The 57,671-nt window shown below is 72.1% G+C and carries 53 protein-coding genes, 1 tRNA gene and 1 pseudogene (1 of these 55 running past the window's edge); 36 read left to right on the top strand and 19 right to left on the bottom strand.

The features are described 5' to 3' along the window. Positions 1 to 715: 715 nt before the first annotated feature. Both M3677_RS07780 and treS read right to left on the bottom strand, forming a co-directional pair. Entirely contained in the window at positions 716 to 1,414 is a 699-nt protein-coding gene (locus M3677_RS07780; protein ID WP_066658248.1) for a 3'-5' exonuclease, read from the bottom strand. A gap of 364 nt (positions 1,415 to 1,778) precedes the next feature. After that, positions 1,779 to 3,491, bottom strand: a complete 1,713-nt coding sequence (treS, locus tag M3677_RS07785) for a maltose alpha-D-glucosyltransferase (RefSeq protein ID WP_251155510.1) — start codon at positions 3,489 to 3,491, stop codon at positions 1,779 to 1,781. Between the two features lie 215 nt (positions 3,492 to 3,706). Between treS and M3677_RS07790 the strand changes: the two genes are divergently transcribed. Continuing rightward, positions 3,707 to 4,720, top strand: a complete 1,014-nt coding sequence (locus tag M3677_RS07790) for an alpha/beta fold hydrolase (RefSeq protein ID WP_209682516.1) — start codon at positions 3,707 to 3,709, stop codon at positions 4,718 to 4,720. Between the two features lie 5 nt (positions 4,721 to 4,725). Then, entirely contained in the window at positions 4,726 to 5,799 is a 1,074-nt protein-coding gene (locus M3677_RS07795; protein ID WP_251160286.1) for a glycosyltransferase family 1 protein, read from the top strand. Positions 5,800 to 5,845: 46 nt separating this feature from the next. Here the strand turns inward: M3677_RS07795 and M3677_RS07800 are convergent, their stop codons facing one another. From M3677_RS07800 to M3677_RS07810, 3 genes and pseudogenes are all read right to left on the bottom strand, one after another. Continuing rightward, positions 5,846 to 6,571, bottom strand: a complete 726-nt coding sequence (locus tag M3677_RS07800) for a hypothetical protein (protein WP_066654388.1) — start codon at positions 6,569 to 6,571, stop codon at positions 5,846 to 5,848. Positions 6,572 to 6,739: 168 nt separating this feature from the next. Beyond that, a complete protein-coding gene (locus M3677_RS07805; RefSeq protein ID WP_251160202.1) occupies positions 6,740 to 7,375 on the bottom strand; it encodes a histidine phosphatase family protein in 636 nt (211 codons plus the stop codon). A gap of 167 nt (positions 7,376 to 7,542) precedes the next feature. After that, positions 7,543 to 8,340 (bottom strand): annotated as a pseudogene (locus tag M3677_RS07810) (Sir2 family NAD-dependent protein deacetylase); the annotation flags it as partial. Positions 8,341 to 8,414: 74 nt separating this feature from the next. Between M3677_RS07810 and M3677_RS07815 the strand changes: the two are divergent. Then, on the top strand, positions 8,415 to 9,242 hold the full coding sequence (locus tag M3677_RS07815) for an RNA methyltransferase (protein ID WP_066654382.1): 828 nt from the start codon (positions 8,415 to 8,417) through the stop codon (positions 9,240 to 9,242). Between the two features lie 36 nt (positions 9,243 to 9,278). Here M3677_RS07815 and M3677_RS07820 read toward each other — a convergent pair whose 3' ends face one another. Both M3677_RS07820 and M3677_RS07825 read right to left on the bottom strand, forming a co-directional pair. Continuing rightward, complete coding sequence (locus M3677_RS07820) at positions 9,279 to 10,853, bottom strand: AtzH-like domain-containing protein (protein ID WP_066654381.1); 1,575 nt, start codon at positions 10,851 to 10,853, stop codon at positions 9,279 to 9,281. Continuing rightward, positions 10,850 to 12,103, bottom strand: coding sequence for an acetamidase/formamidase family protein (locus M3677_RS07825; protein WP_081984861.1), 1,254 nt, complete (start codon positions 12,101 to 12,103; stop codon positions 10,850 to 10,852). The genes M3677_RS07820 and M3677_RS07825 overlap by 4 nt, the downstream gene beginning before the upstream one ends. Positions 12,104 to 12,243: 140 nt before the next feature. Between M3677_RS07825 and M3677_RS07830 the strand changes: the two genes are divergently transcribed. Then, positions 12,244 to 13,575 carry a D-alanyl-D-alanine carboxypeptidase family protein gene (locus M3677_RS07830; RefSeq protein WP_144411301.1) on the top strand — a complete coding sequence of 444 codons (1,332 nt, stop codon included), beginning with the start codon at positions 12,244 to 12,246 and terminating at the stop codon, positions 13,573 to 13,575. 10 nt (positions 13,576 to 13,585) lie between these two features. Then, positions 13,586 to 14,983: a serine hydrolase gene (locus M3677_RS07835; protein ID WP_066654379.1), complete on the top strand. Its 1,398-nt coding sequence runs from the start codon at positions 13,586 to 13,588 to the stop codon at positions 14,981 to 14,983. 73 nt (positions 14,984 to 15,056) lie between these two features. Here the strand turns inward: M3677_RS07835 and M3677_RS07840 are convergent, their stop codons facing one another. Continuing rightward, positions 15,057 to 15,848: an SGNH/GDSL hydrolase family protein gene (locus M3677_RS07840; RefSeq protein WP_066654378.1), complete on the bottom strand. Its 792-nt coding sequence runs from the start codon at positions 15,846 to 15,848 to the stop codon at positions 15,057 to 15,059. 23 nt (positions 15,849 to 15,871) lie between these two features. Between M3677_RS07840 and M3677_RS07845 the strand changes: the two genes are divergently transcribed. From M3677_RS07845 to M3677_RS07875, 7 genes are all read left to right on the top strand, one after another. Further along, positions 15,872 to 17,029 carry an acyl-CoA dehydrogenase family protein gene (locus tag M3677_RS07845; protein WP_251160203.1) on the top strand — a complete coding sequence of 386 codons (1,158 nt, stop codon included), beginning with the start codon at positions 15,872 to 15,874 and terminating at the stop codon, positions 17,027 to 17,029. Positions 17,030 to 17,074: 45 nt separating this feature from the next. Then, on the top strand, positions 17,075 to 18,325 hold the full coding sequence (dinB, locus tag M3677_RS07850) for a DNA polymerase IV (protein ID WP_251160204.1): 1,251 nt from the start codon (positions 17,075 to 17,077) through the stop codon (positions 18,323 to 18,325). A gap of 164 nt (positions 18,326 to 18,489) precedes the next feature. After that, entirely contained in the window at positions 18,490 to 20,289 is a 1,800-nt protein-coding gene (locus M3677_RS07855) for a DEAD/DEAH box helicase (protein ID WP_251160287.1), read from the top strand. Next, complete coding sequence (locus tag M3677_RS07860; protein WP_066654373.1) at positions 20,286 to 20,495, top strand: hypothetical protein; 210 nt, start codon at positions 20,286 to 20,288, stop codon at positions 20,493 to 20,495. The genes M3677_RS07855 and M3677_RS07860 overlap by 4 nt, the downstream gene beginning before the upstream one ends. A gap of 87 nt (positions 20,496 to 20,582) precedes the next feature. Then, positions 20,583 to 21,911, top strand: coding sequence for an NAD(P)/FAD-dependent oxidoreductase (locus tag M3677_RS07865; protein WP_066654372.1), 1,329 nt, complete (start codon positions 20,583 to 20,585; stop codon positions 21,909 to 21,911). A 182-nt stretch (positions 21,912 to 22,093) separates the two neighbouring features. Continuing rightward, a complete protein-coding gene (locus M3677_RS07870; protein ID WP_251160205.1) occupies positions 22,094 to 23,233 on the top strand; it encodes a zinc-dependent alcohol dehydrogenase in 1,140 nt (379 codons plus the stop codon). Positions 23,234 to 23,244: 11 nt separating this feature from the next. Continuing rightward, positions 23,245 to 23,826 carry a hypothetical protein gene (locus tag M3677_RS07875; RefSeq protein ID WP_251160206.1) on the top strand — a complete coding sequence of 194 codons (582 nt, stop codon included), beginning with the start codon at positions 23,245 to 23,247 and terminating at the stop codon, positions 23,824 to 23,826. A 176-nt stretch (positions 23,827 to 24,002) separates the two neighbouring features. On the opposite strand, the gene M3677_RS07880 is transcribed toward M3677_RS07875, so the two are convergent. After that, positions 24,003 to 24,088: transfer RNA gene (locus M3677_RS07880), tRNA-Leu, on the bottom strand. Between the two features lie 221 nt (positions 24,089 to 24,309). Here M3677_RS07880 and M3677_RS07885 point away from each other — a divergent pair. The 3 genes from M3677_RS07885 to mshC all read left to right on the top strand — a co-directional run bounded on the left by M3677_RS07885 (position 24,310) and on the right by mshC (position 27,759). Continuing rightward, complete coding sequence (locus M3677_RS07885; protein WP_251160207.1) at positions 24,310 to 25,626, top strand: M20/M25/M40 family metallo-hydrolase; 1,317 nt, start codon at positions 24,310 to 24,312, stop codon at positions 25,624 to 25,626. A 61-nt stretch (positions 25,627 to 25,687) separates the two neighbouring features. Continuing rightward, positions 25,688 to 26,518 carry an undecaprenyl-diphosphate phosphatase gene (locus M3677_RS07890; RefSeq protein ID WP_209682544.1) on the top strand — a complete coding sequence of 277 codons (831 nt, stop codon included), beginning with the start codon at positions 25,688 to 25,690 and terminating at the stop codon, positions 26,516 to 26,518. Continuing rightward, the gene (gene mshC / locus M3677_RS07895) at positions 26,515 to 27,759 is read left to right on the top strand and encodes a cysteine--1-D-myo-inosityl 2-amino-2-deoxy-alpha-D-glucopyranoside ligase (protein WP_251160208.1); all 1,245 of its coding nucleotides are present in this window, start codon (positions 26,515 to 26,517) and stop codon (positions 27,757 to 27,759) included. Before M3677_RS07890 ends, mshC begins: the two co-directional genes overlap by 4 nt. Positions 27,760 to 27,935: 176 nt before the next feature. Here mshC and M3677_RS07900 read toward each other — a convergent pair whose 3' ends face one another. Continuing rightward, positions 27,936 to 28,871: a proteasome assembly chaperone family protein gene (locus tag M3677_RS07900; protein ID WP_066654364.1), complete on the bottom strand. Its 936-nt coding sequence runs from the start codon at positions 28,869 to 28,871 to the stop codon at positions 27,936 to 27,938. Between the two features lie 159 nt (positions 28,872 to 29,030). Here M3677_RS07900 and M3677_RS07905 point away from each other — a divergent pair, with 159 nt between their 5' ends. From M3677_RS07905 to M3677_RS07945, 9 genes are all read left to right on the top strand, one after another. Beyond that, positions 29,031 to 29,741, top strand: a complete 711-nt coding sequence (locus M3677_RS07905) for an HAD family phosphatase (RefSeq protein WP_251160209.1) — start codon at positions 29,031 to 29,033, stop codon at positions 29,739 to 29,741. Further along, positions 29,738 to 30,868: a tRNA (adenine-N1)-methyltransferase gene (locus M3677_RS07910; protein ID WP_251160210.1), complete on the top strand. Its 1,131-nt coding sequence runs from the start codon at positions 29,738 to 29,740 to the stop codon at positions 30,866 to 30,868. Before M3677_RS07905 ends, M3677_RS07910 begins: the two co-directional genes overlap by 4 nt. 40 nt (positions 30,869 to 30,908) lie before the next feature. After that, positions 30,909 to 31,835, top strand: coding sequence for an FKBP-type peptidyl-prolyl cis-trans isomerase (locus M3677_RS07915; protein WP_251160211.1), 927 nt, complete (start codon positions 30,909 to 30,911; stop codon positions 31,833 to 31,835). 72 nt (positions 31,836 to 31,907) lie between these two features. Further along, complete coding sequence (locus tag M3677_RS07920; RefSeq protein ID WP_251160212.1) at positions 31,908 to 32,996, top strand: YafY family protein; 1,089 nt, start codon at positions 31,908 to 31,910, stop codon at positions 32,994 to 32,996. Next, positions 32,989 to 33,960, top strand: a complete 972-nt coding sequence (locus tag M3677_RS07925) for a YafY family protein (RefSeq protein WP_066654356.1) — start codon at positions 32,989 to 32,991, stop codon at positions 33,958 to 33,960. Before M3677_RS07920 ends, M3677_RS07925 begins: the two co-directional genes overlap by 8 nt. 139 nt (positions 33,961 to 34,099) lie before the next feature. After that, a complete protein-coding gene (gene tatC, locus M3677_RS07930; protein ID WP_307810342.1) occupies positions 34,100 to 34,921 on the top strand; it encodes a twin-arginine translocase subunit TatC in 822 nt (273 codons plus the stop codon). Next, a complete protein-coding gene (locus M3677_RS07935; protein ID WP_066654346.1) occupies positions 34,921 to 37,362 on the top strand; it encodes an RNA helicase in 2,442 nt (813 codons plus the stop codon). The genes tatC and M3677_RS07935 overlap by 1 nt, the downstream gene beginning before the upstream one ends. A 101-nt stretch (positions 37,363 to 37,463) precedes the next feature. After that, positions 37,464 to 39,083, top strand: a complete 1,620-nt coding sequence (gene lnt, locus M3677_RS07940; RefSeq protein WP_251155495.1) for an apolipoprotein N-acyltransferase — start codon at positions 37,464 to 37,466, stop codon at positions 39,081 to 39,083. A gap of 71 nt (positions 39,084 to 39,154) precedes the next feature. Beyond that, complete coding sequence (locus tag M3677_RS07945; protein WP_058727838.1) at positions 39,155 to 39,505, top strand: RNA polymerase-binding protein RbpA; 351 nt, start codon at positions 39,155 to 39,157, stop codon at positions 39,503 to 39,505. A gap of 69 nt (positions 39,506 to 39,574) precedes the next feature. On the opposite strand, the gene M3677_RS07950 is transcribed toward M3677_RS07945, so the two are convergent. Continuing rightward, complete coding sequence (locus M3677_RS07950) at positions 39,575 to 40,729, bottom strand: SPFH domain-containing protein (RefSeq protein ID WP_066654344.1); 1,155 nt, start codon at positions 40,727 to 40,729, stop codon at positions 39,575 to 39,577. After that, positions 40,726 to 41,196 carry an NfeD family protein gene (locus M3677_RS07955; RefSeq protein WP_066654342.1) on the bottom strand — a complete coding sequence of 157 codons (471 nt, stop codon included), beginning with the start codon at positions 41,194 to 41,196 and terminating at the stop codon, positions 40,726 to 40,728. The genes M3677_RS07950 and M3677_RS07955 overlap by 4 nt, the downstream gene beginning before the upstream one ends. Before the next feature lie 188 nt (positions 41,197 to 41,384). Between M3677_RS07955 and M3677_RS07960 the strand changes: the two genes are divergently transcribed. The 4 genes from M3677_RS07960 (at position 41,385) to M3677_RS07975 (ending at position 43,352) form a co-directional block, all read left to right on the top strand. After that, entirely contained in the window at positions 41,385 to 42,146 is a 762-nt protein-coding gene (locus M3677_RS07960; protein WP_251160213.1) for an SDR family oxidoreductase, read from the top strand. 39 nt (positions 42,147 to 42,185) lie between these two features. Then, positions 42,186 to 42,641: an NUDIX hydrolase gene (locus M3677_RS07965; RefSeq protein WP_066654338.1), complete on the top strand. Its 456-nt coding sequence runs from the start codon at positions 42,186 to 42,188 to the stop codon at positions 42,639 to 42,641. A 115-nt stretch (positions 42,642 to 42,756) separates the two neighbouring features. Next, entirely contained in the window at positions 42,757 to 43,068 is a 312-nt protein-coding gene (locus tag M3677_RS07970; RefSeq protein ID WP_066654336.1) for a DUF4190 domain-containing protein, read from the top strand. A 119-nt stretch (positions 43,069 to 43,187) separates the two neighbouring features. Beyond that, on the top strand, positions 43,188 to 43,352 hold the full coding sequence (locus M3677_RS07975; RefSeq protein ID WP_158407754.1) for a hypothetical protein: 165 nt from the start codon (positions 43,188 to 43,190) through the stop codon (positions 43,350 to 43,352). Positions 43,353 to 43,666: 314 nt separating this feature from the next. On the opposite strand, the gene M3677_RS07980 is transcribed toward M3677_RS07975, so the two are convergent. The 3 genes from M3677_RS07980 to M3677_RS07990 form a co-directional block, all read right to left on the bottom strand. Next, positions 43,667 to 44,035, bottom strand: coding sequence for a cupin domain-containing protein (locus M3677_RS07980; RefSeq protein ID WP_251160214.1), 369 nt, complete (start codon positions 44,033 to 44,035; stop codon positions 43,667 to 43,669). Positions 44,036 to 44,100: 65 nt separating this feature from the next. Continuing rightward, on the bottom strand, positions 44,101 to 45,132 hold the full coding sequence (locus M3677_RS07985) for an alcohol dehydrogenase catalytic domain-containing protein (protein ID WP_066654332.1): 1,032 nt from the start codon (positions 45,130 to 45,132) through the stop codon (positions 44,101 to 44,103). A 73-nt stretch (positions 45,133 to 45,205) separates the two neighbouring features. Continuing rightward, positions 45,206 to 45,886 carry an SDR family NAD(P)-dependent oxidoreductase gene (locus tag M3677_RS07990; RefSeq protein ID WP_066658234.1) on the bottom strand — a complete coding sequence of 227 codons (681 nt, stop codon included), beginning with the start codon at positions 45,884 to 45,886 and terminating at the stop codon, positions 45,206 to 45,208. A 102-nt stretch (positions 45,887 to 45,988) separates the two neighbouring features. On the opposite strand from M3677_RS07990, the gene M3677_RS07995 reads away from it, so the two are divergent. Then, positions 45,989 to 46,828 carry a helix-turn-helix transcriptional regulator gene (locus tag M3677_RS07995; protein WP_251160215.1) on the top strand — a complete coding sequence of 280 codons (840 nt, stop codon included), beginning with the start codon at positions 45,989 to 45,991 and terminating at the stop codon, positions 46,826 to 46,828. Positions 46,829 to 46,873: 45 nt separating this feature from the next. On the opposite strand, the gene dhaM is transcribed toward M3677_RS07995, so the two are convergent. From dhaM to dhaK, 3 genes are read right to left on the bottom strand one after another with little or no spacing between them, the layout of a single operon-like run. Continuing rightward, entirely contained in the window at positions 46,874 to 47,593 is a 720-nt protein-coding gene (gene dhaM / locus M3677_RS08000; RefSeq protein ID WP_251160216.1) for a dihydroxyacetone kinase phosphoryl donor subunit DhaM, read from the bottom strand. Beyond that, on the bottom strand, positions 47,590 to 48,216 hold the full coding sequence (dhaL, locus tag M3677_RS08005) for a dihydroxyacetone kinase subunit DhaL (protein ID WP_251160217.1): 627 nt from the start codon (positions 48,214 to 48,216) through the stop codon (positions 47,590 to 47,592). Before dhaL ends, dhaM begins: the two co-directional genes overlap by 4 nt. Before the next feature lie 31 nt (positions 48,217 to 48,247). Then, positions 48,248 to 49,249: a dihydroxyacetone kinase subunit DhaK gene (gene dhaK / locus M3677_RS08010; RefSeq protein ID WP_066654323.1), complete on the bottom strand. Its 1,002-nt coding sequence runs from the start codon at positions 49,247 to 49,249 to the stop codon at positions 48,248 to 48,250. A 312-nt stretch (positions 49,250 to 49,561) separates the two neighbouring features. Here dhaK and M3677_RS08015 point away from each other — a divergent pair, with 312 nt between their 5' ends. Continuing rightward, on the top strand, positions 49,562 to 50,287 hold the full coding sequence (locus M3677_RS08015) for an MIP/aquaporin family protein (protein WP_251155489.1): 726 nt from the start codon (positions 49,562 to 49,564) through the stop codon (positions 50,285 to 50,287). 43 nt (positions 50,288 to 50,330) lie between these two features. Further along, positions 50,331 to 51,842 carry a glycerol kinase GlpK gene (glpK, locus tag M3677_RS08020; RefSeq protein ID WP_209682576.1) on the top strand — a complete coding sequence of 504 codons (1,512 nt, stop codon included), beginning with the start codon at positions 50,331 to 50,333 and terminating at the stop codon, positions 51,840 to 51,842. A 215-nt stretch (positions 51,843 to 52,057) separates the two neighbouring features. Here glpK and trpD read toward each other — a convergent pair whose 3' ends face one another. Continuing rightward, on the bottom strand, positions 52,058 to 53,113 hold the full coding sequence (trpD, locus tag M3677_RS08025; protein WP_209682579.1) for an anthranilate phosphoribosyltransferase: 1,056 nt from the start codon (positions 53,111 to 53,113) through the stop codon (positions 52,058 to 52,060). A 70-nt stretch (positions 53,114 to 53,183) separates the two neighbouring features. Here trpD and M3677_RS08030 point away from each other — a divergent pair, with 70 nt between their 5' ends. From M3677_RS08030 to M3677_RS08050, 5 genes are all read left to right on the top strand, one after another. Next, positions 53,184 to 53,822, top strand: coding sequence for a heme-copper oxidase subunit III (locus tag M3677_RS08030; protein ID WP_058727853.1), 639 nt, complete (start codon positions 53,184 to 53,186; stop codon positions 53,820 to 53,822). Between the two features lie 21 nt (positions 53,823 to 53,843). Next, positions 53,844 to 54,647, top strand: coding sequence for a cytochrome c (locus tag M3677_RS08035; protein ID WP_251155487.1), 804 nt, complete (start codon positions 53,844 to 53,846; stop codon positions 54,645 to 54,647). A gap of 33 nt (positions 54,648 to 54,680) precedes the next feature. Continuing rightward, complete coding sequence (locus M3677_RS08040; protein WP_066654314.1) at positions 54,681 to 55,748, top strand: ubiquinol-cytochrome c reductase iron-sulfur subunit; 1,068 nt, start codon at positions 54,681 to 54,683, stop codon at positions 55,746 to 55,748. Then, a complete protein-coding gene (locus M3677_RS08045; protein WP_066654312.1) occupies positions 55,748 to 57,442 on the top strand; it encodes a ubiquinol-cytochrome c reductase cytochrome b subunit in 1,695 nt (564 codons plus the stop codon). Before M3677_RS08040 ends, M3677_RS08045 begins: the two co-directional genes overlap by 1 nt. A gap of 183 nt (positions 57,443 to 57,625) precedes the next feature. Further along, positions 57,626 to 57,671, top strand: the 5' end (the start) of a protein-coding gene (locus M3677_RS08050; protein WP_251160218.1) for a phosphodiesterase. 914 nt of this gene lie beyond the right edge of the window; 46 of the gene's 960 nt are visible here — the first part of the coding sequence; its start codon is at positions 57,626 to 57,628; the stop codon falls past the right edge of the window.

A 57,671-nucleotide genomic window follows, 5' to 3' on the forward strand; every position in this document is an offset into this window, starting at 1 on the left:
GCCACGGTGCCACGGTGCCACGGTGCCACGGTGCCACGGTGCCACGGTGCCACGGTGCCACGGTGCCACGGTGCCACGGTGCCACGGTGCCACGGTGCCACGGTGCCACGGTGCCACGGTGCCACGGTGCCACGGCGCGACGGCACGGGTAGGGCGCGGGCGCGGCGTCCAGCATGCGCGCACGGCGTCGTCGTGCTGTCGCGCCGTGGCGCGTGGTGCTCGCGCGCAACACGAAGCACGTCGCGCCAGGCGTTCACGTGGTTCGAGGTGCGTCTGGCTGTGCGCGTACTGCAGGCGCGAGCCGCGGTCACGGCCGGCAGGCGCGGTGTGGGACCGCCGGGAACGCTCGCCGGTCGAGGTGGCAGCGTCGCGCCGCCCGACGGCGCGGCAGCGCACCGTGCGACGCAGCCGCGGTGCGCGGTCCGCGGTGCGCGGTGCGCCGGTCGTGGTGCGCGGGCTGTGAGGTGCACGGGCTGCGAGGTGCGCAGGCCGTGGTGCGCGGGCCGTGGTGCGCGATGCTCGCGCACAACGGAGAGCACGTCGCACCGCGTGATTCCACGGCGCGACGTGCTCCCGGTTCTGCGGGACCGCAGCGGGTGCCGGACGCCGGCGGCCGGCGCTGGCCGGGAGCGCCGATGGCTGCACCGGTCGCAGGGCGGCCCAGCGGCGGCGCGCGGCGACAGCGGCTCAGCGCCGGCACGGCGACGCCGCGGCGCTACGAGCCGTTGCGGTGCGGCCAGCGACCGTCGGCGGTGAACGAGGGGTCGCGCTTCTTCCGCATGTAGTCCTGGAACGAGGTGGCCTGCTCGGCACACCAGCCGACCTGCTTGCGGTGCAGCTCCTCGGCGGAGACACCGAGCTCCTCTGGGTACTTCGCCGCGATGGCCTGCGCGACACGCCCGGCAGCGATCGCGTCCGCGGCGGCGTCGTGGGCGTCGGACAACGTCACGCCGTAGAGCTCGGACGCTGCCTCGAGCGTGCGCTTGCCCTTGCGGTAGGTGTCGAGCGCCTTGTCCATCACGAGCGGGTCGACGACGTTGCCGATGACAGGGGAGGCGATGCCGTGCCGTCGGGCCTCGCGGTCGAGCACCGTCAGGTCGTACGGAGCGTTGTAGATCACGAGCGGGATGCCGCGCGCGAACACGGCCTCGACCGCTGCCACGATCTCGGCGACGACCTCGCCGGCCGGGCGCCCCTCGGCCTGGGCGCGCTCGGTCGTGTAGCCGTGCACGGCGGCAGCGCCCTCGGGGATAGCGATCCCGGGATCGGCGATCCAGGCACCCTCCGCGATGGAGCGTCCGGTCATGTCGATCAGGCCGACGTGCGCCGTGACGATGCGGGCGGTCTCGACGTCGACGCCGGTGGTCTCGAGGTCGAACACGCCGAGCGCGTGCCACCAGGGACGACCGCTCAGGTCCTGCACGGCCGGGGCGGCGGGTGCGGGCGTGTCGAGCGCTGCTGGGGAGTACGTCACGGCACGAGGCTAACGGGACGGTCCGACACGCTCCACGCGACCCGCCTGGCGGGCACGCAGCGACCCGCCCGCGTCCTGGTCGACGAGCGCGGCCGGTGCGCCCCGGTCGATGCGCCGGACGCGGCGACGAGCCGGTGGTGAGCCACCCGGCGGGGGCGAGTCGAGCCTCCAGGCCGGCAGCGCCTCCCCGACGGACGGTCGCCCTCCGACGGACGGTCGCCCCCCGACGGGCGGTCGCTCTCCGACGGACGGTCGCCCTCCGACGGACGGTCGCCCCCGACCGGAGGCCGCCGGCCGGCGCTCGCTACACGCCGACCGGCGCGCCCACGTGCAGCCAGTAGAACGACTGCGTCCCCATGGTGAGGGTGACGTTGCCGTCCTCGTCGAACGCGGGGAACGACCCGCCGCCGAACAGGTCGTACAGCGGCCGTCCGGCGAACTCCGGCGCCGAGATCGTCACCGACGTCGGGTTGGTGGCGAAGGAGAACACGCAGAGGACGTCCTCGGCGGACGGGCCGAACTGCTGCCCGGACCCCTCCCACGACCGGACGAACGCGAGCACCGAGTCGTTGGTGGTGTCCTGCACGTGCAGCGAGCCCAGGCCGAAGACCGGGTGCGCCTTGCGGACGTGGATGACGTTGCGGACCCAGTGCAGCAGGGAGCGGGACTGGGCGAGCTGCGCCTCGACGTTGACCTGCGCGTAGTTGTAGACGAGCGACTGCACGACCGGCAGGTACAGCTTGCCCGGGTCGGCGGTCGAGAAGCCCGCGTTGCGGTCCGGGGTCCACTGCATCGGCGTGCGCGAGGAGTCGCGGTCCGGCAGCCAGATGTTGTCGCCCATGCCGATCTCGTCCCCGTAGTACAGGAACGGCGACCCGGGCAGCGAGAACAGCAGGGCGTGGATGAGCTCGAGCTCGGCCCGTGAGTTGTCGAGCAGGGGAGCGAGACGACGACGGATGCCGATGTTCGACCGCATGCGCGGGTCGTAGCCGTACCAGCCGTACATCGCCTGGCGGTACTCCTCGCTGACCATCTCGAGCGTGAGCTCGTCGTGGTTGCGGAGGAACACCCCCCAGGCGGCCTTCTCGGGGACGTCGAGGGTCTCGGACAGGATCGCCTTGAGCTCGGCGGCGTGCTGCGCGCGGAGCGAGTAGAAGATGCGCGGCATCACCGGGAAGTCGAACGCCATGTGGCACTCCGGCTCCTCGTCGGTGCCGAAGAACGCGGCGGTCTCACGCGGCCACTGGTTCGCCTCGGCGAGCAGGACACGCCCGGGGTACTCGTCGTCGACCATGGCCCGGAGCTTCTTGATGAACTCGTGGGTCTCCGGCTCGCCCTCGCCGTTGCCCTCCTCGGACTCGAAGAGGTAGGGGATGGCGTCGAGCCGCAGCCCGTCCACACCGAGGTCGAGCCAGTGCCGCACGACGTCGTAGACGGCCTCGACCACGGCCGGGTTCTCGAAGTTGAGGTCGGGCTGGTGCGAGAAGAACCGGTGGAAGAAGAACTGCCGGCGGACCGGGTCGAAGGTCCAGTTCGACTCCTCGGTGTCCACGAAGATGATGCGGATGTTCTCGTAGTGCTCGTCGGTGTCACGCCACACGTAGAAGTCGCCGTAGGGGCCGTCCGGGTCCTCGCGGGACTGCTGGAACCACTCGTGCTGGTCGGAGGTGTGGTTGATCACCATGTCGATGACGATGCGCATGTTCCGCTCGTGCGACTTCGTGACGAGCTCGCGGAAGTCGTCGAGCGTGCCGAACTCGGGCAGGATCGCCCGGTAGTCGGAGATGTCGTACCCGCCGTCGCGCATCGGCGACTGGAAGAACGGCGGCAGCCAGATGGCGTCGACGCCGAGCCACTGCAGGTAGTCGAGCTTGCCGATGACGCCCTGGATGTCCCCGATGCCGTCGCCGTTCGAGTCGACGAACGAGCGGATCATGCACTCGTAGAAGACCGAGCGCTTGTACCACTGCGGGTCCAGGGTCAGGCCGGGCAGCTGGATCGGGGCCGTGAAGGTCAAGCGTGCTCCTCGTCGTCGGCGGGCCGGCGGCGTGGCCCGACCACGGCCACAGTAGGCGTGTGCTCCTGCTGCTGTCCGCGGGTCGCCGTGACGACCGCGTCACGTGGCCGGACGGGAGGCGCGACACCCCTCCACAGCGTCCCTCCCGTCCGTCGTCCTCCACAGCGGGGCGCGGGGCGCACCCCGCCCGGTCGCCGCTTCGTAGACTGGCCGCGATGCAACCACCCGTGATCTCCCCGTACCAGTCGCTCGTCGCCGCGACGCCGGTCGTGCACCGGGCCGTGACCCTCGACGGCCGCACCACGCACTACTGGGAGTACGGGCCGGCCGACGCCACCGAGACGGTCCTCGCCGTGCACGGGTTCCGCGGCGACCACCACGGACTCGAGACGATCGCCGCCCACCTCCGGGGCGTCCGCGTGGTCGTCCCCGACCTGCCCGGCTTCGGGATCTCCGACCCGCTGCCGGTCTCCGACGTCGACGCCTACGTCGGGTGGCTCACCGGGTTCCACCGCGCGCTCGCCCTGGGTCCCGAGACCGTGGTGCTCGGACACTCCTTCGGGTCGATCGTCACGGCGGCCACCGTCGCGGCCGGCCTCGACACCCGGCTGCTCGTGCTGGTGAACCCGATCGCGGCACCCGCGCTGCAGGGGCCCCGGGCCGTCGGCACCGGCATCGCGATCGGCTACTACCGGGCCGGCGCGGTGCTCCCCAGGCCGCTCGGACTCGGGCTGCTCCGGAACCGCGCGATCGTGCGGGCGATGAGCCTCGCCATGCTGAAGTCACGCGACCGCGACCTGCGGCGATGGGTGCACGACCAGCACGACCGGTACTTCTCGGCGTTCGCGGACCGCACGAGCGTGCTCGAGGCGTTCCGCACCTCGGTCACGCACGACGTGTCCGAGTACGCCGACCGCATCGACGTCCCCGTGCTGCTGGTCGCCGCGGAGCACGACGACATCACGGCGCTGCCCGAGCAGCGTGCACTCGCTTCCCGACTCCGCGACGCCGAGCTCGTCGTGGTGCCCGACGTGGGACACCTCGTGCACTACGAGACGCCCGGAGCCGCCGCCGACGCGGTGCTCCGTCGCATGGCCGAGCCGACGGCCCGCCGTCGTGCCGGACGTGGGAACCCGCGCAGGACGAGGTCCACCGCACCGCAGCAGGCTCCCGACACGTCGGCGGCGTCACCGTCGGCCGGCGGCACCCCGGGGGAGTCCGCGTCGTGAGGCACCTGCGGATCGGCATCGACTGCCGGTACGTCCGGATCGGTCGGCACGACGGCATCAGCCGCTTCACCGCCGGCGTCGTCGCGCACCTGCCCGACCGGCACGACCACGTCCTGCTCGTGCACGACGAACGGCAGCTCGCGTCGCTGCCCGACGGCATCCCGTGGGAACGCATCCCGGCCCCGACGGACGCGGGGGAGCCGCTCGTGGCCCGGACGGTGAACCGGCTCGGTCTCGACGCGGTCTTCTCACCGATGCAGACCATGGGGTCCCGCGGCCGCCGCTACGCCCTCGTGCTCACGCTGCACGACCTCATCTACTACCGGAACCGCACGCCTCCGCGGGAGTTCTCGTGGCCGATCCGGCTCGGTTGGCGGCTCTTCCACCTGAGCTGGGCGCCGCAACGCCTGCTGCTGAACGGCGCGGACGGCGTCGTGACGGTGTCCGAGACCACCGCGGGGCTCATCGAGCGACACCGTCTGACGAAGCGCCCCGTCACGGTGGCGTACAACGCGGCCGACCCGGCCGTGCCCCGCGAGCCCGACGGGAGCCGTGCGCGGACGCTCGTCTACATGGGGTCGTTCATGCCGTACAAGAACGTCGAGACGCTCGCGGCCGCACTGCCCCTGCTCGGAGCCGACTGGACGCTGCACTGCATGTCGCGGGTGTCCGACGCGGACCGACGACGGCTCGAGGCCCTGGCGCCGCCCGGGGCGATCGTCTTCCACGACGGTGCCTCCGACGACGAGTACCTGGCGACCCTGCGCGGGGCGACGGCGCTGGCGACGGCCTCGTTCGACGAGGGCTTCGGCATCCCCCTGGTCGAGGCGATGGGTGTGGGGACCCCGGTGGTCGTCAGCGACGTCCCGATCTTCCGCGAGATCGGCGGGGACGCGGCCGAGTACTTCGACCCGTCGTCGCCGTCCGCGGTGGCAGCGGCGGTGCGGCGACTCGAGGACCGCTGGGACGAGGCATCGCGGGCCTCGCTCGAGCGGGCGGCCCGGTTCCGGTGGCAGGACTCGGCGGAACAGGTGACCCGGGCCGTCGAGCGCGCGGTGCAGGACCGAGAGCAGCGCTGACCGGGACCGGCGCACGAGTGGTGGGGCGCCGACAGCAGCGGTGTCGTCAGGACGGCTGACGCGAGGTCACCTCGGCGCCGGGGAAGACCCCGTGCGTCTCACGTTGTGCGACGTCCATGATCGCGGCGAGGGCCACACCGGTGCCGACCGTGGCGAGCTCGACGCGCTGCGCGTCCGGCTCGTCCGACGGTGCCCCCGGACCCCAGTCGCTGCGCACCGCGACGACCCCGCCGATCGCCGCGACCGAGCGAGCGACCTCGAGCCGCTGTCGCGTGACCTCGGCGTCCGTCGTGACCCCGACCACCAGGGTGTCGAAGCGGGCCTCCGCCGACACGACGACTCCGCTGCCGTCCGCGTCGGCCGCCGCGGCGCTCAGGGCGCGGACGAGGTCGACCTGCTGACCGGGCGACAGGTCCGGTGACGCCTCGACGACGGCGGACACCCGGTAGGCCGCGAGGGAGTCGCGCGTGGTCTCCTCGTCACGGACGGCGAGCACGCCCGGTACGTCGGCCGCCGCGGTCCGGAACCGGTCGAGCGCTGCCTGGGGTCGCGGGAACACCCCGCCGACCCCGGTCTGGATGCTGCCGACGATCGTCGACAGGACGACGGCGATGACGACGCCGACCGCGACGAAGGACAGCGTGATGACGGTGCCGCGTCGGAGTCGTTGGCCGGTGGACGGCCGGGTGACGGAGGCCGTGTCCGGGCCGAACGCCCGGTCGAGGTCGTCGGACGAGTCGACTCGGTCGTCCACCGGTCCCTGGTTCGTCACGGCCCCTCCTCGCGCACGGGTGCGAGCACCACCGGACGGTGGTCGGGCCGCCCGTGGACCGGAGCCTAGTCCGAGCGGGCCCCCGCGCTCGCGGAGCCGCAGGTAACGGTCCGGTACCGGTCCACCGTCCGGTGCCGGTCCACCGTGCGCGACGGGCCGCCGCCCGCGCTACCGGCGCTCGAGCGGGTTCTGCTCGGCGAAGGACTCATCGTCCGTCTGCTCCGAGACCTCGTCGAGCGGGTCGTCGAAGCGGACGAGCTCGGCACGGAACCGCTCGGGGTCCCAGCGGAAGGAGTGCACGGACCCGTTGCGGATCGGCGTCGTGTACCGGTCCGCCGTGCCGGGAGCCGCGGCGTTGACGACGGCCCGGATGACGGCACCGTGCGTGGCGACCACGACCGACCCCGCGTCGAAGCGGACGGCGATCTCGGCCAGCGTCTCGGTCGCCCGTGCGAGCAGCGCGGAGCGGGACTCCCGTCCGGGGACGTCGTCGTGCGGGTAGCGCTGGGCGACCTCGGTGTCGGTGAGCCCCTCGGCCTCGCCGTACGAGCGCTCCGCGAGACCCGGGTGGGTGGCTGGCTCCGGCAGCCCGAGGTGGCGGGCGATGATCGCGCCGGTCTCGAACGCGCGTGACAGCGGTGACGCGACGACCGCGTCGAACCGTCGGCGACCGAGGAGCAGCGCGGTGGCCGCGGCCTGGGAACGTCCGGTGTCGTTGAGGGGGATGTCGGTCGATCCCTGGATGCGCCGCTGCGCGTTCCAGTCGGTCTCGCCGTGCCGGACCAGGGTGAGGAGCGTCGTCACCCGTCGATCCTGCCAGAGCGCTCCGGAGCAGCCGACACCGGAGCAGCCGACTCCGCAGCAGCCGACACCGGAGCAGCCGACTCCGCAGCAGCCGACACCGCAGCGGACGACTCCGCAGCGGGCGGCGCCGGTGCAGCCGACGCCGCGGCGGACGGGACGAGCCGCGCAGCCAGTGCCTCGAGCGTCTCCGTGGTGCCGGCGTCGAGCTTCGCCACCGCGCGCCGGTCGCTGCGGGTGGCTCCCCGGTTCACGATGACGACCGGGAGCTTCCGCCGGGTGGCGTGGTCGACCAGTCGGACGCCGGAGTTCACGGTGAGCGACGAGCCCACGACGAGCAGCGCGTCGGCGTCCGCGACGATCGAGACGGCCTCGCGGAACTTCTCGGCGGGCACGAACTCGCCGAAGAACACGACGTCCGGCTTCAGCACCCCGCCGCACACCGAGCAGTCGGGCACCCGGAAGCGCTCCACGTCGGTGATCTCGACGTCGCCGTCCGGCTGCAGCTGCACCGTGCCCGGCTCGTCGATCCAGGGGTTCTCGCGATCGAGCACACCGGCGAGGTCGGCACGCGAGAACACCTGCCCGCACGTCAGGCAGACCGCGCGGTCCATCGAGCCGTGGATCTCCACGACCCGCCGGGACCCGGCGCGGAGGTGCAGGCCGTCGACGTTCTGCGTGACGACCCCGGTGACGATGCCGGCGTCCTCGAGGGCGGCGAGCGCGCGGTGACCGGTGTTCGGCCGGGCGGCGGCGAAGGTGCGCCACCCCAGGTGCGAACCGGCCCAGTAGCGCTGGCGCTTCGCCGGGTCGGAGCGGAACTCCTGGAAGGTCATCGGCTTCCGCACCACCCGGCCCGCGCCGCGGTAGTCGGGGATGCCGGAGTCGGTGCTCAGCCCGGCGCCGGAGAGCACGGCGACGCGCTTGCCCGTCAGCAGCTCCACGACGCGGTCGAGCTCGTCCGTCATCGGGTCGGTCAGCACGTCGTCCACGGTACCCTCAACAGCCGAACGCCCAGCCGCCTTCCCACGAAACGAGCCCCGTGCACCCCGTCCGCATCGACTCTCTCGACGACCCCCGACTCGACGACTTCGCCCGGCTCACCGACGTGGCGCTGCGGCGGGTCACGGAGCCCGAGGGCGGGCTGTACATCGCCGAGTCGAACACGGTCATCGAGCGCGCGGTCCGCGCCGGGCACGTCCCGCGGAGCGTCATCGTGCAGGAGAAGTGGCTCGACAGCGTGCTGCCCCTGGTGGCGGACCACGACGGCCCGGTCTTCGTCGGACCGGATGCGCTGCTCGAGGACCTCACCGGCTTCCGGATGCACCGGGGTGCCCTCGCCGCGATGCACCGACCGGAGCTGCCGTCGGTGGCCGACGTGGTCCGGGACGCGAAGGTCGTCGTGGTGCTCGAGGACGTCGTCGACCACACCAACGTCGGCGCGGTGTTCCGCAGCGTCGCCGGCCTCGGGGCGGACGCGGTCCTGGTGAGCCCGCGCTGCGCGGACCCCCTGTACCGCCGGAGCGTCCGGGTGAGCATGGGCACGGTGCTCCAGGTGCCGTGGACCCGCATCGGGGAGTGGCCGGCCGCCGGCGAGGAACTCCGCGCGCAGGGCTTCCACCTCGCCGCGATGGCGCTCACCGACCGCTCGGTCGACCTGGACGCGTTCGTCGCCGACGTCCCCGAGCGGGTCGCGCTCGTGATGGGCACGGAGGGGCAGGGCCTGACCGACGCCGCGATCGCCTCCGCCGACACGACGGTCCGCATCCCGATGGCGCACGGCGTCGACTCGCTCAACGTGGCGGCGGCGAGCGCGGTGGGGCTCTGGGCGGTCACGCACGCGCAGCGCGCTGCACGTCCGACCACCTGACCAGCTGACCGCTCGTCGACGGCCCGGCGTACCGCTTCAGGCAGCGCCGGCCGGGAGGCCCGTGCCGACCCCGTCGCGCAGCCAGCGGTCCGCCGTGGTCACCAGTGCTCGGTCGGTGCCGGTCCCGCCGGTCAGGCACAGGCCGACGGGTGCGTCGTCGACGGTGAGCGCCGGCACGCTCAGGGAGGGCACCCCGCCCACGCTCGCGAGCGCGGTCATGGTGGTCGTCGCGGTGCGGACGCGCTCGAGCTCCTCCGCGCCGGCGCCGAGCGACGGGGCCGGGCCCGGAGCGGTCGGCGTGACGAGCACCCGGTCGACCAGGGCCGCTCGGATCGCCGCCCGGACCCCCGGGAAGCGCCGGAGGGCCTCCGCGACGAGGTCCGGCGGGTTCGCGGCGGCCGCGGCGAACCGCTGCCCGACGACGGCCCCGAGGGCGCCGGGGTGGGCCGCGATCCACTTCCCGTGCGCCGCCGTCGCCTCGGCACCCTGCACGAGCCGCAGGAGCTCGCGGAGGTCGTCGAGCGCGGGGAGCCCGAGGTCGTCGAGCGTCACGACCGGCAGGTCACCGACGACGGCGTGGACGGCGTCCTGCGTCGCCGGGTCCGCGGCGGCGAGGAGCTCCGCGAGCACGACCGGCGCCCCGGACTCCGACACGGGGTGCGACCCGTGCGGCACCGAGGCGTCGAGGGCCCGGACCATGGTGTCGGCGTCCCTGGTCAGCCACCCGACGGTGTCGAACGACGGCGCGAGCGGCAGCAGTCCGGCGCGGTCGACGACGCCGTGGGTCGTCCGCAGGCCCCAGAGCCCCTGGTACGAGGCGGGGATCCGCAGCGATCCCGCGGTGTCCGTACCGAGTCCGACGTCCGCCACCCCGGAACGGACGGCCGACGCTGATCCGCTGGACGAGCCTCCCGGCACACGCGACGGGTCGGCGCCGTTCGGCGGGGTGCCGTGGTGCTCGTTGCGTCCGGTCAGCGCGTAGGCGAACTCGTCCGTCCGCGCGATGCCGCGGACCGACGCGCCGGCGTCGAGGAGGGCGGCGACCGCCGCTGCGGAGGCGGGGACGGGCACGGACTCCTGCAGGTACGTCGGGTTGCCGGCCCCGACGCGGTGGCCGGCGACGGCGTACAGGTCCTTGACCGCCACCGTGGCGCCGTCGAGACGGCCGCGGCCGGTCGGCGGCAGGAGCGGGTCGCCGACGACGCGCCACACGGTGGTGTCGAGGGGTCGGGATCGACCGGTGACGTGCGCCGCCTCGATGCGCCACCTGTCGGCCTGACGGCGCCAGAGCTGGGTCTGCAGACCCGAGCCGCCGTCGCGGAACGCGGCGACGCAGACGACGAGCGCGAGGTCCTCGGCGAGCACCCGGACCTCGGTGCGGGACAGGTGGCGCGGCGCGACTCCACCCCGCGCACCGCGGAAGGTGCTGATCGCGTCGTGCCCGACGAGCAGGCCGCGGTCGTCGCCGCGCAGGGTGTCGGCGGAGCGGACGAACGCGTCGTCGAGCGCCGCGAGGTCGTCGTCGGCGAGTGCCCGTTCGTAGGCGTCGAGGGCGTCGAGCAGGCCGGTCGGTGCCGACGGACCGCCGGTCGGCCGTGCCGCGGCCGTCACCGGACGTCCGCGAAGTCGGCCTTGCGGATGCGGGCGTGCGCCCCGGTCACCAGGTCGACCACCTGCGACACGTCGAAGTCCGTCGCCGCGCTGAGGTAGGCGTACGCGAGGTGCGGTTCCATGCCGTACCGCGCGCCCAGGATCGCGATCGCGTGCCGGACGCAGGCCCGGACGGCCTCGTCGAGGTCGGGGTCGAGTCCGGTCGGCACCAGGTGGTCCCGCGTCTCGACGAGCGGCCAGACGAGCTCCCCGAACTGCTGCGCTGCCTCGGCGGCCGGCGTGACGTCGAAGCGCACCGTCGCACGGAGGGAGGCCTCCATGGCGGTGAGCGCGACCTCGCCGTCCCCCTGCGCGAAGTGCGGGTCGCCGACGTAGGCCAGGGCACCCGGCACGAGGACCGGCAGGTGGAGCTGCGCACCGGCCTGCAGCAGGTTGACGTCGATGTTGCCGCCGTGACGTCCGGGCGGGACCGAGTGCAGCCGCTCGCCGGGGGTCGCGACGCCCATGATGCCGAGGAAGGGCGCGAGCGGGAACCGGGCGTACCGGTCCCCGCGCTCGGTGAGTGGGATGCGTCCGAGGAGCCGGTCGTCGCCGGGCCTGTCGTCGCCGGGCCCGTCGTCGCCGGGCCCGTCGTCGGCGGGCACCACGTCGGCGAAGACGCTGACGGTGCGCCCGTCGACCGGGTACTCGCCGTGCAGGGCCCCGCGGCCGTGCCGGTTCGACACCACGCCGTACGGCACGCGGGGGAGCGTCTCGAGCACGGTCATGGTCAGGACGTCGCCCGGCTCGGCACCGTCGACGGCGATCGGTCCGGTGACCACGTGCGGGCCGTCCCGCTCCGGGTCGCGGCGACCGGTCCGGGCGATCGCGACCGCGTCGGCGAGCACGTGCTCCGGCGCGACGCCGTGGCGGCCGAAGAAGGCGACGGGGTCACTGCCCTGGTCCGGCAGGAGCCCCTCGTGGCTCACGGTGTCGATCGTCAGGTCGTCACCGGGAGCGAGCGTCACGACCGGGCGGTCGTCGCCGTTCGGGAGCCGTCCCCAGAGCACCCGGTCGGCCTCGGCCGGCAGGTACCGCGACGACCGGACCGGGCCGGTGTCGGGCTGGAGCACCGTGACCGGAGCCGGAGCCGGAGCCGGAGCCGGGCCCGGTGCGGTCTTCTTGCCCTCGGCCGGGTCGGTGGCCGGGTCGGTGGACGGGGCGGTGGTGCGGCCGCCACGCGTGGCGCCCGGGGTGGTTCCGTGGTGCATGTCCAGCACGCTAGGGGCTGCCGGGCGACGCACGGATCCCGGAGCGCGATGTTTTACGTGTTCGTCACACGACGGTCGGGGGACGACCGGCGGCTCGCTGTCGGCCGGCACCCCGGGACTGCCCGGTACCCTCGGTTCCCGTGCCCCGTGTCGTCCGCAGCCCCCGCTCCGCCGTCAGGAGGCCCGTGACGATCGGCGTCGTCGCGGTGCTCCTGCTCGCCGTCGGGTACCTGGTGGCCGTCGCCGTCGTGCCGTTCGCGCCGGCGAGCGCCACCACGACGAAGTACTCCGCCCCGACCTCGACCCTGCCGGACCTGCGGTTCCCGGGCTACGGGGCGACCGCGGTCCAGGCCACCGGGTTCCCGGAGAGCCTGCGCACCAGCGGGGACACCAAGGCCCGCTCGATCGCGAGCATCACCAAGGTCGTGACGGCCCTGGTCGTGCTCGATGCGAGACCGCTCGACCGCGGGGAGTCCGGCCCGACGATCCGCTTCGACGCGCAGATGCAGGCGCTCTACGCCGAGTACCTGGCGCAGAACGGCGAGGTGGCGCCGATGCCGGACGGCCTGCGGCTGTCCGAGCACCAGACCATGCAGGTCATGCTGATGAAGTCGGCGAACAACTACGCCGGTGCACTCGCGCTCTGGGCCTTCGGGTCGATGGACGGCTACGAGCGCGCCGCCTCGGCCTGGCTGGACGAGCACGGGTTGGACGACACGACGATCCACGAGCCGACCGGCCTCGACCCCGCGAACCGCTCGACGGCGACCGACCTGGTGCGGCTCGGACAGCTCGCACTGGCTGACCCCGTCGTGAAGGAGATCGTCGGGACGGAGCAGGTGACCGTGCCCGGGGCGGGCGAGATCGAGAACTCGAACAAGCTCCTCGGGATGGACGGCATCGAGGGGATCAAGACCGGCACGCTCGACGAGGCGGGGGCCTGCCTGCTGTTCGCCGCCACGTACCAGCGCGGGGGCCGGCAGGTCACCGTCGTCGGTGTCATGCTCGGCGGCAGGGACCACCCGTCACTCGACGTCGACGTCCGCCGCCTGCTCCGCTCGGTGGCCGACAACTTCCAGACGGTCACGCTCACGCACGCCGGCCAGACCTTCGGCACCTACTCGACGCCCTGGCGGGACGACGCCGACGCCGTGGCCGCCGATGCCGCCGAGGTCCTGGTCTGGGGCGACACGACGGTCACCGCACGCACCCGGCTCGACAGCGTCACGCTCGGCGAGCGGGGCGAGCGGGTCGGCTCCGTACGGTTCTCGATCGAGCACCACGACCCCGTGACCGTGCCGCTCGAGCTCGAGCGCTCCATCGAGGACCCGGGGCTCTGGTGGCGCTGGACGAACCCGTTCCGCGGCGTCGAGACCAGTCCGTCGGCAGCCGCCGCCGGCGCAGCCCCGCGCGCGGCCTCCACGTCGCTCGACCCCGCGTCGCCACCGCAGCGCTGGGGGCTCGCCGCGTAGGCTCTCGAGCGTGACGACGACGTTCCCGCGCAGCACCCCGTCCGCCCTCGGCATCGACGCACGCGGGATCACCGCGTTCCTCGACGCCCTCGAGTCGACACCGGACGTCGAGCCGCACAGCATCGTGCTGCTGCGACACGGCCGGGTGGCCGCCGAGGGATGGTGGGCCCCCTACGCCGCGGACCGCGTCCACCTGCTCTACTCGCTCAGCAAGAGCTTCACCGCCGCTGCCGTCGGCATCGCCGTCCGTGAGGGGCTCGTCGACCTCGACGCCACGGTGCTGTCGTGCTTCCCTGAGCTCGACGCGGACGTCACCGACGAGCGCAGTCGCCGGATCCGGGTCCGACACCTGCTCGCGATGGCGTCCGGGCACCGCGAGGAGACCCTGCAGCGGGCCGAGGCCACCGACCCGGAGGACCTGGTCCGCGGGTTCCTCCTCACCCCGCCGGACGAGGAACCCGGCACGGTCTTCGCGTACAACCAGCCGTGCACGTACACGCTCGCCGCGATCGTCCGCCGGGCGAGCGGCGAGTCCCTCGTCGACTACCTGCGCCCGCGCCTGCTCGACCCGCTCGGCATCGACGACCTCTCGTGGAAGCGCGACGACACGGGCGCCGAGCTCGGGTTCAGCGGTGCGTACGCGCCGACGGCCGCCGTCGCAGCGCTCGGCCAGCTGTACCTGCAGCGGGGCGTGTGGGACGGGCAGCGCATCCTCGACGAGGACTGGGTCGACGCCGCCACGAGCACGCAGGTCGACAACCCCCACGAGGAGAACGCGGACTGGCGGCAGGGCTACGGCTTCCAGTTCTGGATGGCCCGCCACGGCTTCCGCGGCGACGGCGCGTACGGCCAGTTCTGCGTCGTGCTGCCGGAGCAGGACGTCGTGCTCGCCCTGACCGGGCAGTCGCTCGACATGCAGGCGGTGCTCGACGCGGCCTGGCAGCACCTGCTGCCGGCGATCGCGCCGCAGGACGGCGACGAGGGCGCTGCGGGCACGGCCGCCGGTGTCGACGCGGACCCCGGTCTGGAAGCACGGCTCGCCTCCCTCGGGCTGCCCCCGGTGCAGGGCGGTCGCCTGGCCGACGCCGTGGCCGGGTCCTACGAGTCCGACGGCGTGCTCGAGGGGCTCCGGTTGGAGTCCGACGCCGAGGGCTGGCGACTCACGGTCGACGTCGACGGCGGGCTGCTGTCGGTCCCGGTCGGTCAGGGCGCGTGGTCGGTCGAGGGGCCGCTCGCCACGAGCGGTGCGACCGGACCCGACGGCACCGTCGAGGTCGTCGTCCGCTTCGTCGAGACCCCGCACGCCGCCCGGCTCCGGCTCGACCCGACCGCGGGGACGGCGACGGGGGAGTGGACCACGCAGCCGCTGCACGACGGGCCGCTCACGCTGCGCCGCCCGGTCGACTGACCGATCGCGCCCCCTGGCGGACACCGCGCCGCGCACACGGGGGTGCGGCCTCCGACCGAGGGTGCACTCCGGGTCAGGGCGTGTCGGACGTCACGTCAACGGGCTGCAGGTCGGGCCGCTTCGCGCTGATGCCGTCGCCGGACGACGTGTGCCGGATGCGCCGCACGACCCAGGGGACGAGGTACTCGCGCGCCCACCCGAGGTCCTCGACGCGGGCCTCGCGCCACGGTCTGGCCTCGAGCGGCTCCGGCGTCACCGGGTCGAGCCCGTGCTCGACCCCGAGGGCGTCGAGCACGGCCGCGGCGACGGTCGCGTGGCCGGTCGGGGAGTGGTGCAGGCGGTCCGGCGCCCACATCCGGGGGTCGCGGAGGACCCGGAGCGCCCACATGTCGGCGACGAGGGCACCGTGCTTGAGCGCGATCGCGTGCAGGTTCTCGTTGTAGATCGCCGTCTTGCCGCGGACCATGCCGAGCACGGGTGTCATGCCGACGTCGGGGCCGGTGAAGAGCACGACGGTGGCGCCGTCGCTCCGCAGCCGCCCGACCATGCCGTCGAACCGTTCGGCGAGCTCGTCGGGGTCCGAGCCGGGGCGGATGATGTCGTTGCCGCCGGCGGACACCGTCACGAGGTCGGGGCGGAGCGCGAGGGCCGGCTCGACCTGCTCGTCGACGATCTGCCCGAGCAGGCGCCCGCGGATCGCCAGGTTGGCGTACGCGAACCCGTCCGCCCGTCCGGCGAGGACCTCGGCCACGCGGTCGGCCCACCCACGGTTGCCGCCGGGGACGGTGGGGTCCGGGTCACCGATCCCCTCGGTGAACGAGTCACCGATCGCGACGTACCTGGACCACGCATGACGAGCTGACACGCCTCCGACCGTAGTCTCGTGGCATGACGTTGGCCGACGAACCCGGGTGGACGCTGTCGCAGGACCTGCTGGAGCGGATCGCCGCCCGCGCGCCGCGGTACGACGCCGAGAACGCGTTCTGCGCCGAGGACCTCGAGGAGCTGCGCGCGGCCGGCTGGCTGCGCATCGGCGTCCCGGTCGGGCAGGGCGGCGCTGGGCTCGGCCTCGCCGCGACGAGCACCCTGCAGCGGCGGCTCGCGCAGGCCGCGCCGGCGACCGCGCTCGGGCTCGGGATGCACCAGGTGTGGGTGCAGGCGGCGCGCGCCGTCACGGCGCGGGGCGGGTCGTTCCTCCAGACCGTCACCGACCACGCGGCGGTCGACCACCTGCTCGCCTTCGGGGTGAGCGAACCGGGCAACGACGCCGTGCTGTTCGACTCGTCGACGACGGCGGAGCCGGACGGCGACGGCGGCTACCGCTTCACCGGCACGAAGGTGTCCACCTCGCTCGCCCCGGCGTGGGACGTCCTCAGCGTGTTCGGCAAGGACACCAGTGGTCCGGAGCCACGGCTCGTGCACGGCTTCGTGCTGCGGTCCGACGGCGACGTCGAGCACCTCGACGACTGGGACACGCTCGGGATGCGCGCGACCCAGAGCCGGACGACGCTGCTGCACGGCGTGCACGTGCCGGCGTCGCGGATCGTCCGGGTGCTCCCCGTCGGTCCGACGCAGGACCCGCTCGTCTTCGGGGTGTTCGCGGCCTTCGAGCTGCTCGTGGCGTCGGTGTACATCGGGATCGCCGAAGGGGCGCTCGGACTGGCCGTCGCAGCGGTGTCCGGTCGACGCGGGCGCGACGGCGTTCCGCGGTCGCAGGACCCCGACGTCCGCCGTGCGGTCGCCGACCTGCGCGGCGCGGTCGACGCGGTCGCCCTGCAGGTGTCCGCCCTGGCCCGGTCGGTCGACGAGCTGGACGACCTCGGCCCCCGCTGGTTCCCGCTGCTCGTCGGCACCAAGGCGCGGACGGTGGACGCGGCGCAGCACGTCGTGGACGAGGCGCTGCGGCTCGCCGGCGGCTCGGCGTTCCGGGCGTCGTCGGAACTCGCCCGGCTCGCGCGGGACGTCCGAGCGGGGCAGTACCACCCGTCGACGCGGGACTCGGCGGCGCGGACGATCGCCGCCGCGGAGCTCGGGCCGCTCGCCTGAGCCGGAGCCCGGCCGGGTGTCGGTGGTGCGTGGCATCATCGCCGGGTGAGCAAGCAGGACGGACGCAACCGGCTCGTCTCCGAGCGTCCGGTCGACGACGTGACGGCGACGGTCCTGCACGTCGACATGGACGCCTTCTTCGCCTCCGTCGAACTGCTGGACCGTCCCGACCTGCGCGGGCTCCCCGTCATCGTCGGACACGACTCGGACCGCTCCGTCGTCACCGCCGCCACGTACGAGGCCCGTCGCTACGGCGTGAACTCGGCGATGCCGATGGCCGTGGCGAAGCGCCGGTGCCCGAACGCCGTCATCGTCGAGCCGCACTTCGAGAAGTACGCGGCGAAGTCGGCCGCGGTGATGCGCGTCTTCGGGCAGTTCACCCCGAAGGTCGAGAAGCTCGGGATCGACGAGGCGTTCCTCGACGTCGCCGGTGCGCTCCGGCTCTACGGCACCCCGTGGCAGATCGGCACCGCCATCCGCGCCGCGGTCCTCGCCGAGACGGGTCTCCACTGCTCGGTGGGCGCGGCCTCCACCAAGTTCGTCGCCAAGCTCGCGTCGAGCCGGTCCAAGCCGGACGGGCTCCTCGTCGTGCCGGCCGCGCACACCGTGGCCTTCCTGCACCCCCAACCGGTCGCGGCGCTCTGGGGCGTCGGCGGCACGACGCAGGAGAAGCTCGAGCGCCGTGGCATCCGTACGGTCGGGGACCTCGCCCACACGCCGCTGCCGTCGCTCGTCGCCGCACTCGGTCCCGCCGGCGGACAGCGCCTGCACGACCTGTCCTGGGGCCGCGACCCGCGCGTGGTCGACACCGGCGTCAGCGAGAAGTCGATCGGGCACGAGGTCACCTTCGGACGTGACCTGACCGAGCGTGACGACGTCGCCCGCGAGCTCCTGCGCCTGGCCGACAAGGTCGCCGTGCGCCTGCGCCGCGCCGGCGTGCAGGCCCGCACGGTCGCGCTCAAGGTGCGGTACACCGACTTCAGCACCCTCACCCGGTCCCGGACGCTCGCCGAACCGACCGATGTGGCGAAGCGGCTCCACCACGAGGCGGTCGAGCTCTACGACGTCCTGCACCGGCCCGGCAACCGGATCCGCCTGATCGGCGTGCGCGGCGAGAACCTCGTCCCGGCAGCGGCGAGCAACGCGCTGTGGGACGACGACGCGCCGTGGCGGGAGACCGAGACGACGGTCGACGCGGTCGCCGCACGCTTCGGTGCCGGCGTGCTCCGGCCCGCCTCGCTCGTGCGCGGCACGCCCGAGCAGCGTCCGCCGCACGCCCGGCAGGACCCGGCCTGACGGTAGGATCGCGTGAAGTGAGCGCAGCGGAGTACGACGACCAGCAGCAGCCCGCGACGCTGTGGGGCGACGCCCCGGACGGCGACGACCGGGCGACGCGGGAGCAGTCCGCGGTCGGTGGTGAACCGGCCGCGCCGGGCGCTGCCCGACCCCACGACGAGGCCGTGGTCCAGGCGGAGAACGCCGGCAACGCGGCCGCCGAGCACCTGTCACCGGCCTTCCCGGAGCGGGCTGCGTGGGGAACCGCGTCGAAGCTCCGTGCGTGGCAGGTCGAGGCGCTCACGAAGTACTTCGAGTCCGAGCCGCGCGACTTCCTCGCCGCTGCGACCCCCGGCGCCGGCAAGACCACGTTCGCGCTCCGCCTCGCCACGGAGCTCCTCGCCCGCGGCACCGTCGACCGCATCGTCGTCGTGGCCCCGACGGAGCACCTCAAGCGGCAGTGGGCGGACTCTGCCGACCGCGTGGGCATCCGGATCGACCCGATGTTCAAGAACGGCGACGGGATGTTCGGGCGGCACTACCAGGGCGTGGCGATCACCTACGCGCAGGTCGGCATGAACCCCGAGGTCCACCAGAAGATCACCGAGGGCGGTCGCACGCTGGTGATCCTCGACGAGGTCCACCACGGCGGCGACGCACTCACCTGGGGCGACGGCATCCGCGAGGCCTTCACGAAGGCGACCCGTCGGCTGTCCCTCTCCGGCACCCCGTTCCGGTCGGACACGGCCCCGATCCCGTTCGTGCAGTACGCCCCCGACGAGCAGGGCATCCGGACCTCGATCTCCGACTACAACTACGGGTACGGCCGCGCGCTCAAGGACGGCGTCGTCCGCCCGGTGCTGTTCATGGCCTACGCCGGGCAGATGCGGTGGAAGACGCGCATGGGCGACGAGATGTCGGCGTCCCTCGGCGAGCAGGTCACGAAGGACATCACCGCACAGGCGTGGCGGACCGCGCTCTCGCCGGAGGGCGAGTGGATGCCCGCCGTGCTGTCGGCCGCCGACAAGCGGCTGACCGAGGTCCGTCGCGGCGTGCCGGACGCCGGCGGCCTGGTGATCGCGACCGACACCACGACCGCGCGCGCCTACGCCCGGATCCTGCAGCAGATCACCGGCGAGCGACCGACCGTGGTGCTCTCCGACGAGGCCGCCGGATCGAGCCGGATCCAGGCGTACGCCGAGGACACCTCGCGCTGGATGGTCGCCGTCCGCATGGTGTCCGAGGGCGTCGACGTACCCCGGCTCTGCGTCGGCGTGTACGCCACGAGCGCGAGCACACCGCTGTTCTTCGCGCAGGTGATCGGGCGCTTCGTCCGGGCCCGCCGCCGCGGCGAGACCGCGAGCGTGTTCCTGCCGAGCGTGCCCGGGCTGATGGCCCTCGCGGCGTCGCTCGAGCTCGAGCGCGACCACGCCCTCGACCGGCCGAAGGACAGCGACGACGGGATGTACAACCCCGAGGACGCCATGGTCGCCGAGGCCAACAAGGAGGACCGGGCGTCCGAGAGCCTGCTCGAGGTGCAGCCGTTCGAGGCGCTCGACTCGCAGGCGTCGTTCGACCGGGTGCTCTACGACGGCGGCGAGTTCGGCACCGGGGGCGAGGTCGGCTCGCTCGAGGAACTCGACTTCATCGGCATCCCGGGGCTCCTCGAACCCGACCAGGTGCGCGATCTCCTGCGGGCCCGTCAGGCATCCCAGGCGAAGCGGTCGAAGGGCCGCGCGGCGAAGGACGGCCTCCCCAAGCCCAAGCCCGACGAGTCGCGCCCGATGTACCAGACCATCAAGGAGCAGCGGACCGAGCTCGCACGGCTCGTCTCGATCTGGTCCCGGCACGCGAACGAACCGCACGGGGCCATCCACGCCGAGCTCCGTCGGATCAGCGGTGGGCCGGCCGTGGCGCAGGCGAGCATCGAACAGATCCAGAAGCGGATCGACGTGCTGCGCTCGCGGATCGGCAACCGACGGTGATCGAGCCCGTCGACGACCGCACGTGGCTGGTGAAGCGCACGCCGGAGTCCTCACCCGAGGCGATCATCGACCGCTTCGGCGGCGGGTACCGCCTGCGCCGGTTCTCGCTCACCGAGTCCCGTCGCACCCAGCACGGCGTCCACACCGGCCCCGAGCTGGCCGAGACCGCCTGGTGGCGCCTGCAGGACCGTCCGCCCGGACGGTGATCGCCCGGTGAGCGATCCGGTTGCGGTGCACGGACCGGGCGGCGCGGCTTGGTGACGTCACAGGGGTTCTTCCGGTAGACCGGGTGCATGGCAGACTCCATCCCTCACGTCCTCGTCCTCGGCGGCGGCTCCGCCGGCTACACCACGGTCAAGCAGCTCCAGAAGCACGCCGCGACCGTGCCGATGCGGATCACGCTGGTGGACCAGAACACGTACTACACGTACCTGCCGTTCCTGCCGGAGGTCGCGGGCGGGCACATCGCCCCGAAGGACGTCACCTTCGAGCTCCGTCGCGCGTTGAAGAAGACCCGCGTCATCCAGGGCAAGGTCACCGGCATCTCGTCGAAGGACAAGACCGTGTCCATCGCCACGGCCGGCGGCGACGACCGCACGCTCGGCTACGACCAGCTCGTCGTCGCGCTCGGCTCGGTGACCCGTACGTTCCCGACCCCCGGGCTCGAGGAGTACGGCGTCGGCTTCAAGACCGTGGAGGAGGCCGCCTACGTCCGCGCGAAGCTCCTCGACAACATCGCGAAGGCCGCTGCCACCCGTGACGAGGACGAGCGTCGCCGTCTGCTGACGAGCATCTTCGTCGGCGGTGGCTACACCGGCGTCGAGGCGATCGGTGAGCTCTTCGACGTCTCGCAGGCCGCCATCAAGACCTACCCGTCGCTCGCCGGTGAGCAGCCGCGCTGGGTGCTCATCGACGCGCTCGACCGCGTCGCGCCCGAGGTGGGCCCGGAGCTCTCGAAGTGGACCCTCGAGTCGCTCCGTGCCCGCGGCATCGACGTCCGTCTGAAGACCACCATGCCGAGCGCCGAGGGCGGGGTCATCAAGCTCTCCGACGGCGACGAGTTCGCCACCGGGCTGCTCGTCTGGACCGCCGGCGTCAAGCCGAACCCGCTCCTCGACGCCACGGACCTGCCGCGTGGTCCGAAGGGCCACCTCGCTGCGAACGCGAAGCTCCAGGTCGAGGCCGAGGACACGCACGAGGTCGTCCCGGGTGTCTGGGGCCTCGGCGACGTCGCGCAGGTCCCCGACCTGACCGCCGAGAAGCAGCCGGCGTACTACCCGCCGAACGCGCAGAACGCCGTCCGTCAGGCCGTCGTCGCCGCGGACAACGTGGTCGCCACCATCACGGGCAAGCCGCTCGAGGAGTACCGCCACCCGTCGATCGGCACCGTCGCCTCGTACGGCGTCGGCAAGGGCGCCGGCAACATCAAGGGTGTCAAGATGACGAACCTGCTCGCCTGGCTCGCGCACCGCTCGTACCACGTGTACGCGATGCCGACGCTGAACCGGAAGGTCCGCATCGTCATCGGCTGGATCACCGGTGCGGTGTCCGGCCGCGACGCGACCAGCCTCATCAAGGAGACCGACCCGCGACGCAACTTCGTCGAGGCATCCAAGAGCTGACACAGGTCGACGTCACCTCGTGACGGACGGACGGGAGGCGCGGTGCCGGTCGGCACCGCGCCTCCCGTCCGTTCGCCGGTCCGCCGTCGACGGTCCCGGTCGTTCTGCTCAGATCGCGCGGTCCTGGATCGCCTCGCACGGCACCGAGGCGAGCGTGGGCTCCACGAACGAGAGGAGCGCCCATGCGTGCCATGACCTACCGCGGACCGTACCGGGTCCGTGTCGAGGAGAAGCCCGATCCGCGGATCGAGCACCCGAACGACGCCGTCGTCCGGGTCGAACGGGCCGCGATCTGCGGTTCCGACCTGCACCTGTACCACGGCATGATGCCCGACACCTGCGTCGGGCACACCTTCGGCCACGAGTTCATCGGCGTGGTCGAGGAGGTCGGTTCGTCGGTGGCGTCACTCGCCGTCGGCGACCGCGTGATGGTGCCCTTCAACGTCTACTGCGGCTCCTGCTGGTTCTGCGCGAGGGGGCTGTTCTCGAACTGCCACAACGTGAACCCGAACGCGACGGCCGTCGGCGGCATCTACGGGTACTCGCACACCACGGGCGGCTACGACGGCGGGCAGGCGGAGCGCGTCCGCGTACCGTTCGCCGACGTCGGCCCGTCCGTCATCCCGGAGGGGCTGGACGCCGAGGACGCCCTCCTGATGACCGATGCCCTGAGCACGGGCTACTTCGGCGCACAGCTCGCCTCGATCCGCGAGGGCGACACCGTGGTGGTGCTGGGCGCCGGCCCGGTCGGGCTGTTCGCTGCTCGGTCGGCGTGGTTCATGGGTGCCGGCCGCGTGATCGTCATCGACCAGCTGGAGTACCGGCTCGAGAAGGCGCGCACCTTCGCCCACGCCGAGACCATCAACTTCGCCGAGGTCGACGACGTCGTGCTCGAGATGAAGCAGCAGACCGACTTCCTCGGAGCGGACAGCGTGATCGACGCCGTCGGTGCCGAGGCGGACGGCAACTTCACCCAGCAGGTCACGGCGTCGAAGCTCAAGCTGCAGGGCGGGTCACCGACGGCGCTCAACTGGGCGATCGACGGTGTGCGCAAGGGCGGGACGATCTCCGCCGTCGGCGCGTACGGACCGATCCCGAGCGCGGTGAAGTTCGGCGACGCCATGAACAAGGGCCTGACGATCCACACGAACCAGGCGCCGGTCAAGCGCCAGTGGCCCCGGCTGCTCGAGCACATCCAGGCCGGACACTTCCGTCCGAGCGACATCATCACGCACCGGGTCCCGCTCGAGCACATCGACGAGGCCTACCACCTGTTCTCGGCGAAGCTCGACGACTGCATCAAGACGGTGATCGTGCCGTGAAGGAGACACCCGTGACCGACCACACGCCCTACATCGCCGACCCGCCCCGACGTGTGCCTCCGTCGGCGGAGCTCCGTGAGCGCATCCCCGGGTGGGGGAGCGACCTCGACCCGGCCGACCGTCCGTCGGTGCCGAAGCTCTCCCGCGAGGTCGGACTCGCCTCGGGTGCCCACTGGGACGTCCCCGAGCCACAGCCCGGCGGCGAGGGCCGCGAGCGGTCCGTCGAGCACGCGCACGTCCCGCCGGTGTTCGGGACGGCGCAACCGCTGTCCGGGCTCGCCGGGGTCGTGAAGCGGTTCGCCTACGCCCGGTACAGCGAGGGACGGCTGGCGCACTGGCTGCTCCTCGTGCTGGGCGACCGGATCGACGTGGCCACCCACCGGGTGACGGACGCACTCCGCGGCCGACCGGACCGGGTCGTGCACGAGACCGGGTGGCGCGCCGAGCTCGGCAACCGGCCCGTCTCGACGCGTCTGGGCTCCTCGCGACGGGACGGGCGCCACCAGCTGCTCGACCCGGTCGTGGCGAACTGGGGCTGGCTCGCCGCCCTCGGCGGCCTGGTGCTGGTCGTGCGTCGCCTGCGGCGTCACTGAGACGCGGGGCGGAGGCCCTCGCGCCGCGCGCCTCCTGCGACACCGCGCTCGTCGTTCGACAGCGGTGATGTCGCACGATGCGCGTGCATCGGGTCATCGGGCCCGCGATGATCGCCGGGCGAGCACGGACGAGAAGAGCCCCCTGGCCGACAGGCCAGGGGGCTCTTCTCTTCTTGTGTCCGAGGGGGGACTTGAACCCCCACGCCCTAATACGGGCACTAGCACCTCAAGCTAGCGCGTCTACCAATTCCGCCACCCGGACAGGGTGTCATTCACTTGTTCGGCTGTCGTTCCGGGCTGTTTTCCCGGCGTTCCTGCCGAGAGAAGACACTAGCACGGCTCTGAACGCACGATGAACACGGGCGCGCATCCCGGGCGAGTCCCCCGGAACGACGGGGCAGGGAGGGCACGGACCGGGTCCGACGCGGGCTGCCGCGGGGACTGCCGCGGGGCACGGCGCAGGCTGCCGGTAGCGTTGGTGGCATGAGCGACGCCCAGCCGACCGAGCCGGACCTCGAGGCCACCGCCGCCATCGCGCGGGACCTCATCCGCATCGACACCACGAACTGGGGCGAGGGCAGGTCGGTCGGCGAGACCGAGGCGGCGCAGTACGTGGAGGCGGAGCTGCGCGACCTGGGCTTCGCGCCGCAGCTCTTCGAGTCGGAGCCGGGCCGGGTGAGCGTCGTCGCCCGTGTGGCGGGGCGGAACGCCGACAAGCCGGGGCTCGTCGTGCACGGGCACCTCGACGTGGTGCCGGCCGACCCCGCGAACTGGACGGTGGACCCGTTCGGCGGCGAGGTGCGCGACGGCATGCTCTGGGGCCGCGGCGCGGTCGACATGAAGAACATGGACGCGATGATGCTGACGGCGTTGCGCGACGTGGTCGAAGGTCAGGGCGCACCCGAGCGTGACCTCGTCATCGGGTTCTTCGCGGACGAGGAGGCGGGCGGGGTGCTCGGCGCCCACCACGTCGTCGACACGCACCCGGAGGTCTTCGCCGGCGCGACCGAGGCGATCAGCGAGGTCGGCGGGTACTCGGTCACCCTCGGCGGGCGGCGGGCCTACCTGCTGCAGACCGGCGAGAAGGCCCTGATGTGGATCAAGCTCGTCGCGCGGGGCACCGCGGCGCACGGCTCGCACGTGATGCGGGACAACGCGGTGACCAAGGTGGCCGCCGCGGTCGCGCGCATCGGAGCGGAGGAGTGGCCGGTCCGGCTCTCCGGCACCACCGAGGCGATGGTCCGCGAGATCGCGCGGCTCCTCGGCGTCGACCCCGTGACGACCGGGCCGGACGAGGTCGCCCTCGCGACCGGGTCCGCCTCGCGCTTCATCCACGCGGCGCTGCACACGACGACCAACCCGACGGTCCTCCGCGCCGGGTACAAGCACAACGTGATCCCGGACGCTGCCGAGGCCCTCGTCGACCTCCGCTGCCTGCCGGGCGACGAGGAGACCGTGCTCGAGCGGGTCCGGGAACTCGCCGGCGACGACGTCGAGGTCGTGATGACGCACCGCGACGTCGGCCTCGAGCAGGACTTCGGCGGACCCCTCGTCGACGCCGTGCGCGGGACGCTCGAGCGCCACGACCCCGGGGCGCCCGTGCTGCCCTACCTGCTGTCCGGCGGCACCGACAACAAGGCGATGTCGCGGCTCGGGATCGCCGGGTACGGGTTCGTCCCGCTGCAGCTGCCGGAGGACGTCGACTTCCCGGCGATGTTCCACGGCGTCGACGAGCGCGTGCCCCTCGACGCCCTCGCCTTCGGGCGGCGCGTCCTCGGCGACCTGCTCGCCACGTACTGATACATTGCCGGGTCGCCCCTCGGCGGCGACCCGCGACGACCGGCACGAAAGGCCCCGCTCGATGCACATCCTCGAGGCGATCTTCCTCGGCTTCGTGCAGGGACTCACCGAGTTCCTGCCCGTGTCCTCCAGCGCGCACCTGCGCATCGTCGGGCTCTTCCTGCCCGATGCGAAGGACCCGGGTGCCGCGTTCACCGCGGTGACGCAGCTCGGCACCGAGACGGCCGTGCTGATCTACTTCTGGAAGGACATCACCCGGATCGTCGGGCGGTGGTTCCGCTCGGTCGTCCGGCGCGACGTGCCGAAGGGCGACCCGGACGTGCGGCTCGGGTGGCTGGTGATCCTCGGCACGATCCCGATCGGGGTCGCCGGACTCCTGCTCAAGGACTCCATCGAGACCACCTTCCGGTCGCTCTGGATCGTGGCGATCGTGCTCATCGTCTTCGGCGTCGTGCTCGGCGTGCTCGACGTCGTCGGGCGCAAGGTCCGTCCGATCGAGCAGATGACGTTCCGGAACGGCCTGCTCATCGGCGTCGCCCAGATGCTGGCGCTCGTCCCGGGCGTCTCGCGCTCCGGCGCCACGGTGTCGATGGGACTCGCCCTCGGCTACACCCGACCGGCCGCGGCGCGCTTCGCGTTCCTGCTCGCCGTCCCCGCGGTGTTCCTGTCCGGCTTCTACGAGGCCGCGACGAGCCTCGGCGACCACGGCGCGCCCTTCGGTCTCGTCGACACGCTGGTGGCGACCGTCGTCGCGTTCGTCGTCGGCTTCGTCGTCATCGCCGCGTTCATGAACTACATCTCGAAGCGCAGCTTCATGCCCTTCGTGGTCTACCGGATCGCACTCGGTATCGTGCTCATCGTGTTGCTGTCGCTCGGAGTGATCCAGCCGTGAGGGCCTGGCAGGTCCCGTCCGTCCCGTCCGTCCCCGGTGACGCGCCCCGACCCGTGGTGCACGACACCGCGGCCGGGCGGCCCGTGGACCCGACCCACGGCGCGGAGGGCGCGACGCTCTACGTGTGCGGCATCACGCCGTACGACGCCACCCACCTCGGCCACGCGGCGACCTACCTGGCGTTCGACACGCTCGGTCGCGCCTGGCGGGACGCGGGGCTCGAGGTCGAGTACGCGCAGAACACCACGGACGTCGACGACCCGCTGCTCGAGCGCGCCGCGCGGGACGGCGTCGACTGGCGCGAGCTCGCCGCGTCGCAGATCGACCTGTTCCGCCGCGACATGGAGGCACTCCGCGTCCTGCCGCCGGACGACTTCGTCGCGGTGACCGACGAGGTCGAGCGCATCGCCGAGGCCGTCGGGTACCTGCAGGAGACCGGGTACGCCTACGACGTGCCGACCGACGACTCCGAGGGCGACGACGTCTACTTCGACGTGAACCGCCCCACCGAGGCGTGGGCGCTCGGCGACGAGAGCCGCCTGGACCGCGAGACGATGCTCGTGCTGTCGGCCGAGCGGGGCGGGGACCCGGACCGCGCCGGCAAGCGCGACCCGCTCGACCCGCTGCTCTGGCGTGCCGAGCGTGCCGGGGAGCCGAGCTGGGACACCGAGCTCGGCCCGGGACGACCCGGCTGGCACATCGAGTGCAGCGTGATCGCGGGCGACAAGCTCGGCCTGCCGATCAGCGTGCAGGGCGGCGGCAGCGACCTCGTCTTCCCGCACCACGAGATGAGCGCCGGGCACGCCGCCGCGCTCGCGCACCAGCCGCTCGCCAACGCCTTCGTCCACACCGGCATGATCGCCTACCAGGGGTCGAAGATCTCGAAGTCGCTCGGCAACCTCGTCACCGTGCGCGGCCTGCTCGACGACGGCGCCGACCCGCGGGCCGTCCGGCTCGCGCTGCTGTCGCACCGGTACTCGGACGACTGGGAGTGGTTCGACGGCGAACTGACGAGCGCGACCACCCGGCTCGCGACGTGGGACGCCTGGGCGTCCGGCGACGCTCCCGGTCACGAGGACGACGCCGCCGATGCGATCGCCCGCATCCGCGCGCGTGTCGCCGACGACCTCGACACGCCCGGTGCGGTCGCCGCCGTCGACACCGCGATCGCCGCGGGGACCCGCGCGACACCGGAGCTCGTCGACCTCGTCGACGCCCTGCTCGGCATCCGCCTGGCCTGAGACCGGGGGCTCTGGCAGGCGCTCTCCCGGTCGCGCGACGTGCCGCCGGTGGCCGTCGCGGTCGCACGACGTGCCGCTCACCCCAGAGGTGCGACCGGAGCGCGTGCCGACGACGGGACGGACGGGAGGCGCGGTGCCAGCCGGCACCGCGCCTCCCGTCCGTCCCGTGGTCGCGACTACTGCTGCGGCGGCTGCGGGGGCCGCCACGGACCCTCGCCGCCGGCGGTGCCGCCGTCCTTGCCGTCCTTGCGCTCGCGTCGGCGGAGGTACTGCTCGAACTCCTGCGCGATCGCGTCCCCCGACGCCTCGGGGGAGTCGACCGTGTCGCGGGCCTGCTCCAGCTGGCCGATGTAGCTCGCCATGTCCTCGTCGTCGGCGGCGAGGGCGTCGATGCCCTCCTCCCACTCGGTGGCCTCGTCGAGCAGGCTGCCCCGCGGGACCGTGACGTCGGCGAGCTCCTCGATCTTGTCGAGGAGGGACAGGGTGGCCTTCGGCGACGGCGAGTTGTGCACGTAGTGGGGGACCGAGGCCCACAGGGAGAGCGTGGTGAGCCCCGCGGTGTCCATCGCGTCGGAGAGCACGCCGAGGATGCCGGTCGGTCCCTCGTACGTCGACCGGTCGACGTCGAACGCCGCACGGACACCGGCGTTCTCGCTTGACACGAACACCGAGATCGGTCGGGTGTGCGGGACGTCCGCCAGCATCGCGCCGACGAACACCACCGCGTCGATCGAGTACACGTCGGCGAGGTCGATGACCTCCGCACAGAACCCCCGCCAGGTCCGGGACGGCTCCGGCCCGACCAGGACGAACACGTCGCGTTCGGTCTCGGAACCGGCCGCGCCGATGACCGGACGCCCCTCGGCGCCGGGCCCGTGCAGGACGATGCGGGGCCAGCGGATGGCTCGGGAACCGTCCTCCGCGGTGCCGACCTCCGGCCGGTTGAACTGGTAGTCGACGTACCGCTCGCCGTCGATCTCGCGCAGCTCGTCGAGTTCCAGCGCGTCGACGATCCGGCGGGCGAGGCCGCTCGCAGCCTCGCCGGCGTCGTTCCAGCCCTCGAAGGCGACGACGAGCAGTCGGCCGTCGCTGAAGGGGGAGTGCTGTGGCACGGAGGGGCCTCCTGGTGGTGGAGCGGGGCGCGCACGGTGATCGCGCGCGGCCGGACACGGTCGATCACCCAGGATATGCCGGAGCCGCCCGCGGGCACCCCTCCGTCCGCCCCGAGCGGAACCGCGGCGCCGGTCGGTGCCCCGGTAGACTCGTCGCCCGTGACCGCCCAGCACCCCGAACGCGTCCTCCCCGCAGCCGTGCTGTGGGACATGGACGGCACGATCATCGACACCGAACCGATCTGGCAGCAGTCCCAGGTCGAGCTGACCGACCGGTACGGCGCCGAGTGGAGCCACGAGGACGGCCTCTCTCTGGTCGGGAGCGGGCTCGAGCGGTCGGGTGAGATCCTCCGCGACCGGGGCGTCGACATGGAGGTCGAGGAGATCGTCCTGTGGATGACCGACTACGTGACGCAGCGCCTGCAGGGCGGTGAGCTCCCCTGGCGTCCCGGCGCCCGCGAACTCGTCGAGGAGCTGCACGACCGCGGCATCCCGACCGCGCTGGTGACGATGTCCCGCCGCACGATGGCGCTCGTGACCGCCGACGCCCTCGGGGCCCGTGGCTTCCGCGTGGTCGTCGCCGGCGACGACGTCGACCGTCCGAAGCCCCACCCGGACGCCTACCTGGCCGCGGCGGCGCAGCTCGGGGTCGACCCCACCGCGTGCATCGCGATCGAGGACTCGGCCACCGGGGTCGCCTCGGCCGTGGCCTCCGGCGCCGTCACCGTCGCGGTCGAGCACATCGTGCCGCTGTCCGAGATCGCCGGTGGCGACGTGCACCTGACGACGCTGGCGGACGTGGACGTCGACCGCCTCGTCGAACTGACCAGCCCGGCCCTCGCGGCCCGTACCGAGACGGCGAGCCGATGACCGAGCAGACCCAGCAGCCCTCGCAGGACGACGTCGTCGCCCTGCCGCACACCGCCGGTGGCGCCCCGCACACCCCGCCGCGCGGTCCGTTCCGCGCCGGTGACCGCGTGCAGCTCACCGGCCCGAAGGGCAAGCTCACGACGCTCTCGCTCGAGACCGCCGGCGAGTACCACACCCACCGCGGCGTGCTCCGGCACGACGACGTGATCGGGCAGCCCGACGGCTCCGTGGTCCGGGCGAGCACCGGCGACGAGTACCTCGCGCTCCGGCCGCTCCTCAACGACTACGTGATGTCGATGCCCCGCGGTGCGGCCATCGTCTACCCGAAGGACGCCGCCCAGATCGTCGCCTTCGCGGACGTCTTCCCGGGCGCCCGGGTCGTCGAGGCCGGCGTCGGCTCGGGAGCACTCTCGCTCTTCCTCCTCCGGGCGATCGGTCCGACCGGCCGGCTGCAGTCGTTCGAGCGCCGCGAGGAGTTCGCCGCCATCGCGCGCGGCAACGTCGGCACGTTCCTCGGCGCCGTGCCGGACAACTGGTCGGTGACCGTCGGCGACCTCGTCGAGGAGCTCCCCGGCGCCACCGGACCGCAGAGCATCGACCGCGTGGTCCTCGACATGCTCGCGCCGTGGGAGTGCGTCGACGCCGCGGCGGACGCGCTCGTCCCCGGCGGGCTCGTCGTCTGCTACGTGGCGACCGTCACGCAGCTGTCCCGCACGGCCGAGGCGTTGCGGGACACCGGGCGCTTCACGGACCCGCAGTCGAGCGAGACCCTCGTGCGCACCTGGCACGTGGAGGGTCTCGCCGTCCGTCCGGACCACCGGATGGTCGGCCACACCGGGTTCCTCGTGACCGCCCGACGCCTCGCCGACGGCGTCGTGCTGCCGAACCTGAAGCGTCGTGCAGGCAAGGCCGAGTTCTCGGACGAGGACGTCGAGGCCTGGACCCCCGGCGCCGTCGGCGAGCGGTCCGCCAGCGACAAGAAGCTCCGGAAGGTCGCCCGTCAGGCAGCGGCCCAGGCGCGCAGGGTCGCCGCTGCCGAGGCCGGGACGGACGCGCAGGGGATCGCGCACGGCGGCGCCGAAGGCACCCCGGATGCCTCGCACGATGCCGCCGACGGCGACCGCTAGGCTACGCATGCCCGTCCAGCACCGAACGGAAAGAGGGTCCGTGCGCACCATCCCCGCACTCCTGGTCACCATCGGCCTCGCCGCGTCCCTGACGGGGTGCGCCGCCAGCGGGGCCGGTACGGCCGCGTCCTCCTGCCCGGCTCCCGGTGCCGCGTCGGCAGCGGTGACGGCGTCCGGTGCGTTCGGCAAGGAGCCGAAGGTGTCGGTGCCGTCCGGGCTGACCACGACGGGCACGCAGGTGTCGGTCCTGCGCTCCGGCGACGGCCGCCAGATCGAGGAGGGGACGCCGGTCCTCGTCGAGTACACCCTCGTCGACGGCAGCACCGGTCAGGTCGCGCAGACCAGCGGGTACTCCGGGCAGACCGCCCCGATCACCGCGGGCGCTGCGAACTACGGCCCCCTGGGCACCGCGCTCGAGTGCGCCCACGTGGGCGACCGGCTCGCCGTCGCCCTGCCGAAGAGCGAGCTGAGCGGGAGCGCGACCGCCGGATCCGGCACGTCGCGCAAGGCCGAGGACGCCGTGATCGCGGTCATGGACGTCAAGCAGGCCTTCGACGCCCGGGCGACCGGCACGCCGCAGCTCGCCGGCGACGGCATGCCCGCCGTCGTCCTCGCGCCGTCGGGTGCGCCCGGCATCACGATCCCGTCGTGGAGCGCCCCGAAGGACGACGCGCTGCACCTGCTCCGCAAGGGGTCTGGGGCGGAGCTCACCGCGAAGGACACCGCGGTCATCAAGTACACGGCCGTCTCGTGGGCCGGCAGCAACGGCGACTCGTCCGTCGTCGGCTCGAGCTGGACCGACGGATCGGGCGCACAGGCGATCCCGCTCGCGAAGGGCCAGGTCATCGACGGCGTGCGGAACGCCGTCCTCGGCCACCGTGTCGGCGACCAGGTCCTGGCGATCGTGCACCAGCAGGACGGCACCACCGCGTACGTCATCGACGTGCTCGGGAAGATGCCCGCCTGACCCTCGACGGTCCGTCCACCGACCGCGCGCGGGTGCACTCCGGTGCACCCGCGCTGCCGTAGGATCGGGCTCGTGCCAGCCACCCGAGCCCCCCGCGTCCCCGCCGAGGAGCGGCTCTTCAGCCTGGTGCTCGCGCTGCTCTCGACCGAGGCCGGGCTGACCAAGGCGGAGATCCTGGCCAACGTGCAGGGCTACCGGCAGCGGTACACGTCCGGTGGGGACAACGCGTCGCTCGAGCGGCAGTTCGAGCGCGACAAGGACGACGTCCGCGACCTCGGCATCCCGCTCGAGACGATCGAGACGCCCGGTGCCGCCGGCAACAACCAGACGCTCCGGTACCGCATCCCGAAGGGCGAGTACGACCTGCCGCTCGACGTCCGCTTCACCCCGGACGAGTCCGCGCTGCTGTCGCTCGCGGCGATGGCCTGGCGCGAGGGTGCACTGTCCACCGACTCACGACGGGCGCTGCTGAAGGTCCGGTCCGCCGGTGCCGACGACGGAGGGACGACCACGGCGCAGGGCGTCGCCGGCATGGCCGCCTACTCGCCCCGGCTCCGCGCCCGTGACACCGCGTTCGAACCCCTGCGTTCAGCGCTCGACCGTGGCGCCGCCGTGCGCTTCGACTACATCACGCCGGGCGAGCACGCGCCCCGCCGACGTGACCTCGCACCGCTCGCGCTCGTGCAGCACGGCGGTCGCTGGATGCTCGCAGCGCACGAGTTCTCCACCGGCGGCACGAAGAACTACCTGCTCTCGCGGATCGTCGGGCCGGTGAGCGTGCACCAGGTCGGGCAGCACCCCGCTCCCGCCGGCGCCGCCGAACGTGCCCTGACCGAGCTGGACCGGGTGTGGGCCGAACGGACGGCGCGGATCGCGGTCGTGCCCGGTTCCGATGCCGAGCGCCGGCTCCAGCGTCGACGCGGCACCGAGGTCGACGACGACGGCGTGCTCGTCGTGCACCACGTCGACCCGCAGATCCTCGCCGAGGAACTGGCGGCCTTCGGTCCCGAGGTCCGGGTGCTCGAGCCCGCCGCGGTCCGCGAGCTCGTGGTCGCCCGCCTGCGCGCCCTCGTCGCCGACCACGCGGAGGTTGGCCGAGCCGACGCAGACCAGACCGCCGCCGCCGACCAGACCGCCGACGCCGGAGGTACCCGTGCCTGACCAGCAACCGCTCCAGGCACAGGACAAGCTCGCGTTCCTGCTCGTCCTCGTGCCGTACCTCATCGACCACGAGCGCGTGTCCGTGGCCGAGGCCGCACGGCACTTCGGCGTCCCCGAGCAGCGCATCCGCCGTGCGGTCGAGCTCATCGCGGTGTCCGGGGTGCCCGGCGAGACGATGCAGTACCAGCACGGTGACCTGTTCGACATCGCCTGGGACGACTTCGAGCAGAACGACATGATCGTGCTGACGAACCTCGTGGCGATCGACGACTCGCCCCGGCTGTCGGCGCGTGAGGCCTCGGCGCTGATCGCCGGCCTGCAGTACCTGTCCGCGCTGCCCGAGGCCGCCGACCGGGACGCGATCCGGTCCCTCATGGCGAAGCTCTCCCGCGGTGCCGGGGGAGCGGCGTCGAACGTCGCGGTCGGTCAGGACCTGCACGACGCGGCGCTCGCCACCATCCGCCGTGCCGTCGCCGACGGTCGTGGTCTGGCGTTCGAGTACGCCGGGCCGCGCACCCGCGGCGGGACCCGCCGTGTCGACCCGCTCCGCGTCGAGTCGATCGACACCGACTGGTACCTGCGTGCCTGGGACCTCGACCGGCAGGCGCTCCGGACCTTCCGGCTCGACCGGATGACGAGCGTGCGCGTGGACGACCGCCCGGCCGAGAAGACCATCGGCGACGTCGTGATCCCGGACACGCTCTTCCAGCAGTCCGGCGGCGACGTCATCGTCACGGTGGAGCTCGACTGCTCGGCGCTGCCCCTCGTCGCGGACTTCCTGGCGGACACCGCCGACGCCGAGGACGCAGACGGCCGCGTCCGCATCCGGCTCGCGGCATCGAACGGCTTCGACGGGGTCGTCCGGCTGGTGGCCGGCCTGCCGGGCCGCGCGGTCGTCCTCGACCCGCCGGCGGCCCGTGCCGCCGTCCGCGCGTTCGCCGAAGCAGCCCTGGCCGCCGAGTAGCGCGCGCACCGCGCCCGCCGCTCACCCTGACGGACGGGAGGCACGGGGCGGGCCCGCCGTGCGCCTCCCGTCCGGTCGTCCGCCTGTGGGTCCGCCGCCGACGGCCCGACTGTCGGCCCCGGTCCCGTAGGATCGGGCCATGGCTTCGACGACCGCGAGCGGGCGAGCGAGGCGACCAGGCCGTCCGGAGAAGGACACCGAGGGTCGCATGTCGCTCGGGCAGCACCTGATCGAGCTGCGGAACCGTCTCTTCAAGGCCGTCGTCGCGGTCGCGCTCTGCGCGGTCGGCGGGTGGTTCCTCACCCCGTTCGTGCTCGATGCCCTGCGGCAGCCGGTCACCCAGCTGGCCGAGGTCGGCGGCCACACGGCCGAGCTGAACTTCCCCCAGATCACCGGCGCGTTCGACCTGCGACTGCAGATCGCGATCACGATCGGTGTCGTCATCTCGAGCCCCGTCTGGCTCTACCAGGTCTGGGCGTTCATCGTCCCGGCGCTGGTGCGGCGCGAGAAGCAGTACGTGTTCGGGTTCCTGGGCACCGCGATCCCGCTGTTCTTCGCGGGCTGCTGGTTCGGCTGGTACGTCCTGCCGCACATCGTCGGGATCCTGGGCAGCTTCGTGTCGGCGCAGGACACGTCGATCGTCGACGCCAAGGCGTACTACGACTTCGTCATCAAGCTCATCGTCGCCGTGGGCATCGCGTTCGTGCTGCCGGTGTTCCTCGTGCTGCTGAACTTCGTCGGGGTGCTGTCGGCCAGCTCGATCATCAGATCGTGGCGCGTCGCGATCGTGTGCATCCTGGTGTTCTGCGCGATCGTGACCCCGTCGGCCGACGTCATCTCGATGTTCCTGCTGGCGATCCCGATGACGGTGCTCTACGCAGCAGCGTGTCTCGTGACCTGGCTCCACGACCGCAGGCTGGCGAAGCAGCAGGCGAAGCTCGACGAGGAGTACGCACGCTGATGACCGCCGGACCCACTGCCGCCGAGCGCTACCAGGCGGCGAAGGTCCGGAACCGCTCGCGCAACCTCGAGCTGTTCCGTTCCGACCTGCGCTTCGACCTCGACCCGTTCCAGGTCGCCGGCTGCGACGCACTCGACCAGGGCCGGAGCGTCCTCGTCGCCGCACCGACCGGTGCCGGCAAGACGATCGTCGCCGAGTTCGCGATCTGGCTCGCCATGCGGCAGCCGACCGCGAAGGTCTTCTACACGACGCCGATGAAGGCGCTGAGCAACCAGAAGTACAACGAGCTCGTGGCCGACTACGGCGAGTCCGAGGTCGGGCTCCTCACCGGCGACACGAACGTCAACCCGCGGGCCCGTGTCGTCGTGATGACGACCGAGGTGCTCCGCAACATGATCTACGCGGACTCCGACCTGCTCGACGACCTGGCGTGGGTCGTCCTCGACGAGGTCCACTACCTGGCGGACCGGTTCCGGGGAGCGGTGTGGGAAGAGGTGATCCTGCACCTGCCGACCGAGGTCCGGCTCGTCTCCCTCAGCGCGACGGTGTCCAACGCCGAGGAGTTCGGCGACTGGCTGCAGACCGTCCGCGGCGACACCGACGTCATCGTGTCCGAGGACCGGCCGGTCCCGCTCGAGCAGCACGTGCTCGTCGGCTCGAAGATGGTCGACCTGTTCGACTCGAGCGGTGCGGCGGCCACGAACCGGGTGAACCCGGAGCTGCTCCGACTCGTCGGCGGCGCCTCGCGCAGCGAGCGGCACGGCGGCGGCCACCGTGGTCGTCGCGGACGCGGCGGCTACCCCGAGCGCCGGGGCCCTCGTACCGAGAAGATGTACCGCGAGCAGATCGCGAAGGTGCTCGACGAGCGGATGCTCCTGCCGGCGATCTTCTTCGTGTTCAGCCGCAACGGCTGCGACCAGGGCGTCCGTCAGGTCCTCCGGTCCGGCATCTCGCTGACGACCGCCGACGAGCGCAACGAGATCCGCGAGACGGCCGAGTACCACTGCCGGACCCTGCTCGACGAGGACCTCGCGGTGCTCGGTTACTGGGAGTGGCTCGAGGGTCTCGAGCGCGGTGTGGCCGCACACCACGCCGGCCTTCTGCCCGCGTTCAAGGAGGTCGTCGAGGACCTCTTCCAGCGCAAGCTCCTCAAGGTCGTGTTCGCGACCGAGACCCTGGCGCTCGGCGTGAACATGCCGGCCCGGACCGTCGTGCTCGAGAAGCTCGAGAAGTTCAACGGCGAGGCCCGGGTGCCGATCACGCCGGGGGAGTACACACAGCTCACCGGTCGTGCCGGACGCCGTGGCATCGACGTCGAGGGCCACTCGGTCATCCAGTGGTCGGACGGCCTCGACCCGCAGGCCGTCGCGTCGCTGGCGAGCCGTCGCACGTACCCGCTCAACTCCTCGTTCAAGCCCACGTACAACATGGCCGTGAACCTCATCGAGCAGTTCGGTCGGCAGCGGACGCGCGAGGTCCTCGAGACCTCGTTCGCGCAGTTCCAGGCGGACCGTTCCGTCGTCGACCTCGCACGCAAGGTCCGGTCGCAGCAGGAGTCCCTCGACGGCTACCAGCGCGCGATGCAGTGCCACCTCGGCGACTTCACCGAGTACGCCGCGCTCCGCCGGCGCCTGTCGGACCTCGAGCGCACGAACGTCCCCGGCGGTCGCGAGGCCTCGCACGGCGCCCGGCAGGAGCGCCAGGCGGCGATCACCGAGGTCCGTCGGCAGATGCAGCGCCACCCCTGCCACGCGTGCCCGGACCGCGAGGCGCACGCCCGCTGGGCCGAGCGCTGGTACAAGCTCAAGCGCGCCAACGACAAGCTCGTCCAGCAGATCCGCTCCCGCACGGGTGCCGTCGCGACGACGTTCGACCGGGTCACCGACGTGCTCCTGCAGCTCGGCTACCTGGTCGCCACCGGGGACGACGAAGCGACCGTCGCCGCTGGCGGACGTCGCCTGCAGCGGATCTACGGTGAGCGCGACCTGCTCGTGGCCGAGTGCCTCGAGGCCGGCGTCTGGAAGGAACTGACCCCGGCGCAGCTCGCCGCCATGGCCGCCACCATCGTGTACCAGCCCCGGCGCGAGGACGCCCCGGGGACCGAGCACGCCCTGCCCCGCGGAGCCTTCCGGCCGGCGCTCGACGAGACGCTGACCATCTGGGCGCGGCTCGACGACATCGAGCGCGACGCGCGGCTCGCCGGTTCGCAGCCGCCGACCCCGGCGATGTCGGTCGGCATGTTCCGCTGGGCGTCGGGCTCCGCGCTCGACGACGTGCTCCGGACCCTGGACATGCCCGCTGGCGACTTCGTGCGCTGGTCGAAGCAGGTCATCGACCTCCTGGACCAGGTCCGGAACGCCGGCGACGAGGAGCTCGCCCAGACCGCGCGACGGGCGACGGACGCGGTGCGCCGCGGCATCGTCGCCTACGCGACGGTCTGACGGGAGGCCCGGTGCACGTCCCCGACGCGGCCACGCGCCCGCTGACCGGCGCTTCCACCGCGGGACGCCGCGTCGTCAGAGGCGCCTCGCGGGCGTCGACGGTGTCCCGTGTCAGGTCCGGGATCCTGCCGGACGGGCGGCGCGACGAGTTCGCCGCGCTGCCGCTGCGCCTCGCGTTCCCGCTCGCGGTCGTCGGCGGCCTGCTCTTCGCCCTGTCGTTCCCGTCCCCGGGCTGGTGGTTCCTCGCCTACCCGGCGATGGCCTGCATGCTGCTCGCCGCGATGGGGCAGCGCGCCCGACGTGCAGCCTGGCTCGGGTACGTGGCCGGCGCGGCCTTCTGGCTGCCCGCGATCTCCTGGGCCGGGCGGTACCTCGGTCCGGTCCCGTGGCTGGCGCTCGCGCTGTTCGAGGCCGCGTACTTCGCCCTCGGCAGCGTGGCGATCGCCCTTGCGTACCGCTGGGTCGCGCGCGTCCTGCCGTCGACCGCCTGGCGGGTGTGGGGCCTCCCGGCCGTCGTCGCCGGACTCTGGACCGGACGCGAGTGGTTCTCCGGCAGCTGGCCGTACGAGGGCTTCGCGTGGGGACGCGTCGGGCTGTCCCAGTCGCAGGGACCCTTCACGCACCTCGCGGCGTACGTGGGCGTGCTCGGCGTGACGTTCGTCGTCGTTTACTGCGTCGCGGTCGTGCTGTCGCTCGCGCTCGTCGTGCCTCGCACACCCGGCTCGGGCGTCGCCGCGTCCACGCGCGTCGCCACCGCCGGGCTCCTGATCGCCGTGGTCCTGGCCGTGCCCGCCTGGCCCACCCGCGTCGACGGCAGCATCCGTGTCGAGGCCGTGCAGGGCAACGGTCCGGCCGGGTACTTCGACCGCGCCCAGCCGGGCGAGGTCCTGGCCGCGCAGGTCGCCGCGACCGACGTCGAGGCGCGCGGTGTCGACCTGGTCGTCTGGCCCGAGGCTGCCGCCGAGGCCGACCCGCGGCGCTTCCCGGCCGTCGCAGGCGCCCTCGACTCCGTGGTCGACACGGTCGGGGCGCCGATGGTCGCCGGGGCGATCACGCAGACACCGTCCGGCGTCCTGCACAACACGTCGTTCGTGTGGACCGCCGACGGCTGGCAGTCGTCCTACGACAAGAAACGTCCGGTCCCCTTCGGCGAGTACGTGCCCGACCGCTGGTTCTTCTCGAAGCTCGCGCCGTCGCTCATCGGGCTGCTGCAGCGCGACTACACGCCGGGCACCAGGCCGAACGTGCTCGACGTCGCCGGCATCAGGGCGGGGATCGCGGTCTGCTTCGACATCGTCGACGACGGACTCACGTCCGACATGGCTCGCGGGGGAGCGCAGGTCATCCTCGCGCAGACGAACAACGCCGACTTCTCCGGGACCGACGAGAACCTGCAGCAGCTCGAGATCGCCCGGCTCCGGGCGGTCGAGACCGGTCGCTCGCTCGTCAACATCTCGACGGTCGGTGCGTCCCAGGTCATCGACCCGTCGGGGCGGACCATCGACCGCGTCCCCGAGTACACGGCGACCTCGATGGTCACGGACGTGCCGCTCGGCACCGGGACGACCCCCGCCACGATCGTCTCCGGGTCGGTCACCCTCCTGGTGTCGCTCGGGGCCCTCCTCGCCCTGCTCGCGTGCGCACCGTGGGGCCGTCGATCGACACGGTCGCTCCGCCGCGATTCCCGAACACCGCCACCTCCCACTGGGAACGCTCTGTGAATGCGCCCAGTCGGGATGCATCCCGCGTGGGACAGTGTTGAGGAGGGCAGACGAGCGAGAGGAGCACACACATGGCTGATCGGAGTCTCCGCGGGATGCGGCTCGGGAGCCAGAGTCTCCAGAGCGAGGAGGGCGTCGAGCTCTCCGACCGGAAGCGCGCGGTCTACCAGACCGAGTCGGGGGAGACGTTCGACGTCGTCTTCTCCGCCGAGGCGGACGTACCGCAGACGTGGTCGGAACCCCGGACGGGGCGCGAAGGACGGCTGCTCGGCGACGACGGGATCCCCGTCGAGGTCGCTGCCGAGGACGTCAAGGCGCCGAGGACCCACTGGGACATGCTGCTCGAGCGTCGCTCGCGCGAGGAACTCGAGGAGCTCCTGGAGGAGCGTCTCGCGTTCCTGCGTGCACGTCGCGGCGCCTGAGCACCACCCCCGACACGACGACGCCCGCCCCGGGAGATCCGGGGCGGGCGTCGTCGTGTGCGGCGGGACCTACGGCTGGCGGTCGTCCCCGAGCGCGGTCTGCGAGGCCTCGTCGGCCGCGGCGAGGCGCGCGTCGACACTGCGGTTCGACTCCTCGAGCCGCTCGTCGAGCGCCGCGTCCGGGACGATGTCGGCCGCGGTGGCGTCCGGTCGGGGGTTCGCCGCCGCCGCGCCGTCCGCGGTCGCGGTGTTCGCCAGGCTCTCGTTCGCGAGCTTCGAGATGCGCGACAGGAAGTCCGTGCCCCCACCGGCTCCCGCGACCGGACCGCTGCCGGTCCGCCCGCCGGTGAAGCCCTTGGCGATGCCGGACAGCGCCTCGGTGAACTCGCTCGGGATCATCCAGAGCTTGTTCGCGGTGCCCTCGGCGATCTTCGGCAGGGTCTGCAGGTACTGGTAGGACAACAGCTTGTCGTCCGGGTCACCGGTGTGGATCGCGTCGAAGACGGTCGCGATGGCCTGCGCCTCACCCTCGGCGCGGAGCACCTGGGCCTTCGCGTCACCCTCGGCGGCGAGGATCGCGGCCTGCCGTTGGCCCTCGGCCTCGAGGATCGCCGACTGCTTGGTGCCCTCGGCCTGCAGGATCGCGGCTCGACGGCTCCGTTCGGCGCGGAGCTGCTGCTCCATGGCGTCCTGGATCGACACGGGCGGCTCGATCGCCTTGAGCTCGACACGACCGACCCGGATGCCCCACTTGCCGGTCGCCTCGTCGAGGACGACCCGGAGCTGGCCGTTGATGTTGTCGCGGCTGGTCAGTGCCTCTTCGAGGTTGAGGCCACCCACGACGTTGCGGAGCGTCGTGGTGGTGAGCTGCTCGACCGCACCCAGGTAGTTCGCGATCTCGTAGGTGGCGGCGCGTGCGTCGGTCACCTGGAAGTAGACGACGGTGTCGATCGAGACCACCAGGTTGTCCTCGGTGATCACCGGCTGCGGCGGGAAGGACACGACCTGCTCGCGCATGTCGATGAGCGGGCGGAGCCGGTCGATGAAGGGCACCAGGATGTTGAGTCCGGGGCTGAGCGTCTTGTGGTACTTGCCGAGTCGTTCGACGATCCCGGCCGTCGCCTGGGGCACGATCCGGATCGCGCGGGACAGGACGACGATCACGAAGATCACGACGACGAGGACGAGGACGATCAGGGCGATCGTCCCGGCTGAGATGGTCACGAGGTGGCCCTTTCTCCGAGGCGGACGACCGCGGTCGACCCCTCGATGGACTCGACGACCACGGGGGTGCCGAGCGGTGGTGTGCGGTCGGGGGAGCCTGCGGCGAGCCGGGCGCTCCAGGTCTCGCCGTTCGCGAGACGGACCTGCCCGGGGGACGACGACGTGAAGGCCACCGCGACGGTGCCGCGCAGGCCGATCAGCCCCTCGATGTTGGTGCGGTGCGGGTCGGCGTTCCGGCCGAGCGCCACGAGCAGCCGGGGGCGGACGAGCGAGAGCAGCACGAGTGCGACGACGGCCGCGATGATCGCGGAGAGCCACCACGGCGCGCCGACCAGCGCTGCGATCAGACCCCCGGCCGCGCCCGCGGCGAGCATCAGGAAGATGAAGTCGAGCGTGAAGATCTCGACCACGCCCAGCAGCAGTGTCAGTCCGATCCAGACGACGGTCTGGATCCAGTCGATGTTCACGCGATCTCCCTCCCTTGCATCGCGCGCTCCGGCGTGCAGCGTCGCGACGGCCGGTCCAACTCCGTTCAACATATCAAGTCACGCTCGGGTCCGCGCGGGTGCGACTGACGCTCGCCCGGCGCGGGCCGCGTGGTTGGTAGGCTCGTCGGCGGCCGACCGGCCACAGCAGCGACCTGGAGAACACGCCTGTGACGAACCCCCTCGCCCCCGGATCCCTCGCCGACAAGCGCGCCCTCGTCACGGGGTCGTCGCGCGGTATCGGCGCCGACACCGTCGGCTACCTGGCCGAGGCCGGCGCGAAGGTCGTCGTGAACTACCGCAACAAGGCCCGGCGCGCCGAGCAGATCGTCGAGAAGGTCGTCGCTGCCGGCGGTTCCGCGATCGCCGTGGCTGCCGACCTGACCGACCACGACTCCGTCCAGGCGATGGTCGACCGCGTCGTGGCCGAGTGGGGCGGGATCGACCTGCTCGTGCTCAACGCCTCCGGCGGCATGGAGGCCGACCTGGGGGAGGACTACGCACTCCGCCTGAACCGCGACGCACAGGTCGACATGCTGCAGACCGCCGTGCCGCACATGCCGGCCGGCTCGCGTGTCGTCTTCGTGACGAGCCACCAGGCCCACTTCGTCGAGACCGCCGAGACGATGGACGAGTACGTCCCCGTCGCCAAGAGCAAGCGCGCCGGCGAACTCGCGCTGCGCGAGCTCATCCCGCAGCTCGAGGCCGCCGGCATCGAGTTCGTGACCGTCTCCGGCGACATGATCGAGGGCACCATCACGGCGACGCTGCTCAACCGCCTGAACCCCGGTGCGATCGAGGGTCGGCGCCAGGAGGTCGGGAAGCTCTACAGCGTGTCCGAGTTCGCGGCCGAGATCGCCCTGGCCGCCGTCGAGCCGGTCCCGGCCGACCACACGAAGCTCGTCGGCGACACGAGCGGTTTCACGGCCTGACACGGGGCGGGGGACGGCGCGACGGGTAGCCTCGGGCGGATGACAGCGAAGCCCGGCCTCCGTCTGACCTCCCGCATCCTCCTGCTCGACCCGGACGGCCGCGTGTTCCTCATGGACACGCGGTCGCCGTCGTCCGACCACGCGCACCGGTGGATCACCCCCGGTGGCGGCGTGGACCCGGGGGAGTCGCACCGCGACGCCGCCGTCCGCGAGCTCCGTGAGGAGACCGGCGTCGTCGTCGACGATCCGGGCGACCCCGTGTGGAGCTGGGACTTCACGGTCGAGTGGGACCTGGCCGACCACGACCGCGGCCACAGCGAGTTCTACGTCGTCCGGACGCCCGGCTTCGAGCTGTCCGATGCCGAGTGGACCGACGACGAGCGCGTCGACATCCTCGCTTCGCGGTGGTGGACCGCCGAGGAGCTCGACGCCACCGACGAGCCCTTCGAGCCGGTGGAGCTCCCGGACCTGGTCCGGCAGCACCGTGCCGTCTGATCCGGCAGCACCGGGTGCGTACAGCTGATGTGAACGCACGTCGCAGGAAGCGCCTACCGTGTGCGCTGACGGCCGCACGCAACCCGTGCCAGCGGCCCTGACACGAGGAGCTCCCATGTCCACGAACGGTTTCCCGCCGGCACCGAACACGCCCGGCGCGGCACCCGCGACGAACGGCGGCAACGGCCTCGCCATCGGGTCGCTGGTGCTCGGCATCGTCGCCGTCGTCTTCGGCTTCCTGTTCTCGATCATCGGTCTGATCGCCGGCATCGTCGGCCTGATCCTCGGCTTCGTCGCGCGTCGCCGGGGCCTGAACCGCGGCATGGTCCTCGCCGGCATCGTCCTGAGCGTCATCGGCATCGTCATCGCGATCATCTTCATGATCTTCGGCGCCGTGCTGGCGACGCAGATGCTGCAGAACCAGTAGCACCACCGGACGGGAGGCGCGTGGCGGCACCGCCACGCGCCTCCCGTCCGTCTGTCCGGTCACCGTCGACGACCGCACCGCCCGGACCGACACAGGCCGTGCCGAGTAGCGTCCCCGCCATGACGTACAGCCAGCCGGACCCCGCAGAAGAGACCACCCAGGCCGAGCAGCCGGAGCAGCCGGACACCGACCGTTCCGAGGTCGAGGAGGACGGCAGCGAGCAGGCCGCCCTCGAGATCGACGCCGACGACGTGCCCACCGGCGACGAGACGCCCGAGCACTGACGACCCGGCCGTCGCCGCCGACCGCGCAGGTCCGTCGGACCCGCAACGCCACCGCGGAGCCGGCCACGATGCGCGGCCGGTCACGACGCCCAGGTCGCACGACATGCCGTTCACGTCGATCGTGAGCGGCATGTCGTGCACCCACGGCGGACGAACGGCGGCGCGTCGTGCGACGAGAACGGTGCGTGGACGCGAGTTCCCCGGCTGCCTGGCTGTTCCGCGCTGAGCGCCGATAATGCATATTATGTCAACTCAGGTGACTCGAGACGGGCGGACTCCCGTCTGTGCGGCTCCCCTGATCGCCCCGCCCTGCGTCAGGGCGCAGGTCTCGGCGTGACCAGCGGGCAGTCGTCGACCTGCGCCGCGACGAACACGAGCACCAGTTCCTCGTCGGACACGTTCGTCGCCTCGTGGTCGACGAAGGGTGCCTCGACGAGCACCTGACCGGGTTCGTGGTACTGCACGACGTCGGCCGTCCGGTGTCGCAGTCGCCCCCGGGCGACGATCCCCGTCTGCCAGGCGTCGTGCCGGTGCCACCCCGTCGACGCCCCCGGTGGGATCCGCGCCACGAAGGAGCGGACGACTCCGTCCGCCCGGTCGACGCCCGGTGGCACCGTCAGCCGACAGTCGTCGATCACTGCGAGCTCCGCGAGCTCGACGCGCGCTCCACTTCCCCACGTCATGCCCGCAGTATGTCAGATGACACACTGGCTGTCCGCAGGTCGCGGACGACCGGGACGGCGGCGTCTCAGAACACCGCGACGGTCATCCCCGACCCGGTCGCCGGCCGGTCCATCGCCTCGAGCGCATCGGGCAGGTCGCCGAACCCGATCGTCCGTCCGATCGACTCGGCGGGACGGAGCCGACCGGCGACCACGTCGTCGAGCATCGCGGCGTACTCCCCCACTGCGATCCCGTGACTCCCGAGCAGCTCGAGCTCGTCGGCGATGACCCTGCCCATCGGGATGACCGGCACGGCCTCGTCGTCGAGCAACAGGCCGACCTGCACGTGCCGACCGCGCGGACGGAGCGAGCCCACCGCGGCGAGCGAGGTCGCCCGGCTGCCGTAGGCGTCCACCGACACGTGCGCGCCCCCTCCGGTCACACCGTGCACCGTCGCCGCCACGTCCTCGCCCATCGGCAGCGTGGTCGCGCCGAGTGCCGCCGCCCGCTCGAGCGCTGCCGGCGAGACGTCGACGGCGACCACGCGTGCGCCCGCTGCCACGGCGACCAGCACGGTGGACAGTCCGACACCGCCGCAGCCGAAGACGGCGACCCACTCCCCTGCGGCGACCCGACCCCGTGCGTGCAGCGCGTGGTACGCGGTGCCGAACCGGCAGCCGAGCCCCGCCGCCTCGGCGAAGCCGACCTCGTCGGGCAGCGCCACGAGGTTCACGTCGGCGTGCGGCACCACCACCGCCTCGGCGTACGAGCCCGGCAGCGTGAACCCGGGCTGCTGCTGCCGGGTGCACACCTGCGTGGCCCCGTCGCGGCACTGCTCGCACGTACCGCAGGCGAAGACGAACGGCGCGGTCACCCGGTCGCCGACGGCGAAGCCGGTGACGTCGTCGCCGACGGCCGACACGGTCCCCGAGAACTCGTGGCCCGGCACGTGCGGCAACGACACCGAGTCGTCGTGGCCCTTCCACGCGTGCCAGTCGCTCCGGCACACCCCGGTCGCACGGACGGTGACGACGACGCCGTCGACGGGTGCCTCCGGCGTCGGGAGCTCGACGATGACGGGCATGGAACCGAAGCGGTCGTACCGGACTGCGCGCATGCCGTCATCCTGGCAGACCGACCGACGGCAGGCGCGTGGCGGACCCGCCACGTGCCTCCCGTCCGCCGCCCGGTCAGTACTCGATGCGGCCGGTCCGGTCGTGGAACTCCCCCGTCGGTCCGTCCGGGCCGACCTGCGCGAGCGCCACCGTCGCGTCCGTGCCCTCCGTGACGGTCTGGTGCCCGCCGAAGCCGTTGAACGCGGTCGCGGTGTAGCCGGGGTCGGTCGCGTTCACGCGGAACCCGGGCAGGTTCTTCGCGTACTGCACCGTCGCGGCGATGAGCGCCGCCTTCGACGCCGCGTACGGCACGGCGGGGACCGGGTGCTCGTCGCGACCGGGCGTGATGAGCCAGCGCGCGAAGCCGACGCCGGACGCGACGTTGACGATCACCGGGTTCGACGAGCGACGCAGCAGCGGCAGGGCCGCCTGCGTCACCCGGACGACCCCGACGACGTTCGTGTCGAGCACGTCGGCCATCGCGTCCGCGTCGAGGTCGTCGACGCCGAACGCGGTCCCGAGCACCCCCGCGTTGTTCACGAGCACGTCGAGTTCCGGCAGTGACGCGAGCGCGGCGTCGACGCTCGCCTGCTCGGTGACGTCGAGCGCCACGACGTGCGCGCCGAGGGCGCGCGCCTCGTCCCCGGAGGCGGGGTCACGCATGCCGGCGTACACGGTGTGCCCGGCCTCGACGAGTCGGCGTGCGGTCTCGAGGCCGAGCGAACGGTTGGCCCCGGTGATGAGTGTGGTGGTCATGCCGTCCACGATGCCCGCGTCGCCGTCGGGTTCCCAGGCACCGGTCGACGGTGGGACCGGCAGTACCAGGACCGCCTGCCCGAACCGGGTGATGATGGTCGCATGAGCGAGTTCGCGGAGGTGTTGCGCGCCTGGCGTGACCGGGTGCGTCCGGCCGAGGTCGGACTGCCGGCGGGGCCGGGCCGGCGCACCGCCGGGCTCCGACGCGAGGAGCTGGCGACCCTGGCCGGGGTCAGCGTCGACTACGTGGTGCGCCTGGAGCAGGGCAGGGCGACGAACCCCTCACCGCAGCTGCTCGGCGCACTCGCGACCGCGCTCCGGCTCACCGAGGCCGAACGCGACCACCTGTTCCGGGTCGCGGGCGCCGCGGTGCCCTCGCGGGGCGAGGTCCCCCGCCACGTCCCGCCCGGCGTGCACCGCATGCTCGACCGGCTCGGGGACGTCCCGCTGGCCGTGTTCACGGCGGCGCACGACATCGTGCTGTGGAACGACCTCTGGGCCACGGTCTCCGGCGACCCCGGGCGCTGGACGGGCCTCGAGGCGAACCTCGTGTGGCGGCACTTCACGCAGGGGCACGACGGCGTCGAGTGGGACGACACCCACCAGGAGGACTTCTCGAGCGACCTGGTCGCCGACCTCCGCTCCGCCCTGGGCCGGTACCCGGCGGATCGGCGTCTCGCGGAGCTGGTGGCACGGCTGCGCCGTGCGTCCCCGGAGTTCGAGCGGCGCTGGCACGGCGGGCGCATCGCCGAGCACCGGACCAGTCGCAAGGTCGTGCACACCCCGGTCGGCCCGGTGGAGATCGACTGCGACGTGCTCAGCGTGCCGGGCAGCGACCTGCGGATCGTGGTCTACACGGCGGTGCCCGGCAGCGAGGACGCCGCGAAGCTGGACCTGCTCCGGGTCACGGGGCTGCAGGAGTTCGTGACACCCGGACGCTGAGCACCTCCGCCGCGCCCGCCCCCTCGGCGCGCGCGGCGGCGCTCGTCACTCGCCGAAGCCGGAGCGGACGAGCGCGACGAGGGTGTCGACGGCGTCCCGTGCGTCGGGTCCGTCCGCCTCGATCGTCACGCTCGCGCCCTTCGGCAGGGCGAGCGCCATGATCGCGAGGAGGCTCTTCGCGTCGACGCCGTTGACGCGGACGCGCGACTCGTGCTTCGCGGCGGCCTTCACGAACTCGGCCGCGGGCCGGGCGTGCAGGCCGCTCTCGTTGACCAGTTCGACGGTCTCGGTGACCGCCCCGTCGGTCGGATCCGCGTCGTCGGCGGGCGCCGTGCCTCCCGGCTGGTCCCCCGTCGGGTCGGAGGCGCTCTCGTCGTCGTCCGCGGACCGTGCGGCCGATGACGCAGCGGCCAGGACGGCGTCGACGTCGCCGCCGGTCTGCGCGGCGACCGCCGCGGCCACCGTGCCCTCGACCAGCGGGGCCTGCGAGACGTGCACCCGGTCGCGGTCGGCCTCGTCGAGGAAGTCCAGTGCGGTGTCGGTGGTCAGGTAGGCGGAGCCGAGGTCGCAGAGCACGACGACGGCGTCCGCCGGCGCGAGCTCCTGGATGCCGTCGGCGATCGCCTCGAAGGACGTCCCGATGCCGCCGTCGTCCGTGCCGCCGGCGGCCACCATCGGGACGTCCGCGGCCATCTGGCGGGCGAGCTCGACGGTGCCGGTCGCGATCGCCGCGCTGTGCGAGACGACCAGGATCCCGACGGTCACGCGGCGTCCACCGCTGCGCGCAGGATGTACGCCGTCGACTGCGCCCCGGGGTCGCGGTGTCCGATCGCCCGCTCCCCGAGGTAGCTGGCGCGGCCCTTGCGGGCGACGAGGGGGTCGGTCGACTCGGCGCCGGTCACGGCGGCGTCGGCGGCGGCCTCGAGCACGCGCTCCGGCCCGTCGCCGGCCGCCGCAGCGGCGGTCGCGGCGTCGACGGCCGCGGACCACGCGTCGACCATCGTCTTGTCGCCGACCTCGGCCTTGCCACGGGAGACGACACCGTCGCGTGCGGCGGTGAGCACGGCCACGACCGTGTCGGCGTCGAGCTCGGTCGCGTCGCCGGCCGCCTGGGCGGCCTTCAGGTAGGCGGTCCCGAAGAGCGGACCGGCGGCACCGCCCACCGTCGAGATGAGCTTCGTCGCGACGGCCTTGAAGACCGCTCCGGGGGTGTCGAAGGAGCCGCCGTCGACGGTCTCGAGCACGGCGCGGAACCCCCGGTCGAGGTTCTCTCCGTGGTCGCCGTCGCCGATCTCACGGTCGAGCGTGACGAGCTCGGCGCGGTGGTCGTCGATCGTCGCGGCGGTGCGGCGCACCCAGTCGATGGCCCATGCGGTGTCGAGCGCCAATTCGTGTTCCTTCCTGGATGGTGGACGGTGGTCAGCGACCCCAGCGCAGCGCCGGGGTCTCCACCGGGGCGTCCCAGAGTGCCGTGAGCTCCTCGTCGAGCACCGTGACGGTGATCGAGAAGCCCGGCATCTCGAGGGACGTGACGTAGTCGCCGACCACGCTACGCGCGACGTGGTGGCCACGGTCCGTGAGGACCTCGGCGGCGCGCCGGTAGACGATGTAGAGCTCGGACAGCGGGGTCCCGCCCATCCCGTTCACGAGGAGCAGCAGCTGCGAGCCCGCAGGCGCGTCGAGGTCGGCGAGCACCGGTTCGAGCACGCGGTCGACGAGTTGGTCGGCCGGAGCCATCGGGATGCGCTCGCGGCCGGGCTCGCCGTGGATGCCGATCCCGAGCTCGACCTCGTCGTCGGCGAGCGTGAAGGACGGCTCCCCCGCGTGCGGGACGGTGCCGGAGCCCAGGGCCAGGCCCATCGACCGGGTGACCTCGTTGACGCGGCGGGCGACCGCCGCGACGGCGTCGAGGTCGTCGCCGCGCTCGGCTGCGGCGCCGGCGCACTTCTCGACCACGACGGTGCCGGCCACGCCGCGGCGTCCTGCCGTGTAGAGCGAGTCCTGCACGGCGACGTCGTCGTCGACGACGACGGACTCGACGCGGATGTCCTCCAGCTCGGCCAGCTCCGCCGCGGTCTCGAAGTTGAGGACGTCGCCGGTGTAGTTCTTCACGATGTGGAGCACGCCCGCTCCCCCGTCCACCGCCTTCGTCGCGGCGACGATGGGGTCCGGGGTCGGACTGGTGAAGACCGGCCCCGGCACGGCTGCGTCGAGCATGCCGTGGCCGATGAACCCGGCGTGGAGCGGCTCGTGCCCGCTGCCGCCGCCGCTCACGATGCCGACCTTGCCGCGGACGGGGGCGTCGGCGCGGTGCAGGTGGATCGGGTCCTCGACCAGGACGACGTGCCCCTCGTGCGCCCGGGCGAACCCACGGACGGTCTCGGTCACGACGTCGTGCGGATCGTTGATGAGCTTCTTCATGACGGACCTCCACGAGGACGGGGGTCGACCGCGGGCGGATCCACACCGCCGTCGTCGACCGGAGTGCGTTCACCCTACAGCGACCGCCCGTTCGCCTCGGGTGCACGTTCGTGCAGGGCCATGCTCCCGCGGCCCCGGTGCGGGATGCCGGACCGCACACCGCTCGTGCACGTTCGTGCAGTTTCGCGGACTCGACTCGTTGCGTGATCGCGTCGCGACGATTCGCCTCACTATGCTCGGCCCCAATCACTCGACGGGGAGTGCCGGACGCAGCAGCCACCGGACCCCCACCACTCGCACTGGAGGTCACCGATGGACGGCATCGGCGTCAATTTCATGTCAGAGCTCGTCGGTACGGCGTTGCTCATCATCCTCGGTGGCGGTGTCGTCGCCGCCGTCTCGCTGACGAAGTCCAAGGGCTTCGGCGCCGGCTTCCTCATGGTCACGATCGGTTGGGGCTTCGCGGTCTTCGCCGGCGTCACCGTGTCGTACAGCTCCGGTGGTCAGCTCAACCCCGCCGTGAGCCTCGGCCTCGCCCTGCTGGGCAAGATCACCGTCGGCGAGATGTTCCTCTACTGGATCGCCCAGCTCATCGGCGCGATCATCGGTGCCGTCATCGTCTGGCTGGCGTACAAGCAGCACTTCGACGAGGAGCCCGACGCGGCCGCCAAGCTCGGTGTCTTCTCGACCGGCCCGGCCATCCGCAGCTACGGCTGGAACGTCGTCACCGAGGTCATCGGCACCTTCGTGCTCGTGTTCGTCGTGCTCGCCTTCACCAACGGCAAGACCCCGGCCGAGCTCGGTGCCGTCCCCGTCGCCTTCCTCGTGATCGCGATCGGTGTCTCGCTCGGTGGCCCCACCGGCTACGCCATCAACCCGGCGCGTGACCTCGGCCCGCGCATCGCCCACGCGATCCTCCCGATCAAGGGCAAGGGTTCCAGCGACTGGTCCTACGCCTGGGTCCCGGTCGTCGGCCCGCTCGTCGGTGGTGCCCTCGCCGCCGGTGCCTCGACCTTCCTGCTCCCCGTCGTCTCCTGACGACCACCCGTCCACCACACCGAACGCAACCCAAGGAGAACCCATGGCCGACTACATCGTCGCCATCGACCAGGGCACGACCTCGACGCGCGCCATCGTCTTCGACCACTCCGGCTCGATCAAGTCGGTCGGCCAGAAGGAGCACGAGCAGATCTTCCCGCGTGCCGGTTGGGTCGAGCACGACCCGGCGGAGATCTGGGACAACGTCCGCGAGGTCATCGGCCAGGCCCTGTCCCGCGCCGACATCACCCGCCACGACGTCGCGGCGGTCGGCATCACCAACCAGCGCGAGACCGCCGTGGTCTGGGACAAGAACACCGGCAAGGCCGTCTACAACGCCATCGTCTGGCAGGACACCCGCACGCAGTCGATCGTCGACGAGCTCGCCGACGGTGACACCGACCGCTACAAGGCGATCGTCGGCCTGCCCCTCGCCACGTACTTCGCCGGCACCAAGATCGCCTGGATCCTCGACAACGTCGAGGGTGCGCGCGAGAAGGCCGAGGCGGGCGACCTGCTCTTCGGCACCACCGACACCTGGGTCCTCTGGAACCTGACGGGTGGCACCGACGGCGGCGTCCACAAGACCGACGTCACGAACGCGTCCCGCACGCTGTTCATGGACCTCGAGACGCTCCAGTGGCGCGACGACATCCTGGCCGACTTCGGGGTGCCGAAGTCGATGCTCCCGGAGATCGTCAGCTCCTCCGAGGTCTACGGCCACGTCGAGTCCTCCAGCCTGCTCCGCGAGGTCCCGATCGCCGGCATCCTCGGCGACCAGCAGGCCGCGACCTTCGGTCAGGCCGCGTTCGACCAGGGCGAGTCGAAGAACACCTACGGCACCGGCAACTTCCTCATCTTCAACACGGGCACGGAGATCGTCCGGTCGGAGAACGGGCTGCTCACCACGGTCGGCTACAAGCTCGGCGACCAGGAGACGCACTACGCCCTCGAGGGGTCGATCGCCGTCACGGGCTCGCTCATCCAGTGGCTCCGCGACAACCTCGGCATCATCGGCAGCGCCCCGGAGGTCGAGGCCCTCGCCAAGACCGTCGAGGACAACGGCGGCGTGTACTTCGTCCCGGCGTTCTCGGGCCTGTTCGCGCCGTACTGGCGACCGGATGCCCGCGGTGCCCTGGTCGGCCTGACCCGCTACGTCAACAAGGGGCACATCGCGCGTGCCGCCCTCGAAGCGACGGCGCTGCAGACCCGCGAGGTCCTCGACGCCGTGAACGCGGACTCCGGCGTGGACCTGACCGAGCTCAAGGTCGACGGTGGCATGACGGCCAACGACGCGCTCATGCAGTTCCAGGCGGACATCCTCAACGTGCCGGTCGTCCGTCCGGTCGTCGCGGAGACCACCGCCCTCGGAGCCGCGTACGCCGCCGGTCTGGCCGTCGGGTTCTGGGCGAACCTCGACGAGCTCCGCGCCAACTGGCAGGAGGACCGGCGCTGGGAGCCGCAGCTCGACGACGCCGAGCGCGACCGCCAGCTCCGCCTGTGGAAGAAGGCCGTCACGAAGACCTTCGACTGGGTCGACGAGGACGTGCGCTGACGCACTGACGAGGTGACCGCACGGAGGCGCGGTGCCGGTCCCACGGGCCGGTGCCGCGCCTCCAGGCCGTTGCGGTGGTGCGTCCGGAGCGGCGTCCTCGTGTCCGTCTGCTCGCCACGGGACGCCGCCCGTACGACGAGACGCCCCCGGATCCGGGGGCGTCTCGTCGTCTCCGGTGCGGCTCGCGCCGACGCCGGCGTCCCGCGCGGGGCTGCTCAGGCCGCCGGCGCGGCGCCGACCCAGTCGGCGAGCTTCCGCGCGGCGGCGCCGGAGTCGACGGCCCCGGCTGCGACGGCGAGCTGCTCGCGGAAGCGCTGCAGGATCGGTCGGTCCGCCTGCTCGGGGTCCTCGGCGAGGCGGAAGGACACCAGGCCGGCGGCGGCGTTGAGCAGCACGATGTCGCGGACCGGACCGGTCTCCCCCGCCAGCACGCGGTGCACGACGGCGGCGTTGTGCTCCGGGTCGCCGCCGAGCAGGTCCTCGGTTCGCGCGCGGGCGATCCCGAGGTCGCGCGGGTCGAGGTCGTGCTCGGTGACGCGGCCGCCCGTGACCTCCCAGATGTGGGAGTGGCCCGTCGTGGTCAGCTCGTCGAGGCCGTCGTCGCCGCGGAACACGAGCGCCGTCGCGCCACGGGTCTGGAAGACGCCCGTGATGATCGGGACGAGCTCGAGCTGTGCGACGCCCACGGCGTTCGCCTCGCACCGTGCCGGGTTCACCAGCGGGCCGAGGAAGTTGAAGACCGTCGGCACCCCGATCTCGCGCCGCACCGGTGCCGCGTGCGCGAAGCCGGGGTGGAACGCGCTCGCGAACGCGAACGTCAGACCGACACGCCGGAAGGTGTCCGCGACACGCGCGGCGTCCATCGTGAGGTCGAGTCCGAGCGCGGCGAGCACGTCGCTCGAGCCGGACTTCGACGAGCTCGCGCGGTTGCCGTGCTTGACGACCGGCACGCCCGCGGCCGCGATGACGATCGCGGCCATCGTCGAGACGTTGACGGTGCCGACGACGTCGCCGCCGGTGCCCACGATGTCGAGCGCCATCGGGTCGACGTCCAGCGGGACGGCGGCGTCGAGGATGGCGTCGCGGAAGCCCACGACCTCGTCGACGGTCTCCCCCTTGGCGCGGAGCGCGACCGCGAAGGCCGCGATCTGTGCGGCGGTCGCACGTCCCTGGACGATCTCCTCCATGGCCCACGTGGACTGCCTGATCGAGAGGTCCTCGTGCGCCATGAGCGCGCTGATCACTGCAGGCCAGGAGAGTGCGTGGGACATGGCTCGATCGTACTGAGTTCGAACGACCCGCCAGTGTCCTGCGAAAACACTGTCAGTGGTTTCGGCCATAATGGAGGACGTGACTAGCACCCCTCTCTCCAGATCCGCCAGCGGTCCGGTCCTGAACAGGCCGAACGCCGTTGCCGTGGGGACGATCGTGTGGCTGGGCAGCGAGGTCATGTTCTTCGCCGGCCTGTTCGCGATCTACTTCACCCTGCGCAGCACCTCGCCCGAGCTCTGGGCGACCGAGACCGCCAAGCTCGAGGTGCCGTTCGCCTCGGTGAACACGATCATCCTGGTGCTGTCCAGCTTCGCCTGCCAGTTCGCGGTGTTCGCCGCGGAGCGCTTCCAGGTGCACCGCACGAGCTGGAACCCGAAGGACTGGGGCATGACGGAGTGGTTCTTCGTCACGTACTGCATGGGCGCGATCTTCGTCTGCGGCCAGATCTTCGAGTACGCGAACCTCTGGCACGAGGGCGTGACGCTCTCGTCGAGCGCCTACGGCTCCGCGTTCTACATGACCACCGGCTTCCACGGCCTGCACGTCACGGGTGGTCTCATCGCCTTCCTCCTGACCCTCGGCCGCGGCTTCGCCGCCAAGAACTTCGGGCACAAGGAGGCGACCACCGCGATCGTCGTGTCGTACTACTGGCACTTCGTCGACGTGGTCTGGATCGGCCTCTTCGCTGTCATCTACCTTCTCAAGTAGGAACTGGACACCCCCCACCGCATGTTCACCAGAAGCAAGTCCAAGAAGGGCCGCCGTTCCCCGATGGCGACCGTCTCGCTCATCGTCGTCGGTCTCATGACCACCGGCGGTGCGTACGCGCTGTTCAGCTCGACGGCCAACGCCGACGACAGCACCACCTCCGCGGTGTCCAGCCAGTCCAAGGTCAACGAGGGCGAGAAGCTCTTCGCCTCGAACTGCGCCACCTGCCACGGTCTCGACGCGCAGGGCACCGGCGAGGGTCCGTCCCTCATCGGTGTCGGTGCCGCGTCGGTCGACTTCCAGGTCGGGACCGGTCGCATGCCGATGGCCGCGCAGGGCCCCCAGGCCGAGGAGAAGCCCGCCCAGTTCACGGACGAGCAGATCGACGCGATGGGCGCCTACGTCGCGTCGCTCGGCCCCGGCCCGTCGATCCCCTCCTCCGACCTCACGAACGGTGGCGGTGACGCTGCCGAGGGTGCCGAGCTCTTCCGCATCAACTGCGCGATGTGCCACAACGTGGCCGGCGCCGGTGGTGCGCTGACCGAGGGCAAGTACGCCCCGAACCTGCAGTCGGTCTCCGGCAAGCACATCTACGAGGCCATGGTCACGGGCCCGCAGAACATGCCGGTCTTCAACGACCTCAACCTGACGCCGGAGCAGAAGGCCGACATCATCACGTACCTCAAGTACGTGCAGGACAACAAGTCCCCGGGCGGGTTCGCCCTCGGCTCCCTCGGCCCGGTGGCAGAGGGTCTGTTCATCTGGATCTTCGGACTCGGCGCGGTCGTCGCGATGACCGTCTGGCTGACCGCGAAGTCCAACTGATCGTCCGTGTCGAACGACACTGAAGGGAACACCATGGCAGAGCACGACGACGAGGCAGTGAACTCGTCCTCGGCTGTCGAGAAGCACGGCGCGACCAGCACGTCGGCCGGGATCGCGGTCGTCCCCGCGGACCCGTTCGAGAACCCGGGTGAGCCGCCGCACCGCGCGCGCCGCACCGATGTCGACCCGAAGAAGCAGCGTCTGGCCGAGCGTCAGGTCGCCACGTTCTTCTACCTGTCCATCGTGGGCAGCGTCCTCGCGATCGCCGCGTACATCGCCTTCCCGATCGACCCCGAGGACTTCGGGACGGTCCGTGCCGGCAACCTCTGGCTCGGTCTGGCGATCGCCCTGGCCCTGCTCGCGCTGGGCCTCGGCGCCGTCTACTGGTCGAAGTCGCTCGTCGTGGACCGCGAGATCACGGAACTGCGTCACAGCACCCGTGGCACCGACGCGACCCGTGCCAAGGCGGTCGAGGCGTTCCAGCTCGCCGACAAGGAGTCCGGGTTCAGCCGTCGCAAGCTGATCCGCAACTCGATGATCGGTGCCCTGGTGGCCTTCCCGCTGCCCGGTGTCGTCCTCGTCCGTGACTTCGCCCCGGCGGAGGACCCGAACGAGCTCCTGCGCCACACCTTCTGGAAGTCCGGCATGCGCCTGACGAAGGACCCGACGGGTCTGCCGATCAAGGCGTCGGACGTCACCATCGGTTCGGTCTTCCACGTCATCCCGGACGGCATGCTCGACTCCGAGCACATGCTCGAGGAGAAGGCCAAGGCCTCCGTCCTCCTCATGCGTCTCGACCCGAAGGACCTCAACCCCTCCGCGGGGCACGAGGACTGGGGCTACGACGGCATCGTCGCCTACTCCAAGATCTGCACCCACGTCGGGTGCCCGGTCGCGCTCTACGAGCAGCAGACGCACCACCTGCTGTGCCCGTGCCACCAGTCGACGTTCGACGTCTCGAACAACTGCGAGGTCATCTTCGGCCCGGCTGCACGTCCCCTCCCCCAACTTCCGATCGCGATCGACGACGACGGCTACCTGGTCGCACAGAGCGACTTCCACGAGCCGGTCGGACCGTCCTTCTGGGAGCGTGAACGCTGATGACCAGCACCACCACCACGAGCGCGCCGGCCACGGCCACACGGCCCGAGCCGACGCGCGGGTCCCGACTCATCGGGGCCACCGCCAACTACATCGACGAGCGCACGAGCATCTCGGGCCTGGTGAAGGAGGTCGGGCGCAAGATCTTCCCCGACCACTGGAGCTTCATGCTCGGCGAGGTCGCGCTGTACAGCTTCGTCGTCGTCCTGCTGTCGGGGACCTTCCTGACGTTCTTCTTCCAGGCGTCGATGACCGAGGTCGTCTACAACGGCTCGTACGTCCCGCTCAAGGGCGTCGAGATGTCGACCGCGCTGCAGTCCACGCTGAACATCTCCTTCGACATCCGCGGTGGTCTGTTCGTCCGACAGATCCACCACTGGGCCGCCCTGCTGTTCGTCGCCTCGGTGATGCTGCACATGGCCCGCGTGTTCTTCACCGGTGCATTCCGCAAGCCGCGTGAGCTCAACTGGGTCTTCGGCTTCGTGCTCTGGGTCCTGGCCATGGCCGAGGGCTTCACCGGCTACTCGCTCCCCGACGACCTGCTCTCCGGCAACGGCCTGCGCATCATCGTCGGCATGATCGAGGGCGTCCCGGTGATCGGCGTGTGGATCGCCTACCTGCTGTTCGGTGGCGAGTTCCCGGGCACGGACATCGTCGGCCGCCTCTACACGCTGCACATCCTGCTGCTCCCGGCGATCCTCGTCGCGGTGCTCGGTGTCCACCTCGTGCTCGTCGTCATCAACAAGCACACGCAGTTCGCGGGCCCCGGCAAGACCAACGAGAACGTCGTCGGCGTCCCGATCCTCCCGGCGTTCGCCGCGAAGGCCGGTGGCTTCTTCTTCATCGTCGCGGGCATCCTCGCCCTCATCGCGTCGCTGTTCACGATCAACCCGATCTGGAACTACGGCCCGTACGACCCCTCCCCCGTGTCCGCCGGTACCCAGCCCGACTGGTACATCGGCTTCGCGGACGGTGCGCTCCGTCTGGTGCCGCCGCACTGGGAGGTCGTGTGGTTCGGCTACACGGTGTCGTTCAACATCCTCGTCCCGATCGCCGTCCTCATGGCGCTCATCATCGCGATGTTCGCCTACCCGTTCCTCGAGGCGTGGGTCACGGGCGACAAGCGTGAGCACCACCTGGCCGACCGTCCGCGCAACGCTCCGACCCGTACCGCCTTCGGTGCCGCGGGCATCACGCTCTACGCGTCGCTCTGGGCCGCTGCCTCGTCGGACATCATCGCGACGCACTTCATGGTGTCGATCGAGCACGTGATCCACGTCATCCAGGCCACGACGGTCCTCGGTCCGTTCGTCGCCTTCTGGATCACGAAGCGGGTCTGCCTGGCGCTGCAGAAGAAGGACCGCGAGATCGTCCTGCACGGCTACGAGTCGGGTCGCATCGTCCGGCTCCCGCACGGCGAGTACATCGAGGTGCACGAGCAGCTCGACGAGTACGAGCGCTGGAAGCTCCTGCAGTTCAACGAGTACAAGCCGCTCATGGTCCGTCCGGACGCCAAGGGTCGGATCACCGGTGTGCAGAAGGTCCGTGCGAACCTGTCCCGCTTCTTCTTCGAGGACCGCATCGCGCCGGTCACGAAGGCCGAGCTCGAGGCAGCGCACGCCGCGCACCACGGCCCGGAGCTGGAGGGCGACCACCAGGCCCAGGCTCCCGCGCTGGGCGCAGGCAACCACTAGGTTCCTCGGCAAGAACGAACGAGCCCCTCGACCACACCGTGGTCGGGGGGCTCGTTCGTTCGCCTGTTCTGGTGCAGACTCGCCACTCCCGGTTCACCGTGCATTCAGAGTGGCGTGCTGGACTCGTCATCGACGGTGTGGCAACGTGTTGCACCACGCATCCGCCAACGGAACGAGAGACCGATGGACAGCCGGACGGCCGAACACCCCAGGCCGAACCACTTCCTCC

Origin of the sequence: Curtobacterium sp. P97 (assembly GCF_023712445.1) — a bacterium.
Lineage (GTDB): Bacteria > Actinomycetota > Actinomycetes > Actinomycetales > Microbacteriaceae > Curtobacterium.

Coding starts and splice junctions, on each gene's coding strand:
- M3677_RS07790 (WP_209682516.1), top strand. CDS start 3,707: ATGCAACCACCCGTGATCTCCCCGTACCAGTCGCTCGTCGCCGCGACG.
- M3677_RS07825 (WP_081984861.1), bottom strand. CDS start 12,103: ATGCACCACGGAACCACCCCGGGCGCCACGCGTGGCGGCCGCACCACC.
- M3677_RS07845 (WP_251160203.1), top strand. CDS start 15,872: ATGACGTTGGCCGACGAACCCGGGTGGACGCTGTCGCAGGACCTGCTG.
- M3677_RS07865 (WP_066654372.1), top strand. CDS start 20,583: ATGGCAGACTCCATCCCTCACGTCCTCGTCCTCGGCGGCGGCTCCGCC.
- M3677_RS07870 (WP_251160205.1), top strand. CDS start 22,094: ATGCGTGCCATGACCTACCGCGGACCGTACCGGGTCCGTGTCGAGGAG.
- M3677_RS07885 (WP_251160207.1), top strand. CDS start 24,310: ATGAGCGACGCCCAGCCGACCGAGCCGGACCTCGAGGCCACCGCCGCC.
- M3677_RS07890 (WP_209682544.1), top strand. CDS start 25,688: ATGCACATCCTCGAGGCGATCTTCCTCGGCTTCGTGCAGGGACTCACC.
- M3677_RS07910 (WP_251160210.1), top strand. CDS start 29,738: ATGACCGAGCAGACCCAGCAGCCCTCGCAGGACGACGTCGTCGCCCTG.
- tatC (WP_307810342.1), top strand. CDS start 34,100: ATGGCTTCGACGACCGCGAGCGGGCGAGCGAGGCGACCAGGCCGTCCG.
- M3677_RS07935 (WP_066654346.1), top strand. CDS start 34,921: ATGACCGCCGGACCCACTGCCGCCGAGCGCTACCAGGCGGCGAAGGTC.
- M3677_RS07945 (WP_058727838.1), top strand. CDS start 39,155: ATGGCTGATCGGAGTCTCCGCGGGATGCGGCTCGGGAGCCAGAGTCTC.
- M3677_RS07965 (WP_066654338.1), top strand. CDS start 42,186: ATGACAGCGAAGCCCGGCCTCCGTCTGACCTCCCGCATCCTCCTGCTC.
- M3677_RS07970 (WP_066654336.1), top strand. CDS start 42,757: ATGTCCACGAACGGTTTCCCGCCGGCACCGAACACGCCCGGCGCGGCA.
- M3677_RS07975 (WP_158407754.1), top strand. CDS start 43,188: ATGACGTACAGCCAGCCGGACCCCGCAGAAGAGACCACCCAGGCCGAG.
- M3677_RS07980 (WP_251160214.1), bottom strand. CDS start 44,035: ATGACGTGGGGAAGTGGAGCGCGCGTCGAGCTCGCGGAGCTCGCAGTG.
- M3677_RS07985 (WP_066654332.1), bottom strand. CDS start 45,132: ATGCGCGCAGTCCGGTACGACCGCTTCGGTTCCATGCCCGTCATCGTC.
- M3677_RS07990 (WP_066658234.1), bottom strand. CDS start 45,886: ATGACCACCACACTCATCACCGGGGCCAACCGTTCGCTCGGCCTCGAG.
- M3677_RS07995 (WP_251160215.1), top strand. CDS start 45,989: ATGAGCGAGTTCGCGGAGGTGTTGCGCGCCTGGCGTGACCGGGTGCGT.
- dhaK (WP_066654323.1), bottom strand. CDS start 49,249: ATGAAGAAGCTCATCAACGATCCGCACGACGTCGTGACCGAGACCGTC.
- M3677_RS08015 (WP_251155489.1), top strand. CDS start 49,562: ATGGACGGCATCGGCGTCAATTTCATGTCAGAGCTCGTCGGTACGGCG.
- glpK (WP_209682576.1), top strand. CDS start 50,331: ATGGCCGACTACATCGTCGCCATCGACCAGGGCACGACCTCGACGCGC.
- trpD (WP_209682579.1), bottom strand. CDS start 53,113: ATGTCCCACGCACTCTCCTGGCCTGCAGTGATCAGCGCGCTCATGGCG.
- M3677_RS08030 (WP_058727853.1), top strand. CDS start 53,184: ATGGAGGACGTGACTAGCACCCCTCTCTCCAGATCCGCCAGCGGTCCG.
- M3677_RS08035 (WP_251155487.1), top strand. CDS start 53,844: ATGTTCACCAGAAGCAAGTCCAAGAAGGGCCGCCGTTCCCCGATGGCG.
- M3677_RS08040 (WP_066654314.1), top strand. CDS start 54,681: ATGGCAGAGCACGACGACGAGGCAGTGAACTCGTCCTCGGCTGTCGAG.
- M3677_RS08045 (WP_066654312.1), top strand. CDS start 55,748: ATGACCAGCACCACCACCACGAGCGCGCCGGCCACGGCCACACGGCCC.